This is a genomic window from Actinomycetospora sp. NBRC 106375 (genome assembly GCF_030269665.1).
Lineage (GTDB): Bacteria > Actinomycetota > Actinomycetes > Mycobacteriales > Pseudonocardiaceae > Actinomycetospora.
In genome coordinates, this window is record NZ_BSTS01000004.1 from 280,014 (window position 1) to 336,967 (window position 56,954).

A 56,954-nucleotide genomic window follows, 5' to 3' on the forward strand; every position below is an offset into this window, starting at 1 on the left:
GCTCCCGGCTCCGCACGCCCGTCGGCGCCTCGTGACGGCTCCACAGTGCGGCCACTCTAGAGGGTGGTCCGACCACCACCCGCACACACCGGGGCTTCCGGTGACCGCTCCCGGCACCGGGTCGTCCGCCGCCGGTCGACCAGGTCTGGCACGCTGTCCGATCAACAACGTGTGATGGCCTCGTACACAGCGCGTCACGTCGTCGGGGACGGCGCGCCCGCGGGGCCGGGAGGTGCACCGTGACGCGAGCCCCGGGGCCCGCGGGCGACGAACCGGACGGCGCAGGGGCGGCGCACGCCACCCCGCCGCCGGGGAGCGCGTCCGCCGCCGGCCGCGGGACGAGCTGGTGGGACGCACCGACCACGGTCCTGCCCGCCGTCCCCGCGGCGCCACCGCCGATGTCCGGTTCGGCTGCCGCCGCGGCATTGGACGCGGCCGATGCTGCGGGCTCCCCGAGCGGCACCATCGGCGGGTCGACGGGCGCGGTGCCGGAGGTCCCGGCGATCGCCGACATCGCGGCGCCCGGCCGCCCGGGGGTCGACGCGGTCGTCGCGCCCGAGGAGCCGGCGTCCCGGCGCCGTCCGCGCCCGTCGCGCCACATGCGCGCCCGTGCGGACGAGATGGCCCACCTGCTCGCCCGGGCGGCACCCGGGGGGCGGGCCCGCCGCGGGGTGTCGTCGTCGCTGCCGGCCGCCGCCGCGGTCCTCGCCGCCGTCGCGGTCGGGGGCGTGGGCATCGCGATGGGACTCGACGCCCACCAGGCCGGTCAGCAGCTCGCGCTCCCCGGCGCGCCGAACGTGCCGGCCGAGCAGACGCCGGTCCCCGAGACGCCGGAGAGCACCGTGCCGACCGTCGACACCGGTGTCGTCGACGCCCTGCAGCCCGCGCAGCCCGCCCGGGCCGCGACCCGGGCGCCGGGCGCCGGGCCCTCGTCGGCCGCGGCCACCCGGGCGCCGTCCCCCGCGGGACCGCCGCGGGCGACCACCCCGACCTCCCGCCCGCGAGCGACGAGCACGCCGCGGCCGACGACGAGCAGGCCCCCGTCGTCGTCGCCCACCCCGCGCTCGACCGCCCCGCGCCCGACCCCGCGCGCGGACGACGACGGCACGACCACCGGTGCCAGCGGCCCGTCCGGGGCGGGGATCCCGGAGCGCGACGCCGCGGTCGCGAACCCCGGCGTCGACGGTCTCGGCGCCTCGTCGACGCCGTCGTCCCCGTCCGACGGCGGGGACATCACCGCGAACTGACGGCCGCCCGGCGACGCTCGCCACCGCCGTCGCGCCCGCAGATACGGGGAACGGTCGCCGCGCGACGACGGATGACGACGCCGTTCGGCCGTGTCACCCGATCCGGGCGTGAGGAAGTCCCGCTCACCGGGCGTCGCCGTACGCTGACCGCACGAACACACGACAGTGCGGCGCGAGGAACGACACGGAGTAGCGTTTCCCGAGCGGGGACAACCGCTAGGGTGGCGCGGCGCCGGGGAGCCCAGCCATCCGGGACGAGGAGTCGACCAGACGTGACCGCAGCGAGGGACGATCGATCCCTGGCCGGGGGACCGCTCGGCCGCGCCACCGGTGCGCATGATCGTGAGTCCGAGGGCCGGACCGGCAGGCCGTGGTACGGCTCGCGCCGCGAGCCCGACGGCTACGAGACCTCGTCCGCTCCCGCAGGGGGCGGCCGTCCCGGCGGCCCCGGTGAGCACGACAGCTCGGTCTTCGACATCGCCGACGACCGTCGCGACGGACGACTCGACACCGCTGTGTCGTCCGTGCCCGGACCCGGCCTCCCGGGTTCCCACCGTTCCGAGGGGAGCTCGATGACCTACCCGCCCGGGCCGCACGGTCCCCCCGCCGGCCTGCGCACCCCCTACCCCGGGTCCGCCCCCGCGGCCGCGCCGCCGCCGCCGTTCACCGGCCGGCACACGGGCCCGCCCTCCGGCCCGACGTCGGTCGGCCCGATCCCGACGGCGCCCCCGCCGCCGATGCCCTCGCCGCCGGCGACGCCGTCCGTGCCCTCGGCGCCCCCCGGGTCCGACGGCGTCGGCCTGCCCACGCCGCGCGAGGCCGCGTCGAACGACGTCAACGACATGGTCTCGATCATCCGGTCGAGCTTCGACGCCGTCGCGCACCGGTCCGACGAGCTGACGCAGCTGTTCTACGGGCTGCTGTTCCGCATCGCGCCCGAGACCCGCGAGCTGTTCCCGGTCACCATGGAGCTGCAGCGCACCCGGCTGCTGCGGGCGCTCGTGCACGTCGTGCAGATGGTCGACCGCCCCGACGACCTCTCGGTCTTCCTGCGCCAGCTCGGGCGCGACCACCGCAAGTTCGGGGTCGTCGGCGAGCACTACGACAAGGTCGGCGAGGCGCTCCTCGGCGCGCTGCGCGAGACCGCCGGGCCGTTGTGGACGCGCGAGGTCGAGGACGCGTGGACCGGCGCCTACGGCATCGTCTCGCAGCTGATGCGCGAGGCCGCCGAGGCCGAACGCGGCCCCGCGGTGTGGATGGCCCGGGTCATGGAGCACCGCCGTGTCTCCCAGGACCTCGCGGTGGTCCGGGTCCAGACCAGCCAGCCGGTGCCCTACCTGGCCGGCCAGTACGTCAGCGTCGAGACCCCGCAGCGCCCGCGCATGTGGCGCTCGATGTCCCCGGCGAACGCCCCCGGGCCGGACTGCGTGCTCGAGTTCCACGTCCGCACGGTGCCGGGCGGCTGGGTCAGCCGGGCGATCGTCTCCCACGCCCGCGTCGGCGACGTCTGGCGCATCGGCCCGCCCATGGGCCAGATGACGCTCGACCCGCGCTCGCAGTCCGACCTGCTCATGGTCGCCGGCGGCACCGGCCTCGCGCCGGCCCGCGCGATCATCGAGCAGCTGGTCACCGAGGGCACCGACCGCAAGGTCGCCCTGTTCGTCGGCGGACGCAGCTGGGCCGACCTCTACGACATCGACGCCCTGCGCCGCTCCGCGCAGGAGAACCCGTGGCTCACGGTCGTGCCGGTGGTCGAGGACGACGGTCGCCAGTACGGGGCGGAGACCGGCACGCTCGGCGAGGTCGTGGCGCGCTACGGCGCGTGGGCCGACCGGGAGATCACGGTCAGCGGCTCGCCGCCCATGGTGCGCGCGACCGTCGGCGCGCTCCTCGACGTCGGCACGCCGTTCCTCAACATCCACTACGACCCGTACCACACGGACTGAGCGAGGTCCCGGTGTTGCAGCGAACGCGCTGTTCGCTGCTTCTAGACGTCCGAACTCCCCGTTGATCACACACGAAGGCGCCGCCCGCCGGGCGGCGCCTTCGTCGTGTCGGTGCCTCAGGCGCTCGCGGCCTGGCGCGGGGTCATCTCGACGGAGAGCTCCGGCGGCTTCGCGAGGGTCTGGAAGACGACGCAGTACCGCTCGGTGAGCTTGTGCAGCGTCGCGAGGGTGTCCGCGTCCGCGTCGGTGTCGATGTCGAAGCGCAGCCGCACCTCGCGGAACCCGACCGGCGCGTCCTTGGCGACACCGAGGGTGCCGCGGAAGTCGAGATCGCCCTCGGCGTGCACGTTCCCGCCACGGATCTCGACGCCCATCGACGTCGACACCGCCCGCAGGGTGACGCCGGCGCACGCGACCAGCGCCTCGAGCAGCATGTCGCCCGAGCAGAGCTGGGTGCCGTCGCCGCCGGTGGCGGGGTGCAGGCCGGCCTCGACGAGGGCCTGGGACGTCTGCACGCGGCAGGCGATGCCCGAGCCGTCGACGTCGCCGTCGGCCTTGAGCGTGACGACCGCCGACTCGGGGTCCTCCTTGTACTGCGACTTGAGCGGGCCCTGGGTCTCGGCGAGCTTCGTCTTGTCCATACCCGTGATCCTCCCCCGGACGTGGCTCTGCGTCACCCGGTCGTCACGGGAGTCCGCACCCGCCGGGGTCGGCAGGCCGCCACGGCGACGGCACCGACCAGCGAGAACGCCACGGCGATCGGCACCGCGTCGTTCCAGCCGGCCACGAGGGCGGCCGGGCCGGTGCCCAGTGACGGGCGGGTCGCGACGACGGCGACGACCGTGACGCCGATCGCGGAGCCGACGTAGCGGGCGGTGTTGTTGGCCCCGCCGCCCATCGCGCCGCGTCCCGGCGGGACGCTCGCGACCGCCTCGCGTCCGAGGGCGGCGTTGACGACGCCGGTGGCCGCGCCCGCCAGGGCGAGACCCGGGGCGAGGGTCGCCGGGGAGTCGCCCGGCTCGAGACCCAGGAGCAGGAGCTGGCCGGCGGCGATGACGAGCAGGCCGCCGGCGAGCAGGAGGCGTCCCGACCACGCCGCCGGGAGGCGGCGCGCCAGCAGGGCCGTGACGACACTGGTCCCCGACCACGCGAAGAGCAGGGTCGCGCCGACGAGCGCGGTGCTGCCCAGACCCCGTTCGACGACGGTCGAGAGGAACGACGAGGAGGCGATGATCCCGAGTCCGGTCGCGAGCGCGCCGACCGTCGCCGCGACGAACGCGGGCGTCGCGAAGAGCGCCATGTCGAGCATCGGGGCCGCGCGGCGCCGCTCGACGACGACGAAGACGACGAGCAGCACGACGCCGGCCGCGAGCAGGGCGAGCACCCCGGGCCGGCCGAACCCGGAGCGGCCCTCGGTCAGCCCGGCCAGGAGCGCCGCGAGCCCCGCCGCCAGGACGATCACGCCGGGCAGGTCGAGGGGACGCGGCTCCGCGGCCCGCGACTCCGCCACGAGCCGCTGGGTGGCGAGCGCGAGGACGACCGAGGCGACGGCGGCGACCCAGTAGGCGCCGGTCCACCCGACCACGCGGTCCAGGCCCGAGGCGAGGAACGGGCCGACCGCGATCCCCGCGGCGAGGCTCGCGCCCCAGATGCCGCTGGCCGTGCGCGCCTCGTGCGTGCCGGCCGGGAAGGCGTGGCCGAGCAGCCCCTGGCTGCAGGCGACCAGGGCCGCGGCGCCGATCCCCTGCAGGATGCGGGCCACGACGAGGACGAGCGCGTTCGACGCCAGCGCGCCGAGCACCGACGACGCCGCCAGCACGACGGCGCCGAGCACGAGGACCCGGCGCCGCCCGAGGTCGTCGCCCAGCGCGCCCACCGAGAGCAGCGCGACGCCGAGCCCGATGCTCATCGAGCTGAGGATCCAGGCCTGCGCCTCCGGACCCGCGCCGAGCGCGCCGGCGGTCGACGGCAGCGTCGCCAGCGGCGTGGTGAAGACGACGAGCGCGAGGAACGTCGCGGCCGCGGCGACGGTGAGGGTGGCGCGGGGCGAGGTCACGGGGAAGGACGCTAGCAGCCTCGGTTCGGTCATTGAACCTGATGCGGTGTGACGCGCTACCGTGGTCGGCGTGCCACTGGGCCGGGACTACGACCAGCAGGAGTGCGCCCTCGCGCGCGCCCTGGAGGTGGTGGGCGAGCGCTGGACGCTGCTCGTCCTGCGCGACTGCTTCTTCGGCGTGCGCCGCTTCGCCGACCTGCGCGCCCACCTCGACGTCCCCCGTGCCGTGCTCTCCGACCGGCTGGCGACGCTCGTCGACGCCGGCATCCTCGAGCGGCGCCCGTACGCGCCGGGCCGCGAGGAGTACGTCCTCACCGACACCGGCCTCGACCTGTGGCCCGCCCTGTTCACGCTGGCGCGCTGGGGCGACCAGCACCGGGTGGGGCCGGCCCACGGGCGACGCCGGTTCCGCCACGCCGACTGCCCGGACGGCGGTGCCGACCTCGCGGCCGGCGCGGTGTGCCCCGCGTGCGGCGCCCTGCCGGGCCCGGCGTCCCTGGAGACCCGCCCGCTCGACCCGGACGACGGCGAGGGCGGGCGGCCGCCCCGCGAGGACGCCGTCAGCCGCGCCCTGCGCCGCCCCCACCGCCTCCTGACCCCGTTGCCCTGATCCCTATGTGAGCGGAATTCCCGGCTAATTCCGCTCACGTGTCACCAGGCGCCCACCGGCTGGCGGACGGCGACATTGATGCGGTTGAAGAAGGTCGTGAGGGCGATCTGGGTGACGATCGCGCCGAGGGCCGTCTCGTCGTACTCGTCGGCGGCGTCGTCCCACACGGCGTCCGGGACGCCACCGGGCGCGTTGAGCGTCGACGCCTCGGCCAGCGCGAGCGCCGCGCGCTCGGCGTCGGTGAAGCCGGGGGCCTCGCGCCAGACGGCGACCAGCGCGAGGCGCTCGTCGGTCTCGCCCGCCTTGCGCAGGGCCGTCGCGGCCATGTCGACGCAGAAGGCGCACCCGTTCATCTGGCTTACGCGCAGGTGCACGAGCTCGAGCGTCGTGTCGGGCACGCCACCGCCGTGCACGGCCTGGAGCAGGAGACCCACGCCCTTGCCGAGGGTGGGGAACGTGCGGGCGGGGCTGGGCATGCGAGCGGTCATGACGTTCTCCTCGTGCGTGGTCACATCCGCCGGTCCGCGGCGGTCTCCCTGGTGACGCCCCACGACGCGAGGATGTGACCGATGGACACCGGCGAGCTGGCCACCGCGTTCGAGACCCACCGACCGCACCTCCGTGCGGTGACCCTGCGGCTGCTGGGCAGCACGGCCGAGGCGGACGACGCGGTGCAGGAGACGTGGCTGCGCCTCGCGCGCACCGACGTCTCCGAGATCGAGAACCTCCGCGCCTGGCTGACCACCGTCGCCGGGCGCGTCGCCCTGTCGATGCTGCGGTCGCGCGGCACGCGGGCCGAGTCGCCGATCGACGACGCCCCGGACGCCACCGACCCCGAGCCGAGCCCGGAGGCGCGGGCCGCCCAGGCCGACGCCCTGGGCGCCGCGCTCATCGTCGTCCTCGAACGCCTCGACCCCGCCGAGCGGCTCGCGTTCGTGCTGCACGACCTCTTCGCGGTCCCCTTCGCGGAGATCGCCACCGTCGTCGAGCGCAGTCCTGCCGCGGCGCGCCAGCTCGCCAGCCGGGCGCGGCGGCGGGTCCAGGGCGGGTCGGACACGGCCGAGGCCGACACGGCGCGGCGCCGCGAGGTCGTCGACGCCTTCCTCACCGCCGCGCGCGAGGGCGATTTCGCCGGCCTGCTCGCCGTCCTCGACCCCGATGTCGAGCTGCGCGCCGACCGCGTCGCCGTCGCCGCCGCGAAGGCGAACCCCGGCGCCCCCGACGTCGACGAGACCCTCCACGGCGCCGACGCCGTCGCCCGCGTCTTCTGCGGCCGGGCCCGGGCGGCGCAGCCGGCGCTCGTCGACGGCCTGCTCGGCGCGGCGTTCGCCCCGGGCGGGAAGCTCTACTCGGCGTTCGACATCGTCGTCGTCGACGGGCGCATCGCGGCGATCGAGATGATGGCCGACCCGGAGATGCTCGCCGGCCTGGACGTCACGATGCTCTGACCCGGCGTGTCGCGCGAGCGAGCATGTGGCGATCCTGGCTTGTGACGCCAGGAAAGCCGCATTGCTCGCACCGGCAGGTGCGCGTCTAGATCAGGCCCATCTTCGAGGCGGCGTAGACGGCTTCGGCGCGGCGGGTGACGTCGAGCTTGCGCATGAGGTTGCCGACGTGGAACTTCACCGTCGTCTCGGAGATGAACAGCTCGCGTCCGATCGTCCGGTTCGACATGCCGCGGGCGAGCAGGCGCAGGACGTCGAGCTCGCGGCCGGTGAGCGGGTCGCCGTGGGGCTGCTGGCCGTTGAGCGAGCGCACGACGGCGGCCGCGGAGCGCGAGTCGAACGCCGACTCGCCGCGGGACACCGCGCGGATGGCGCTGGTGAGCTCGGTGGTGTCGACGTCCTTGACGACGTAGCCGCGGGCGCCGGCGTGGACGGCCTCCACGACGAGGCGGTCGTCGAGGAACGTCGTCAGCACCAGCACGCCGACGCCGGGGTGGGCCTGGGTGAGCTGGCGGCACAGCTGCAGGCCCTCCGAGTCGGAGCTCGTGGAGAGCTTGAGGTCGAGCAGGACGATCGTGGGGCGCTGGTGGGCGACCACGGCGAGGGCCTCGGCCGCGCTGGACGCCTCGCCGACGATCGCGAAGTGCGGCTCGCGCTCGAGCACCGAGCGCAGGCCCTGGCGGACGATCGCATGGTCGTCGACGAGCACGATGCGGACCTCGCCGCGCTTCGCGGTGGTGCGGGCGGGCACTCGGATCTCGGTCATGACCGGCTCCTGGACTCCTCGGAGTTCTCGGTGGGACAGCCCGCGGCCGCCGTCGGCGAGGTGCCCAGGGGCACGCCGACCTCGACCCGGATCCCACCCTGGGGTGCGCGGCGGATGCGCAGGGTGCCGCCGATCTCGCGGGCGCGGTCGGCCATGTTGGCGAGGCCCCGGTGGGAGCCGTCGAGGTCGCCGGCCGCCGCGACGCGCAGCGAGCGGCGGACGTGCTCCGGGTCGCCGGTGCCGTCGTCGGACACCGAGAGCACGAGCCGGTCCTTGCGGTAGGCCAGGCGCACGACGGCGACGCTGGCCTCGGCGTGCACCGCGGCGTTGAAGAGCGCCTCGCCCGCGACCCGGAACAGCGAGCGCTCGGCGCCGGACGACAGCGCGACCGGGCGGCCCTCCATCCGCACCTCGACGCGCAGGTCCGAGGGCATGTGGACGGAGCCGAGCTCCTCGAGCATCGCGGGCAGGCTCTGCGGCCCTCGGTCGCCGGAGTGGTTCAGCGCGTAGATCGCCGAGCGCAGCTGCTCGACGGCGCGCCGGGTCAGCGCCTTCGCGGTCTCGAGGCGCTCGCGCTGGCGCTCGTCGCGGATCTCCGAGCGCACGACCTCGATCTGCATGCCGGCCGAGAGGGCGTACTGGGTCACCGAGTCGTGCAGCTCGCGGGCGATCCGGTGGCGCTCGGCGTCGAGCACCTCGCGCTGGCGGGCGACGGTGAGCGCGTCGCGGGTGCGCTGGAGCTGGTCGTTGCGGGCCGCGAGGTCCTCGGCGTGCCGGCTCGCCTCGCCGTAGAGCGTCATCGTGCGCTGGTGCAGCGCGGAGTTCTGCAGGGCGGCCGCCGTCTGGCCCGCGAGCACGCGCAGCACCGAGGCGTCGGTGGCGTCGATGGCCCGCTCGGCCCCGGTCCAGGCCACGATCTCGCCGACGACGTCGCCGTCGAGGTGCACCGGGACGTGCAGGTGGTGCGGGTCGTGCGCGTGGTCGGAGTCGGCGCCGTTGCTGCGGCTGACGTCCCCGGTGGAGTCGTGGTGGGCGTGCCCCGCGCCGGACCGCACCGCCTCCAGGTGCGCGACGACCCACGGCGGCAGGTCGGGGTCGGCCGCGTCGACCTCCTCGCCGGCCGGGCCGAGCACGAGGTGGCGGGGGGCGGCCTCGGGCAGGGCGCCCTCCGCGAGCGCGAACACCACCCAGTGCGCGGTGAGGTGGTCGGCCGCCGCCTCGGCCACCGAGCGCACGAGCGTGCCCGGCCCCTCGGTGGTGCGCACCAGGGCGCGGGAGATCCGGTCCAGCGCGTGGATCACCCGGCGCAGCCGTTCGGCCGACGCCAGGTACTCGATGTAGAAGGACGGCTTGCCCGACCGGATGCCGGTGAGCTGGTCCAGATCGTGGTGGTCGACGGACATCGCGACTACAGCGCCGCCCGGAACAACGTCTCGATGTCGGCCTGGTCGGCCTCGCGGGGATTGGTCGACAGACAGGCGTCCGCCAGCGTCATGGCCGAGAGCACCGAGACGTCGGACTCGGTCACCCCGATCTCGCCGAGCCCCTTGGGCACCCCGAGCTCGTCGGCGAGACGGCGCACCTCCACCGCGGCCCACTCGGCGGCCTCGGCGGCCCCCGCGTCGGAGTCCGGCGCGATGTCGCCGGCCAGGCCCAGGGCCTGGGCGATCGGCACGAACCGGTGCGGGTCGGGCTCGGCGTTGAACCGGATGACGTGCGGCAGCAGGACGCCGTTGATCACGCCGTGCGGCAGGTCGAGCAGACCGCCCACCTGGTGGCTCATGGCGTGCGCGGCCCCGAGGATCGCGTTGGTGAAGGCGAGCCCGGCCTCGAGCGCCGCCTGCGCCATGCAGGTGCGCGCGGCCTCCTCGGCGGGGTGGTCCATGGTGCGCTCGAGGTGCTCGCCGACCAGCGCGATCGCCTGCAGGGCGTGGTGGTCGGTCAGCGGGTTGTGCGCGCGCGAGACGTAGGCCTCGATGCCGTGGGTGAGCGCGTCGAGGCCGGTGGCGGCGTTGAGCCAGTCCGGCATCGTCGTCAGCAGGTGCGGGTCGACGATCGACATGTCCGGGACCAGCGCGCGGCCGAGGATCGTGATCTTGGTGTTGCGCGCGGTGTCGGTGACGATGCAGAACTGCGAGACGTCCGCGCCGGTGCCCGACGTCGACGGCACCATCACCATCGGCGGGATCGGCAGCGCCATCCGGTCGACGCCCTCGTAGTCGGTGATGAGCCCGCCGTTGCCGGCGAGCAGCGCGATCCCCTTGGCCGCGTCGATCACCGAGCCGCCCCCGAGGGCGACGATGACGTCGCAGCCCTGCTCGCGGTAGACGACGTGGCCCGCGGCGATCTCGTGGTCCTTGGGGTTGGGCGTGACGCCCTCCCAGACCGTGGGGACGAGACCGGCCTCGGCGAGGTACGCGCCCAGCTGCGTCGGCCAGCCGGCGGCACACAGCCCGGGGTCGGTGACGAGCAAGGGGCGGCGGGCGCCGAGCCGGACCGCGGCGTGCGCGGCCTCCGACAGCGAGCCCGGGCCGAACAGGATCTCCGGGACGTGGAACTTCGCGAGCCGGGGCGGCGTGCCCGTCCGTGGACGCGTCGTCGCCCGGTCGGCCGGGCTCCGCGTCGGGGCGACGGTCGCACCGCCCACCGGCTGCTCTCCGGAGCGGCGGTGTGCGATGACCGAACCTCCCGCGCGGGTGACGCTGTCGACGAGGACCACGCTGCCCCCTCCCTGCCGGTGCACGATGTAGGCCACGTTACAGAGGACCAGCGGGCGACGGCAGGGTGACGACGGGGTTCGGTCGCGTCCGATCGACGTCGGGTCGCGCACGGACGGCCACGGTGCGTCATTGCACGTCACGCCGCCATGGCGGTGACCGCGGGCGGGGTACGCAGGAAGGCCTCCTCCGCCCACCAGCGGCGGAACGCCGGAAACCCGACAGCGTCGACCAGACGGCGGGTCTGGCTGTCCTGGGCGAGCATCGCCGCCATCTTCCGGTCGAGCCGCTCCCCCTCCAGACGGGTGTGCACATCCGGCACGACCTCCGCGGCCGGCTCGTCCATGAAGATGCCGAGGGCGTCGTTGACGTCGGCGAACCGGCGGGTGAAGTCGGGGACGAGGACGGCGCGCAGCAGCTCCGCCTCCGGCGCGACCGCGTCGCGGGCCCGGGTGGTCCAGCGGCCGACCGCGCGGTGGTCGTCGTGGCCGGTGACACCGTCGGGCCCGAAGGTCACGATCGTGTCCGGACGCACCTCCTCGATGATCGTCGCGACCGCTCGCGCGGCGAGTTTCTCGGTGGCGAGGGCGCACGCGCCGTCGCGGTGGGAGAGCCAGCGGTGCTCGTCGACGCCGAGGACGGCGAGGGCGTCGGCCAGCTCGCGCTCCCGCAGCCGGCCGAGCCGCTCGGGCGGCCAGGCCGCGGGGTCGTCGGTGCCCCGCTCACCGCGGGTGGCCGTGACGAGCACGACCCGGTCACCGCGCTCGCGGGCGGCCAGGACGAGCCCGGAGGACAGGAAGGTCTCGTCGTCGGGGTGGGCCCAGACGCCGAGCAGGGTGCGGGTCACGTCAGGACCTCCCAGGTGAGCACGACCGCGACGGCGGCCAGGACGGGCAGGGCGGGGTTGCGGAACCGCAGCGCGACGAGCGCGGCGGCGGCGAGCCCGACGTGGGCGGGGCTCAGGGTGACCAGGGCGCCCAGGCCGCGGTGGCCGACGAGGGCGGTCGCGACGAGCGCGGCGAGCGCGGCCGGGGCGAGGTGGCCCAGACCCCGGCGCAGGGCCGGCGGCAGGCGGCGGGCGGGGACGACGGTGATGAGCAGGACGCGCAGCGCGTAGGTCGCGGCGGCCGCACCGAGCATGATCATGACGCACTCCGGTCGGACAGCGTGGCCGCGGCGACGCCGGCGGCGATGCCGCCCAGCAGGCCGAGGCCGTCGGGCAGGGGCGAGGCGGTCGCGGCGACGACGGCGGCCACCGCGGCGCCGGCCCGGGCGGGCCGGGCGCGCAGCTGCGGCACGAGCACCGCGAGGAACATGGCCGGGGCGGCGACGTCGAGCGCCGACGAGGCCGGCAGCACCGGGGCCAGCAGGGCGCCGGCGGCCGTGAGCGCGACCCACGTGACGGCGAGCCCGAGGCCCGCGGTCAGCCAGTAGCGACGGAACCGTGACGGGTCCTCGAGGAGATCGGGCCGGCGGGTGACCATCGCGTACGAGGGGTCGACGACGAAGTGCGGCGCCAGCCACCGGAACCACGACGGCTGCCCGCGGAAGCCGGGCTCGAGCGCCGCGGCGTAGAGCAGGAAGCGCGCGTTGACGAGGGTGACCGCCGCGATAACGGCGAGGGGCGATGCACCGTCGGAGATCATCGCGAGTGCGGTGAGCTGGGCGCTCCCGCCGAAGACGGTGGCGGACGACAGCACGCCCGCGCCGGCACCGGCGCCGGTGCGCACGGCTGTGACGCCGATCAGCACCGCGAACGGGGCGAGACCCACCGCGACCGAGGCGAGATCGCGCAGGGCGACCCGGACCTCGACGGCAGGGGTGTGACGCAGGGTGATGTCCATGCCGAGAACGATGCGGCCGGACGAGGTGTCACGGCATCGGCGACCGTTCCCTACATTGCACTGCGTCACTCCCTACGTCGGGGTGCGCTCCGTCCTCACGTGCCGGTGGGCACCCGGCGGCGGTCGGGGGCGAGGCCGAGCGAGCGGGCCGCGGACGCGGCCTCGCGCCGGGTGCCCACGTCGAGCTTGGCCAGGATCGCCGAGACGTGGTGGTCGGCGGTCTTCTCCGAGATGAACAGCCGCGAGGCGATGCCCGCGTTGGTCAGGCCCTCGGCGAGCAGGCGCAGCACGTCGACCTGCCGCGCGGTGAGCCCCGCCGGGTTGGCGCGGGTGGCCGCGCGCGGCCGGGAGGGCACGCCGCTGACCCCGCGCCCGCGCAGGTCACGGCGCACCTTGGCCGCCACCGCCTCGGCGCCGAGCCGGTCGAGGATCTCCAGGCCCGCGAAGACGTCGCCCGGCTCGCCGGAGTCGACCAGCGCGAGGGCGCGGTCGTAGGGCGCGCCCAGCTCGGCCCAGCGCTCGGCCGCCGCGGCGTGGTCGCCGTCGAGCGAGAGGCGGAACGGGCAGTCGACCGGGAGCGCCGGCGCGTCGACGGCGTACCCGAGGCGGGTCAGCCACACCGCGAGCTCGCCCGCCGACCACTCCGCGCCCGGGCGGGCGCCCGCGTCGGCGAGGAGCTCGGGCGCGCGATCGAGGCGGAGGTCCGGCTCGCCGGTCACCCAGCTCCGCTCGGCCAGCGCCGACACCGCGGGCAGCAGGCGCAACGGCTCGGCGTAGCGGACGGCGAGGTCCCAGGCGCGCTCGAGGTCGGCGTCGGACCCGGGCTCGCCGCGGCGCAGCGCGACGACGCCCTGGACCAGGCGCGGCCAGGTGTGCGTGAGCAGCGAGGCGCTCTCACCGAGCACCGCTCCCGCGTCGCGCACAGCCTCGTCCCAGGAGCCCCGCAGCATCCGCAGGCGGCCGCGCACCCCGCGCTGCCAGCCGTAGCAGAGCGGCACGTCCCACTGCACGGACAGCGGCAGCGCCCGGTCGAGGGCCTTCTCGGCCGCGTCGAGGCGCCGCTGCTCGACGTCGACGTTGACCATGTTGCTCCAGCCCGTGGAGTGCGACTCCGTGAAGCCGTCCCCGGCGGCGTCGAGGACGGCGAGCAGCCGGTCGCGCTCGGCGAGGTCGCCGGCCAGGACGGCGGCCACCGCGTCGACCACGGTGAGCTGGACGTCGAGGTCGCGGTGGACGACCCCCGCGGCCGCGGCGCGGGCCTCGTCGTGGAGGCGGCGCGCCGCGGCCAGGTCGCTGCCGTGCAGGGCGAGGAACCCCTGCACGGTGAGCGCGCTGCCGAGCAGGCCGGCCGCGCGACTGCCGGAGGTGGCGCGCGGCCGGAGCACCGCGACCGCGGCCGCGGCGTTCTCCTCCGCGGCGCGGCGGTTGCCGCGGTACCACTCGAACACCGCCAGCGACTGGCGCCCGGTGCCCACGCCGTCCGGGTCCTCGTCGGCCTCCCACCAGGAGATCGCGCGCTCGCAGGCCGCGACCGCCTCGTCGAGCCGATCGGTGAGGTAGAGCTCGTTGGCCAGCAGCTCGCACAGCCCCGCCCGGGCGCCGAGGGCGTCGCGCGGGGCGCGCTCCAGCGCCGTGGCGAAGAACCGCGCGGCCTCGGTGTGGGCTCCCGACCCGGCCGCCACCCGCCCGGCCCGCGAGGCGTACCGGAACGCGCGGCCGTCGTCGCCGGCGGCGAGCGCGTGGTGGGCGAGCACCGCGGGGTCGGCGTCGGGCAGCGTCTCGAGCGCCTCGACCATCCGCCGGTGCAGCGCGACCTCCCCGCCGGGCGGGATGGCGTCCGCGACGGCCAGCCGGCAGATGTCGTGGCGGTAGGTGATGCCGCGCCGGTCGCGGGCGAGCAGCCCGGCCGAGTCGAGGGTGCGCAGCGGGGCGATGCCGACCCCGAGGGCGGGCAGCAGCGTGTCGGGGACCGGGCCGGGTGCGCACGCGAGCAGGTCGGCGAGGTCGCGGGCCTCGGCGTCGAGGCCGGCGGTGCGCGCCAGGACGGCGTCGCGGACCGAGAGCGGCAGGTCCCCGCCCTGGCTGACGACCTCGGTGACGAAGAAGGAGTTGCCGCGCGTGAGGTGGTGCAGGCGGGCGGGGTCGATGTCGCGCTCCCCCACGAGCGCGGTCACCGCGGCGACGGACAGCGGGCCGAGCTCACGGCGGGTGGCCGCGGGCGTGCGCGCGACGTCGCCGAGCAGCGCGCGCAGCTCGGGCTGCGGGTCGGGCTCGTCGGCGCGGTAGGTGGCCAGCACCAGCGAGCGGGTACCCGCGATGCGGCGCAGCAGGAAGCGCAGCAGGTCGATCGTCGCCTCGTCGGCCCACTGCAGGTCGTCCACGACGAGGACCCGCGGCCGGGCGGACAGCGCGTCGAGCAGCGCCCGGTGGATCTCGTGCGGCGGGGCGCCGGCGTGGAGCAGCGACGCGACGGGGTCGCCGAGGTCGGCCGCGACGTCGTGCAGGGGCCCGAGAGGACGGGGCACGCCCAGCGGGTCGCACACGCCCCAGAGGACGTCACCGTCGTCGACGCCGCCGGCGAACTGCCGCGCGAGCGAGGTCTTCCCGATCCCCGACTCGCCGGCGAGCAGCACGATCGATCCGGACCCCGCTCGCGCCTCCCGCCAGGCCCGGTCGAGGAGGCGCAGCTCGTCGTCACGCTCGAGCAGCTCCATACTGATCACGGTACGTGATCGAACTCACCCGGGGAATGTCCCGAACGGCCTAGTAACGGTCCGGAGAAACATGGGGAGCGCTTCCCCATGACCGTTTCGTCACCCTCCGACACGCTCCTTGTGACGGGCCGCACAGAGCGTCGGCCCACCGTCCGGTCACCGGAACGAGGAGACGATCATGAGCGAGACGACCACCGACACCACCACCGGCACCGCGGCCGATCAGGCCCTCAAGGCGCGCCACCGCACGATGTGGGGCCTCGGCGACTACCCGGACGTCGCCGCCACCCTCATCGCCGAGCTGGGACCCCGCCTGGTCACCGCGACGGGGATCCGCCCCGGGGAGCGGGTGCTCGACATCGCGGCGGGCACCGGCAACGTCGCGATCCCGGCGGCGCGCGCCGGCGCCGACGTCGTGGCGTCGGACCTGACCCCCGAGCTGTTCACCGCCGGGCGGGCCGCCGCGGAGCGCGCAGGTGTGGCGATCGCGTGGGAGGAGGGCGACGCCGAGGCGCTGCCGTACGCCGACGACGCGTTCGACGTGGCCACGTCCTGCGTGGGCGTCATGTTCGCCCCCCACCACCAGCAGGCCGCCGACGAGCTCGTCCGCGTCGTGCGCCCCGGCGGGCGCATCGGGATCATCAGCTGGACGCCCGAGGGCTTCGTCGGGGACCTGTTCACGACCATGAAGCCGTACGCGCCCCCGCCTCCGCCCGGCGCCCAGCCCCCGCCGCTGTGGGGCGACGAGGCCCACGTCCGCGCCCTGCTCGGCGAACGCGTCACCGACCTCGAGACCCGCCGGCAGACCGTGACCGTGTCCGCGTTCGCCACGCCCGACGCGTTCCGCGCCTATTGGAAGGAGACCTACGGGCCGACGATCGTCGCGTACCGCAACGTCGCCGACGACGCCGAGCGCACGGCCGCGCTCGAGGCCGACATCGCGGGCGTGGCGGCCCGCCACGACCGCGGCGGCGGGACGATGGACTGGGAGTACCTGCTGCTCACCGCCCGCGTCGCCTAGGGAGCGGGCGCGACGAAGATGGGGAGCTCGTCCCGACGAGCGGGGACCCGCCGTCGGGCGACGCTTCTCCTCGTGACCGGCCGCCAGGGCCGGTCCACCGATCACGAGGAGAGCCGCCATGCCGAAGTTCATCATCGAGCGCACCGTCCCCGGCGCGGGCGACCTGGGCCCGGAGCAGCTGCGGGAGATCGCCCGCACGTCGAACGCCGTCGTGGAGGGGCTGGACACCCCCTACACCTGGCACGAGAGCTTCGCGGCGGGCGACACGATCTACTGTGTCCACTCCGCGGTGTCGGCGGAGGTGGTGCGTGAGCACGCGCGCCGCGGCGGCTTCCCCGCGGACCGCGTCACCGAGGTCGGCGGCGAGTTCGGGCCGGCCACCGCCGACGGGTGACGTCCCCGCTCGCGGCGGGTGGGTCCGTCAGGATCCGCCCGCCGCGGTGAGCGACGCCGCCGAGACCGCGGGCTCCACGTTCGACTCGGTGTGGATGGGGCCCTGGCGGTCCGAGAGCGGCGTGCCGCGCCCGCCCCACTGCTGGGCGATCATCTCCGCCGCGATGGAGACCGCGGTCTCCTCGGGGGTGCGCGCGCCGAGGTCGAGCCCGATCGGGCTGGACATCCGGGCCAGCTCGGCCTCGGTGACGCCGGCGTCGAGCAGCCGCTGCTGCCGGTCGCCGTGCGTGCGCCGCGACCCCATCGCCCCGATGTAGCCGATCTCGGGCAGGCGCAGCGCCACCTCGAGCAGCGGCACGTCGAACTTGGGGTCGTGGGTGAGCACGGCGAGCGAGGTGCGGCCGTCGATGCGCCCGGCCTCCGCCTCCTTCGCCAGGTAGCGGTGCGGCCACTCCACGACGACCTCGTGGGCCTCGGGGAAGCGGCTCGACGTCGCGAACACCGGGCGTGCGTCGCACACCGTCACGCGCATGCCCAGGAAGGTGCCGATCCGGGCGACGGCGGCGGCGAAGTCGATGGCGCCGAAGACGATCAGCCGAGGCGGCGGTGCGAACGCCTCGACGAACACCTGCAGGCCCTCGCCGCGGCGCTCCCCGTCGGTGCCGTAGGACACGAGCGCCGACCGGCCCGCGGCGAGCAGCCCGCGCACGTCGTCGCGCAGCGCGTCGTCGAGGCGCGCCGAACCCGTGCTGCCCTCGACCTCCTCGGGCCAGACCACCATGCGGCGTCCGACCCGCTCGGCCGGGCCCGAGACGACGGTGGCCACGGCGACCGACCGGTGCTCGCGCACGGCCTTCGCGATCTCGCCGAGCTGCGGGAACGACTCGCGGTCGACCTGCTCGACGTAGACGTCGAGGATGCCGCCGCACGTCAGGCCGACGGCGAACGCGTCGTCGTCGGAGACGCCGTAGCGCTGCAGGGTCGCCTCGTCGGTGCCCTCGAGGATTCCCGAGCCCAGCTCGTAGACCGCGCCCTCGACGCACCCGCCGGACACGCTGCCGACGGCCTGCCCGTCGTTGCCGACCAGCATCGAGGCGCCGGGCTGGCGCGGGGCGGACCGGAAGGTCCCGACGACGGTGGCGAGGGCCGTGGGGCGACCCTCGGCCCACCACGACTCGAGCGTCGGCAGAACGTCACGCATCCCGCAGCACCTCCAGCAGCTCGGCCAGCGTGGCCAGGGAGTGCCCCGCCAGCAAACGGTCAACGTGCGGGAGGGCCGCGGCGATTCCCCCCTGCACCGGCGCGTATCCCTGCTTGCCGGCGTGGGGGTTGACCCAGACGACCCGGTGCGCGAGCCGGGCCAGCCGGGCGGACTGCTCGCCGAGCAGCTCCGCCCCGCCGCGCTCCCAGCCGTCGGAGAACACCACGACGACCGCCCGCCGGGCCACGCCGCGCTGGCCCCAGCGGTCGAGGAACGCGCGCAGCACCTCGCCGAGCCGCGTGCCCCCCGACCAGTCCGGGATCGCCTTCCCCGCGTCGACCAGCGCGCGCTCCGGGTCGCGCTGGCGCAGCTCGCGGGTGACGCGCGTCAGCCGGGTGCCGAGCGTGAACGTCTCGACGGCCTGCGGCGTGCGCCGGGTGACGACGTGGGCGAAGCGCAGCAGCGTGTCCGCGTACGGGCTCATGGACCCCGACACGTCGATGAGCAGCACCACCCGCCGGGGGCGCTCGCGGCGGGCGCGGCGGCGCAGGTCACCGATCTCGCCGCCGTTGGCCAGCGCGGCCCGCAGCGTGCGCCGCGGGTCGGGCTCGCCGCGCCGGGCGGGCCGGCGGCGTCGGGCCCGGCGCCGCGGCGGAGCGGGGCGCAGGAGCGCGAGCAGCGCCTTGAGGTGCTCGCGTTCGCCGATGGAGAGCTCGGCGATGTCGCGGTCGCGCAGGACCTCCTCGCCGGAGGCGGCGACCCGCAGCTCCGGGGTCTCCTCGTCCTCGCCCTCCCCCGAGCCCGGCGGCGGGTCGGTGAGCGCGGCCATCGTCGAGATGCGCGGCTGGGGCGGCCCCGGCCGGCCCATGCGCTGGTCGCGCGGGTCGGAGGAGAACCAGGCGAAGAACGCGTGGTCGTAGCGCACGACGTCGTCGGGGTCGGCGCAGAGCGTCAGCCGCCCCGCCCAGTAGGTGGCGACCTGGCTCGTGAGGTCGGAGAGCCGCAGCGCCTGCAGGTAGGCCGCGACACGGTCGGTCGTCACGGGCACGCCGGCGTTGCGGACGAGGCGGGTGAACGCGACGAAGTCCTCGAGGACCGCCTCGTCGTCCGGCGGGGCTCCGCCGCCGAGCCTGTCCACGACGTCGGCGGCCAGCACGGCGCCCGCGTGCGGGCGGGGAGCCGGCACGTCGCTGCTCCCGCCCTGGTCGGCCGTGGTCATTCCCCGTCGCTCCGCTCGCCCCTGGTGCTCATGAGGCGAGCAGGGCGTCCAGCTTGTCGCGCGCCCGGTCGGCGTCCTCGCGGTACTTGAGCACCGCGCCGAGCGTCGCGGTGGCGGACGCCAGGTCGAGCCGGCGGGCGCCGACGAGCTGCAGGGCCTGCGCCCAGTCGATCGACTCGGCGACCCCGGGCGGCTTGAGCAGGTCGAGCCCGCGCAGCCCGTGGACCGCCTGGGCGACCTGCTCGGCCAGCTCCTCGGGCAGCCCGGGGAGGCGGCGGCGCAGGATCGCGGTCTCGCGCGCGAGGTCGGGGTGCTCGAGCCAGAGGTAGAGGCAGCGGCGCTTGAGGGCGTCGTGCACCTCGCGCGTGCGGTTGGACGTGAGCACCACCAGCGGCGGCGTCTCGGCCCGCACGACGCCGATCTCGGGGATCGTCACGGAGTTCTCGGCGAGCACCTCGAGCAGGAAGGCCTCGAACTCGTCGTCGGCACGGTCGACCTCGTCGACCAGCAGCACGCACGGCGCGTCCTGCAGCGCCTGCAGCACCGGGCGCGCGAGCAGGAACCGGCGGTCGTAGAGGGAGGACTCGACGGCGTCGACGTCCAGCTCGGAGCGCGAGGCGCTCGCCGACGCCTCGAGCGCGCGCAGGTGCAGCAGCTGGCGCGGGAAGTCCCAGTCGTAGAGGGCCTGCGAGGCGTCGATGCCCTCGTGGCACTGCAGCCGGACCAGCGGCAGCGCCAGCGCCTCGGACAGCGCCTGCGCGAGCGCCGTCTTGCCCGTGCCCGGCTCGCCCTCGCAGAACAGCGGGCGGCCCATGCGCAGCGCCAGGAACGCCGCGGAGGCCAGGCCGGCGTCGGCGAGGTAGCCGGTGCCGTCGAGGGCCTGCGCCAGGTCGTCCGGGCTGGTGGGTGCGGTGCTCGCTGTCACCCCACCAGCATCCCGCAGCGCTGATCGGGGAGCCACCCGTGGAGGCCCGGCGCTGCTCTGAACGGCGGTGTTCAGGCCGTGAGGCCGTGCACAGAACGGATCTGCGACAGGGCGTCACCTTCCCGGCACGCCGAGATCATCTTCGCCTCTGAGCTGCGCTTCTTCTCCCGACGGAGTCACGAAACCGTGTCGTTCGGGTGACATCGCTCGCACGACCGCCGGGTTGAAACACGGTGTGTCCTCCGTACCGTTCGCGTCCGGCTCCCCGACGCGGCACCGGATCCGGTGCGGGGGAGACCGGACACCCCCGGGGTCGCCGCGCCGGCGCCCGTCCAGCGACCCGGGTGACTGCCCCGAGACGAAAGTGGCGGACCGGACGGGCGCGAGGACGTGAGACCCGGGTGCGCAGAGCACCGCGGGCGGTGAGGCCGCGTGGAACCGGCCGTCGACCCGACCGAGAGGTCCCTCCCGCGAGGCGCGGTACGGAGAGAGGTCATGCTTCGCAACACCGATGAGTCGCTGGCGCGCGCCCTCGGACGCCGGGCGGCGCAGATCGCCCTGGTGGGCGCGGTCGCGGCCACCCCGATGGCCTTCACCACCGGGCTCGCGTCCGCCGACACGACCGACTGGGACCAGCTGGCCCAGTGCGAGAGCGGCGGCGACTGGGGCACCCAGACCGGCAACGGCTTCGGCGGCGGTCTGCAGTTCACGGACTCCACCTGGCGTGCGTTCGGCGGCTCCGGCCAGCCCGAGGACGCCAGCCGCTCGGAGCAGATCCAGGTCGCCGAGCGCGTCAAGGCCGAGCAGGGCATGAACGCCTGGCCGACCTGCTCCAAGAAGACGGGGCAGAGCGACAGCTCCTCCTCGTCCTCGTCGTCCTCGTCGTCCTCGTCCTCCTCGGACGACGACTGAGGTCCTTTCCCGGCGCGTCGACCCCGGCTCCCCTCGGCGGAGCCGGGGTCGTCGTGTGTTCGGAAGTGACTCGCATCACAACTCTCAGCGACGCTGCGTGTGAGAGGAGGAACCGTCGGTGACACCGAGTCCTCTGTGCTGCACGTTCGTCACCCGATCGTGACTCGAGCACCGTCCTCACGAAACTGAGAGCCACGAGCCGTGACCTCAGCGTGGATCTACGGTCCTCGAGTCGGCCCGTGCAGCGGTGCCGACCGGAGCCCGAGCGCCGTCCTGTCCGGCGGGGTCCGCCCCGACGCAGCAGTGCCCGGACAGGACCCGACAGCCCCGGGACTCCCCCCGTCCGCTCCCCCTCGCGACGGCCCGGCGGACGCGGCAGGCGCGGCCTCGTGGAGATTCGTGGAGATCCGTTCCGTGCTGCCCGCAGCGCGCTCCGGGCGCCACCGCGCCCCCCACCGCCCCGGTCGCCTCGGCCGGGCCACCCTGGCCGTCGTCGCGGCGGGCGCCCCCGTCGTGCCCGCGGCCCTGCTCGCCGCCCCGGCTGCCCACGCCGACACCGACTGGGACGCCCTCGCCCAGTGCGAGAGCGGCGGCGACTGGGGCATCAACACCGGCAACGGCTTCGGCGGCGGTCTGCAGTTCACCGACTCGACCTGGAACGCCTTCGGCGGCTCCGGTTCCCCGGAGGACGCCAGCCGCGAGGAGCAGATCCAGGTCGCCGAGCGCGTCAAGGCCGAGCAGGGCATGAACGCCTGGCCGACCTGCTCGCGCAAGACCGGCCAGACCGACGACTCGCCGAACAGCAGCGTGCCCTCGGCGGGCTCGTCGTCGTCCTCGTCCTCGTCGTCGTCCTCGTCCGATGACGACGAGGCGGACGACGATTCCGGGTCGTCGGACTCCGGGTCGGGCTCGAGCGCCGAGACCCGCGCGGTGCGCGACACGGCCCCCGCGTCCGGCGGCAGCTACACGGTGCGCGCGGGCGACACCCTCGGGTCGATCGCCTCCTCGCACGGGGCGTCCTGGCAGTCGATCGCCGAGGCGAACCGCGACGTCATCACCGACCCGAACATGATCTTCCCGGGGCAGACCCTCGCGATGGGCTGACCCCGGGCACGCGGCGCCCGTCGTCGGTGGAGCGAGGGCGTCCCTCGCTGCGTCCCACGCAGTCAGGGACGCCTTCGCTCCGTCGCTCGGCCGCCGCGCCGATGGCACGAAGGACGCCTTCGCTGCGTGCCACGCAGTCAGGGACGCCTTCGCTCCGGGACCGGGGAACGGGTCAGGGGCAGTTGACCCATTCCTCGGTGCCGTCGGTGAACTCCTGGCGCTTCCACACCGGCAGCTCCCGCTTCACGGCGTCGACGAGCTCGCTGCAGGCGTCGAACGCCTCGCGGCGGTGCTCGGCGGCGACGGCGCAGGCCAGGGCGACGTCGCCGATCCCGAGCGCGCCCACGCGGTGGGTCACGGCGAGCGCCCGCACGCCGGGGAACCGCCCGGCGACCTCGGCCGCCACCTTCTCCACCACCGTCGCGGCGCTCGGGTGGCCCTCGTAGTCCAGCGCGGTCACCGAGCGGCCGTGGTCGTGGTCGCGGACGACGCCCGCGAACGTGACGACCGCGCCGGCCGCGGCGTCGTCGACCAGCGCGGCGTGCTCGGAGACGTCGAGCGGCTCCTCGGTGACGGTCGCGCGCAGCACGCGGGCGGTCATGCGTGGTCCCCTCCCAGGATCTGGTCGACGGCGTGGGCCAGGATCGGCTCGAGCACGGCCAGGCCGTCGCGCACCCCGCCCGGGGAGCCGGGCAGGTTCACCACCAGGGTGCGCTTGGCGACGCCCGCCACGCCACGCGAGAGCACCGAGGTCGGGACCTTGTCCGCGCCGGCGCGGCGCACGGCGTCGGCGAGGCCCGGGATCTCGTAGTCGAGCACGGCGCGGGTCGCCTCGGGTGTCGCGTCGGTGGGCGAGATGCCGGTGCCGCCGGTGGTGACGACGACGTGCGCCGCGTCGGCGACGGCCTCGCGCAGCGCCGCGGCCACGGGCTCGCCGTCGGGCACGACCACCGGGTCGGGCGTCGTGAACCCCATCCCGCGCAGCCACTCGACGATGATCGGCCCGCCCCGGTCGGTGTAGACGCCCGAGGAGGCGCGGTTCGACGCCGTCACCACCCGCGCGCGGCGAGTCGGGTCACCGGCCGTCGGGTCGGGTCCAGACACCGGAGCGGCCCCCTTCCTTGTGCTCGAGGCGCACCGCGTCGAGCGTCGCCGCCGGGTCCAGCGCCTTGATCATGTCGTGCAGCGTCAGCCCGGCGACGGCGACGGCGGTCAGCGCCTCCATCTCCACACCGGTGCGGTCGGCGCTGCGGGCGGTCGCGGTGATGGCGACGTGGTCGTCGCCGACCTCGAGGTCGACCGTCACCCCGGCCAGCGGGATCGGGTGGCACAGCGGGACGAGGTCCGGGGTGCGCTTGGCGCCCATGATGCCGGCGACCCGGGCTACCCCGAGCGCGTCGCCCTTGGGGACGGTGTCGTTCCGCAGGGCGGCGGTGACCTCGGGCGTCGTGCGCACCACGCCGGTCGCGGTCGCCGTGCGCCGCGTGACCTCCTTGTCGCCGACGTCGACCATGCGCGCGGCACCGGTCGCGTCGACGTGAGTGAGGCCGCCTGGCCCCGGCTCAGTCATCGGTGTCCTCCGCGGCGCGGGCCGTCTCCTCGCCGACGGCCAGCGCCTCGCCGACGGGGACGCCCTCGCCACCGCGGTCCTGCTCGGCGACCTTCCGGACGGCGGCGGCCACGGCCGTCGCCACCGTGCTGTCGAAGACGCTGGGCACGATGAACAGCGGGTTCGGCTCGCTCACGACGTCGGCGATCGCCGCCGCGGCCGCGAGCAGCATGACGTCCGAGATGCCGCGGGCGTGCGCGTCGAGCAGTCCCCGGAAGATGCCGGGGAAGGCGAGCACGTTGTTGATCTGGTTCGGGTAGTCCGAGCGGCCGGTGGCGACGACGGACGCGTGCTGCTGGGCGATCGACGGGTCGATCTCCGGATCCGGGTTCGCGAGCGCGAACACGACGGCGTCCTCCGCCATGCCGGCGACGTCGTCCTCGGTGAGCAGATCCGGCGCGGAGACCCCGATGAAGACGTCGGCCCCGGGCATCGCGTCGGCCAGGGTGCCCGTGCGCCGGTCGCGGTTGGTCTGCTCGGCGACCCACGCGAGGCTGGGGTGCAGGCCGGGGCGGTCGGGGTGGATGACCCCCTCGACGTCGACAGCGATGAGGTCGGCCGGCGCCAGGGGCAGCAGCAGCCGGATGATCGCCGAGCCGGCGGCGCCGACGCCGCAGACGACGATCCGGCAGTCGTTCATCTCCTTGCCGACGACGCGCAGCGCGTTGCGCAGCGCGCCGAGCACGACCACCGCGGTGCCGTGCTGATCGTCGTGGAAGACGGGGATGTCGAGCTTCTCGCGCAGCCGCTCCTCGATCTCGAAGCAGCGCGGGGCGGCGATGTCCTCGAGGTTGATCCCGCCGTAGCCGGGCGCCAGCACCTCGACGGTGCGGATGATCTCCTCGGTGTCCTGGGTGTCGAGGCAGACCGGCCACGCGTCGACGCCCGCGAAGCGCTTGAACAGGGCCGCCTTGCCCTCCATCACCGGCATCGCCGCGGCGGCCCCGAGGTTGCCCAGCCCCAGCACGGCGGAGCCGTCCGTGACGACCGCGACGGTGTTCCGCTTGATCGTCAGGCTGCGGGCGTCGTCGGGACGGGCGGCGATCGCCTGGCACACGCGGGCGACCCCGGGCGTGTAGGCGCGCGAGAGGTCCTCGCGGGTCCGGAGCCCGACCTTCGGCGTGACCTCGATCTTGCCGCCCAGGTGGACGAGGAACGTGCGGTCGGAGACGTTGCGCACCCGCACGCCGTCGAGGGCGTCGAGCGCGTCGGTGATCTGGTGGGTGTGCTCCTCGGAGAGGGCGTTGCAGCTGATGTCGACGATGATCGAGTCGGTGCGCGACTCGACGACGTCGAACGCCGTCATGACACCGCCGACCCGCCCGACGGCGACGGCGAGGTCGCCCGCGGCGGTCGCGCTCGCGGGCGCCTCCACACGAGCCGTGATCGCGTAACCCGGACCGGGGACGGTCACCGTCCCGCCTCCTCTCGTCGGTTCCAGCGCTGCAGGTCGTCGGGGGTGTCGAGGTCGTCCTCGACCGCGACGTCGCCGATCTCCACGGCGACCACGTCGCCCCGGCCGCGCAGGAAGCCCCGCGCGCCCGCGTCGCCGGTGGCGGCCGCGCGCACAGCCTCCCAGTGGTCGCGACCGAGCAGCACGGGGTGGCCCGCGCGACCCCCGACCGCGCCGCGGGCGATCACGTCCGGTGCCGTGGCCCTAGCGGCCACCCGCGCGAGGGCCTCGGGGCCGATGCCGGGGGTGTCGACGAGGGCGACGAGCACCGCGAGGGCGTCCGAGCCGCTCAGCGCGTCGAGGCCGGCCCGGAGGGACGCCGCCTGGCCCTCGGTGTCCCAGCCGGGCGCGGGCACCCACGTGGTGCCCTCGTCGAGCAGGTCGGCCGTGCCGGGCAGCCCGGCCCCGAGCACGACGACGACCGGGTCGAGCCCCGCCGCCCCCAGTGCACGGGCCCCCCGGCGGACCAGCGGCTCGCCGTCGAGCTCGACGGCGGCCTTCGGCCGGCCCATCCGCCGGCCACCGCCGGCGGCGAGCAGGAGACCTGCGACCGTCTTCTCGATGGTCCAGCTCCGCTCCGCTCCGTGTCCCGGGCCTAGCGGTTGATCTCGGTGACCGGGTGGACGTAGCCGAGCTGGTCGGCCGGGAGCGGGAACTCGGTGTCGCCGAAGGGCGACGGCGATCCCTGGGTCGGCGCCATGAGCTCGGTGACGGGGTGGTCGCCCTCGACCTCGGGCCACCAGGGTTCGCCGCCGCGCACGGGGCTCTCGTGCTCCGGCTGCTCTCCGGTCGCGTGGTGGTCGGCCATCTCTCTCCGGCTCCTCCCGCCGTACGTGGGGCCCGCCCGGACGGCGGAGCCCCAGTCTGCCGCACCAGCGAGGTGTGCGCGCCGGAGCCCGACTACCGTGGAGAGACGATGTCCGGCAAGTCCCTGCTCGACCACCTGCGCGCCCAGGACGACGACACCCTGGGCGCGCTGTTGCGTGCCCGCCCGGACCTCGCGCTGCCCGCGCCCGCCGACACCGGCGTCGTGGCCACCCGGGCGAGCGTGCGGATGTCGGTCGGCCGGGCCTGCGAGGACCTCGACGCCTTCACCCTGCAGGTGGTCGACGCGCTGCTCGTCGTGCGCGCCGACGAGGCCTCCGCCGCCGCGGGCGACGTCCTGGCCCTGCTCGGCGCCGACCGCGCCGACGCCGGGCGCGCCGCGCTCGCCGACCTCGAGCGCCGTGCCCTCGCGTGGCCCGACGGCTCCACCGTCCCGCCCGCGCTGCCGCACGCGGACCCCGCGGCGACCGCCGGGTGGCGGGCGGTCCCGGCCCTGCGCGACGTGTCGGTGCGCTACCCCGGCGGCCTCGGGCGGCCGGCCCCGGAGTTCTCCGAGATCGCGCTGACCGACGACCCCGCCGCGGTCGTCGCCGGCCTGTCCGCCGACGAGCGCTCGGTGGTGGACGCGCTGGCCGCCGACGGCCCGATCGGGCGCAGCCGCGCTGCAGGGCCCGGTTCAGGGGAGCACGCCGATAAGGGCCCGGTGGGGCGGCTGCTCGCGGCGGGCCTGCTGCACCGCGTCGACCACGAGACCGTCGAGCTCGCCCGCGAGGCCGCCCTCGGCGTCCGGGGCAATCGTCCGCTCGGCGACGTCCCCCTCGCCGACCCCATGCCGGCGCCGCGGCGCCAGGACCCCGCCGACGTCGACGCCACGGCCGCGGGCGAGATCCTCGAGCTGGTGCGGCACGCGGAGTCGGTGCTCACGGCGTGGTCCGACCGCCCGCCGTCCGTCCTGCGCTCGGGCGGGCTCGGGGTGCGGGACCTGCGGCGGGTGGCCCGCGACGAGGGGCTCACCGAGCAGGACGCCGCGCTGCTGGTCGAGGTGCTCGCCGGTGCCGGGCTGGTCGCGGTGTCGGAGGGCGCGGACGCGGCGTGGACGCCGACCGTCACCGTCGACCGCTGGCTCGCCGCGGGCCCCGACGTGCGGTGGACGACGCTCGCCCGCGGCTGGCTCGACACCCCGCGCGCCCCGTCCCTGGTCGGCGCGCGCGACGTCGGCGACAAGCTGATCGGCCCGCTCTCCGACGAGGCGCGCCGGCCCTGGGCGCCCGCGCTGCGCCGCCGCGTGCTCGACCGGCTCGCCGAGTTCGACGACGGCGAGGGCCCGCCCACGGCTGACGACCTCGTCGCCTCCCTGGCCTGGCGCGCCCCGCGCAAAGGCGGGCGCCAGCGCGACGAGATGATCCGCACGGTGCTGCGCGAGGCCACCACGATCGGCTTCGTCGCCCACGACGCGCTCACCTCCGCCGCCCGGGAGCTGCTCACCGTGGCCCGCGGTCCCGGCGACGACCCCGACGGCGCCGCGGCGGCCGCCCTGCGCCGCTCGCTGCCCGACCCCGTCGACCACGTGCTCCTGCAGGCCGACCTCACCGCCATCGCCCCCGGGCGCCTCGAACCCGGGCTCGCGGCCGCGCTCGACCGCGTCGCCGACGTCGAGTCCGCGGGCAGCGCCACGGTCTACCGGATCAGCGAGGCCACGGTGCGCCGCGCGCTCGACCTCGGGCAGACGGCCGCCGACCTGCACGAGCTGTTCTCGACGCGCTCGGCCACGCCGGTGCCCCAGGGGCTGACGTACCTCGTCGACGACGTCGCCCGCCGCCACGGGCGCCTGCGCGGCGGGGCGGCCGCGTCGTTCCTGCGCTCCGAGGACGAGGCCCTCGTCGCCGAGGTCCTCGCCCACCCCGAGGCCGAGCGCCTGGAGCTGCGTCGCATCGCGCCGACCGTGCTGGTCAGCCAGCAGCCGCTGGTCGACGTCCTCGAGGCCCTGCGCGCCGCCGGGCTCTCCCCCGTCGCCGAGGACGACGTCGGCGGTGTGCTCGACCTGCGGCCCCGGGGCCGGCGCACCGCCGCCCGCCGGCCGGAGCGCGCGGTGGGCACGACGCCGTCGCTGTCCTCCGACCAGGTCGTCGCCCTCGTCGCCCAGCTGCGCGCGGGCGACCGCGCCGCCACCGCCTCCCGCGGGCGCGCCACGGGCGCCGGCTCCGGCCGCACGGCCACGTCCGCGACGGTCGCGGTGCTCGCCGAGGCCGCCCGCACCGGCCGCAGCGTGTGGATCGGCTACGTCGACGCCCACGGCACGGCGTCCCAGCGCGTCGTGCGCCCCCTGCGCGTCGGCGGCGGCGTGCTGGAAGGCGTGGAGGACGACGGCGACACGAACGGCGACGTCGTCGGCGGCGCCGCGATGTCCTTCGCGCTGCACCGGATCACCTCGGTCAGCGTCCTCGCCGACCGCTGAGGCTCGCCAGGTTCCTGCAGCGAACGGGTATCTCGCTGCTTCTATGCGCGCGAAGTCCCCGTTGATCACTCGCTACGCCGGATGCGAACGGGGAGAACCAGCGCATAGAGGCAGCGAACAGCGCGTTCGCTGCAACAACACGCTCAGGCCCGGGCGCCGACCGCCCAGACCTGCATGGCGTGTTCCACGAGCGCGATGAGCGCCTGCTTCGTCGACTCCCGGTCGCGGGCGTCGACGGTGAGGATCGGCACCGCGGGGTCGATGGCGAGCGCCTCGCGGACGTCCTCGAGCTCGTGGCGCAGGACGCCGTCGAAGCAGTTCACGCCCAGCACGTAGGGCAGGCGGCGGTCCTCGAAGAAGTCGACCGCCGCGAAGCAGTCGGCGAGCCGGCGGGTGTCGGCGAGGACGACCGCACCGATCGCGCCGCGGACGAGGTCGTCCCACATGAACCAGAACCGGTCCTGTCCGGGGGTGCCGAACAGGTAGAGGATCAGGTCGGAGTCCAGCGACACGCGGCCGAAGTCCATCGCCACCGTGGTGGTGCGCTTGTTGGGCACCGCCGAGAGGTCGTCGACACCGGAGCTGGCGTCGGTCATCACGGCCTCGGTGGTCAGCGGGTCGATCTCCGAGACCGAACCGACGAACGTCGTCTTGCCGACACCGAACCCACCGGCCACGACGATCTTGGCTGAGGTGGTGGTCGGGGCGGGCTCGGCCACGGCCGCGTCAGAGCCGTCGAAGTCCACTCAACACCCTTTCCATCAACGCCATGTCCGGGACGTCGCCCGAGGTCGAGGCGGTCTGGTGCACCACGACGGTGCCCTGCGAGGCCATGTCGCCGATCAGCACCCGGGCGACGCCGAGCGGCAGCGTCAGCAACGCCGCCACCTCCGCGACCGACCGGGGCTCGCGACACAGCTCCGCCACGGCGCGGTGCTCGTACTGGGGGATCCGCGACGGGTCGCGGCCCGCGGTGCCGACCGAGACGAGGGTCTCGATGGCGAGGTCGTAGACCGGGCGGGTGCGCCCGCCGGTCCAGGCGTAGGGGCGCACGATCGCGACGTCCTCGGCGCGCTCGGCCGGCGGTTCGGGCTCGGGCAGCTCGTGCCGCGGCGGCCCCACCTGGGGCGTGCCGTACGGCGCCGTCTGCGGCTCGCCCCCGGACCAGGAGTGGGCGCCGTCGGGCGCCCCGTCGCCGTAGAGGTAGCCGTCGGGGGCGACGGTGCCGCCGCTGTCCGGGCCGGTCGCCGGCTCGTCGCTCGGCGCCGCGGCGTCGGGACCGTCGGACGGCGCGTCGGTCCGACGACGGCGGAAGAGCCCGCGCCGCTCGCCGCGCGGCCCTCTCGGCGCCGGCCCGTTGATCCCGTTGAGGATGTCGGCGAAGGACTCGCCGGGGTCATCGCTCACCGGTCGTCACCCCCTCGCGCGGTCATCGCACCGCCGACCCCTGGAGCTCGGCGCGGAGCTCGGGGGTCAGGAGCTGGCCCACCCGGTCGACCAGCAGGGTCATCTCGTAGCCGACCAGCCCGATGTCGCAGTTCGGCGCGGCGAGCGTCGCCAGGCACGACCCGTCGCTGATGGACATCAGCAGGACGATGCCCCGCTCCATCTCGACGACGGTCTGCACGACGTCGCCCGCCTCGAAGCACCGCGCCGCGCCCTGCGTGAGGCTGACCAGCCCGGACGCCACCGCCGCCAGCTGGTCGGCGCGGTCGCGCGGCAGCCGGTTCGACGCGGTGAGCAGCAGGCCGTCGGCCGACACGACCACGGCGTGGGCGACACCGGGCACGCGCTCGGCGAAATTCGAGACCAACCAGCCGAACCGGCTCGGCTGCGACTGGGTTTCGGTCACTGCTCCTCCTCGTCCCCGGGACGCTCGCCGCGCGCCGGCTCGTCCGCGGTGTCGGCCGGTCGGCCCCGGCGGGTGGTGCGCCCGTCGGCGACACCCTGCTGATAACTGGCGAGACGTCCGCGGATCGCGTCGGCACTGCGTCGCGGGCCGCCCGCACCCTCGCCGGGACCCGCAGCCGCCGTGCGGGCGGCGCCCGGCACGAGCTGGGCCCGGGGACGGCGCCGGGGCAGACCCGACTCCGTCGTGCCACCGGCGCTGGTGCCGGCGTCGAGCGCGTCCGCGGTCGCCGCGGCCGCGCGCCAGCCCTCGTCGCCGGACGTCGACGCCCACTCGGCGTCGTCCGGTCCGGCCGAGGGTGGTGCCTCGCGGAACCACGCGGACGCGACCTCGTCGTAGATCGGCGTCCGCTCCCGCCGCGGCGTGCCCGCCCGGCCGGGGAGACGCTCGGGGACCGCGCGCCCGGGTCCGTTGGCACCGTTGGCACCGTTGGCACCGTTGGCACCGTTGGCACCGTTGGCACCGTTGGCACCGTTGGCACCGTTGGCACCGTTGGCACCGTTGGCACCGTTGGCACCGTTGGCACCGTTGGCGCCGCCGCCGGTGCGGGCGTGCCCGTTCCCGGTGTCGGGGCTCGCCGGCGGGGCGTCGAAGAGACGCCCGCCGTCGCCGGCCTCCGTGCCGAACGCGGCCGGGGGCGCCGACCGCGCACCCGATCGGCGCGGCAGCCCCGCCGGCGGCTGGAGACCCTCCTCCGGACCCTCCGGGGCGGCCGGGGCCTGCGCGTCGCCGGCGGGCGGCGGGGGCGTCGGCTCGGCCGACCGCCGCGGCAGGGGCGACCCCGGCGGCGGCCGGAAGCCCTGCGGGGCGGGCTCCCCCGGTGCCGACGGACCCGTCGCCTCGGCCGGCGCCGCCGGCTCGGACAGAGCGGCGGGCGCCTCGGGTGACCCGGGCGACGCGGGTGCTTCCGGCCGGGCCGGCGCGGACCACGCCGCCGGCGCTCCCGGCCCGGCGGTCTCCGTGTCCCCGGGGTCCCCCGGGGACATCGGGGACACGGGCTCCTCGGCGGAGCCGGGGGACCGACGGGGCCGCAGTCGCGGCGCCATGCCCGGCGACAACGCCGGGCCGCCCGGGGACAGGCGCCGACCCGTGGGCCGCAGCCCGCGACCCTCGCCCGGCGTCTCCGCGGCGTCCGGGATCTCCGGGGTCTCCTCGGCGACCGGCGCGGGGGTCTCGTCCGCCGGCGCACCGGTGACCGGAGCCCCGGCACTCGCGGCGGCCTGCTCCTCGTCCGTGGCGTCCGTGGCGTCCGTGGCGTCCGGTGCGTCCGTGGCGTCCGGCACACCGGGAGCCTCACCGCCGACCTCGGGGGAGGTGTCCCCCTCCGCGGCGGCCGGTGCCGTGCGGGGCTGCGGGCGCAGGACGCGCGGGCGCAGCGGGAGCGTGCCGCGCCGCGTGGGCGCGGGCGCCGCGTCCTCGTCCGACGGCTCCGCGTCCGCCGCGGCGGACGGCGCGGCGGCCTCCGCCGCGTCGACGCTCGCCTCGGCGGCCTCCGGCGGCGGACCGACCCGGTTCTCGACCGGATCGTCGACCCGGCCCTCGGTGCCCCCGACGTCCTCGCGGACCTGGCCGGCCTCCTCGGGATCCGCGTCGGACGGACCGGGCGGCGGCACGACGGGCGCGCCGTTCCACATCGGCGGACCGGCGGCCGGCTGCTGAGGCGGACCCGGCGGCTGGTCGGGAGGCGCACCCTGCGGCGCACCCGGGGGCGCACCCGGGGGCGCGCCCTGCGGCCGTCCCTGCGGCGGCGGCCCGTAGGGACCACCGGGGCCTGCCGGTCCCTGACCGGGCGGGGCGCCGGGCCCGCGCCACCCCGGGGGCGGACCCCCGCGGCGACCATCCGGCGGCGGACCCCACACCGGGCCCTGCGGGGCCCCGGGACCGGCCGGCCCGCCGGGGCCACCTGGTCCACCTGGTCCACCTGGTCCACCTGGACCGAACGGCCCCCCGGGAGCGCCGGGCCCGCCGTAGCCGCCGGGCTGACCCGGGCGACCCGGCATCGGACCCGCCGGGCGCCCCGGCGGGCGCCCGCCGAGGCCCTCGGGGCCCTCCTCGGGCGCCGGGCCCTCGGGGTCGGCGCCCCGGGGACCGCCGGCGGCGGGCATCTCGGAGTCGTCGTGCTCGGCCGGTGTCTCGGAGGGTGCCTCGCCCGCGGGCGCGGCCGGCTCGGCGGCGTCGGCGGGCGAGCCGTCCTCGCGGGCCTCCCCGCCGTCCTCGCCGTCCTCGTCCTCAATACGCCGGCCCCGCCGGCGGGCCGCCGCGGCACCGATGAGCGCCGCGGCGCCGGCCGCGACACCGCCACCGATCAGTCCGTGGCGTCCCTGGCTCTGGTCCTGCTCGCCGTCGGTCTCGGGAGCCTGCGCGGCGTCCGGGGCGTCCGGCCCCTCCGGACGATGCAGCGCCGCCGGCGCCTGCTCGCCCGGGCCCGGCTCGACGGGCTCCGCGGGCTCCGCGGGCTCCGCCTCTGCCCCGACCGGGGTCTGCTCGACGGGTGCCCGCTCGGGGCGACGCATCCCGCGTCCCCCGGGCCCGAGAGGGCCGCCGGGGCCGCGCGACCCGGGAGCGCCACCGGGACCCGCAGGACCCGCAGGTCCCCCGCCGTCCCCGTGACCATCGTGCCCGCCGTGCCCGTTGTGCCCGTTGGTGCCCGGCGCGCCGTTCGACGGCCCGCGCTGCGGCAGGACCGGACGGCGCTCCGCGGGCGCGTCGGGGCGGGACGGGGCCTCGGCGCCACCCTGCTCCGCCGGGTCGACCCCGGGGGAGAAGAACGCGCCGGGCGCGCCCACGGGGCGCCGGCCGCGCTGGGGCAGGGCCGCCCCACCGTTGCGGGACTGCTCGGGGACGACGCCGGGGACGCCGTTGCGGGCCTCGGCGCCCTGCGGCGGACCGGCCGCCGCCGCGGTCGGCGCCGCGCCGTCACCGGCGGCGGCGAGGACCGCGTTGGCCGGGATGACCGCGGTGGCGATGACCCCGCCCTCGTCGCGGTTGCGCAGCTCGACCGCGATGTGGTGGCGCGTGGCCAGACGGCCGACCACGAACAGGCCCATGCGCCGGGACGCGGACACGTCGACCGTGGGCGGCGAGTCGAGGCGCACGTTGGCCTCGTGCAGGTCCTCCTCGCTCATCCCGACACCGGAGTCGAGGATCTCGACGAGCACCGAGCCGTCGCCGTTCTGCGACGCGCGGATCTGCACCCGGGTGTCGGGCGCGGAGAACGTGGTGGCGTTCTCCAGCAGCTCGGCGACGAGGTGCACGACATCGCTCGCGGTGCGCCCGAGCAGCTGGGCCTGCGGCGGGGGCGCGAGGTCGATGCGCTGGTACTGCTCGACCTCGGACGCCGCGGCGCGCAGGACGTCCACGAGCGGCACCGGCCGGCTGCCGCGCCGGGAGAGGTCGGTGCCCGAGAGCACCAGCAGGTTCTCCGAGTTGCGGCGCATGCGGGTCGCGAGGTGGTCGAGCTGGAAGAGGTTGGAGAGCGCCTCCGGGTCCTCCTCCGAGTTCTCCAGCTGCTCGATGAGGCGCAGCTGGCGCTCCACCAGGGCCTGCGACCGCCGCGACAGGTTGACGAAGATCGAGTTGAACGCGGAGCGCAGGCCCGCCTGCTCGGCGGCCAGGCGGACAGCCTGCTCGTGGACCTGGTCGAACGCGCGGGCGACCTGACCGATCTCCTCGCGGGTGTTGATCGGCGTCGGGACGATCGTGGTGTCGGGCGCCTCGCCCTCGCGCAGGCTCCGGACCGCCTGGGGCAGGCGGCGCTCGGCGACGTCGAGCGCGGTGCGGCGCAGCAGGCGCAGCGGGCGCAGCAGCGAGCGGGTCACGAAGAAGACGACCGCCGCGCCGGCCATGAGCGCCAGCAGGAGGATCACCGAGGCGACGCCGGCGCCGCTGCGCGCGGAGGCCTGCAGCGCGCCCGCCTGGTCCTGCAGCTCGGTGCGCAGCTGCTGGGCGGTGGTGGCGTCGCGGTCCTCGACCGCCGCCGACGCACGCTCCCAGTCCGGCCCCGAGACCTGCAGCGGCAGCCCGGCCGCCCCGCGGCCCAGGACGACCTGGGCCAGCAGGTCGCGGTTGTCGACGTCCGGGCCGACGACCGCGTCGGCGAGCTCGGCGTTGTCGGTGCCGACCGCGGAGCGGAAGTCGTCGACGGCGATCGAGCGGCGCAGCGTCGCGTTGCGGGCCTGGTCGATCGACGGCGCGTCGATCCGGCCGGCCGCGATGCCGGCGGCGACCACGGCCTGGACGTAGGCGTCCTCCTCGCGCACCACCGCGAGCGAGTACAGGCCCGAGGAGAGCCCGGCGACGCTCGGGTCGGCGGCCTCGCGGGACAGCGAACGGTCGAAGACCTCGAGCGCGTCGATCGACTCGGTGTAGCGCCCGATCGCGCCGGCGGCGTCGACGCGGGCGTTGAGGACGTCGTCGCGGATGCGGTCGAGCTGGGTGAGCTCGGCGTTGGCCTGGTCGAACGAGAGGCGCGTCTGCCCGTCGAGCGAGTCGGCGCCGCCGTCGGCCTCGCGCAGCTCGGTGACCGCGCGGTTGGTGGCCTCGACGCGCTGGTCGACGGGCGCGGACCCGCCGGCGCGGTTGGCCGCGACGAACACGGCGGCCGCCGAGCGCTCGGCGGCGAGGTCGCCCATCAGCCGGGCCGTGCGGTCCTCGAGCGACACGGCCTGCTGCACGCCGTCGTAGGAGGCGGCCTCCTCGGTCTGCTCGACGATCCGCAGCACGCCGAGCGTCAGGACGAAGAGGGTCGGCACCAACAGGACCGCGGCGAGCTTGACCGGCAGGCTCCAGTTGCGCAGGGCCAGCCGCTCGGTCCAGTCACCCCCGTCGTCGCCGGCGGGACGGGCGGAGGGCTCCTCGTGGTACCGGACCGACGCCCGGTCCGGCGTGCGCTCGGGTGCTCGCTCGGGTGTGGTCACGGACGGGTCCTCCCGGTTCCGCCGGTCGGCCGGACGTCGCCCGGCGCGCCCACGCGCCGAACGCGTCCCTGGTCCACGCTGGGTGACCAGGGATGGGCTATGGTCGGGACTGACCGGACAGCGCGGTGGCACACGGGTGACGCCGAGCGCGCGGCCGGTGACACGGCGGCACGACGATCGAGGTGCGGGGCGGGCAGCATCAGGGTGGTCAGGCGTCCGTAGCGGTCGGCGCGAGGTCCTCGACGGGCGTGCCCGGCGGACACCTCGCTGCGGGCGGGCTCCGACGCCGTTCGCGCCGTGAGCCCCTCGGGTTCGGTCGGTCACTCCTCGTGGGCGGGGTCGAGCGGGCCCACTGTATCCGCCGTGCCCCGGGGAATGAGCGGGACCGCCGCAGCGCTCCCCGAGCGGTGCTCCCGCTCCGCCCGACGGTGCAGGCTGCGAACGGGGGACAATGACTTTGACCACCCGTCGACGCGCCCGGAGGTCGAGAGGTTGAGCCACCCCGGCAACGGACCGCTCATCGTCCAGTCCGACAAGACCCTGTTGCTCGAGGTCGACCACGACGACGCGCCCGCCGCTCGTCAGGCGATCGCGCCGTTCGCCGAGCTCGAACGCGCCCCCGAGCACGTCCACACCTACCGCGTGACCCCGCTGGCCCTGTGGAACGCGCGCGCCGCGGGCCACGACGCCGAGCAGGTCGTCGACGCCCTGGTGCAGTACTCCCGCTACGCCGTGCCGCAGGCGCTGCTCGTCGACGTCGTCGACACCATGGGCCGCTACGGGCGGCTGCAGCTGACGAACTCCCCCGTGCACGGCTTGGTGATGCTGTCCAACGACCGCGCCGTGCTCGAGGAGGTGCTGCGCAACAAGAAGATCGTCCCGATGCTCGGCGACCGCATCGACGACGACACCGTCGCGGTGCACCCCTCCGAGCGCGGGCGGCTCAAGCAGGCGCTGCTCAAGGTCGGCTGGCCCGCCGAGGACCTCGCGGGCTACGTCGACGGCGAGGCCCACCCCATCGAGCTCGACCAGAGCGACTGGGAGCTGCGCGACTACCAGGCCGACGCCGTCGAGGGCTTCTGGCACGGCGGCTCCGGGGTCGTCGTGCTCCCCTGCGGCGCCGGGAAGACGCTCGTCGGCGCGGCCGCGATGGCGAAGGCGGGCGCGACGACGCTGATCCTCGTCACCAACACCGTCGCGGGCCGGCAGTGGAAGCGCGAGCTCGTCGCGCGGACGTCGCTGACCGAGGACGAGATCGGCGAGTACTCCGGGGAGCGCAAGGAGATCCGGCCGGTCACCATCGCGACCTACCAGGTGATGACCCGCAAGACGAAGGGCGAGTTCCGCGCGCTGGAGCTGTTCGACTCCCGCGACTGGGGCCTGATCATCTACGACGAGGTGCACCTGCTGCCCGCGCCGGTGTTCCGCATGACGTCCGACCTGCAGTCGCGCCGCCGCCTCGGGCTCACCGCGACGCTCGTGCGCGAGGACGGCCGCGAGGGCGACGTGTTCTCGCTCATCGGGCCCAAGCGCTACGACGCCCCGTGGCGCGACATCGAGGCCCAGGGCTGGGTGGCGCCCGCCGACTGCGTCGAGGTCCGCGTGACCATGACCGACAACGAGCGGATCATCTACGCCACCGCCGAGGCCGAGGAGCGCTACCGGCTCTGCGCCTGCGCCAAGACGAAGATCCCGGTGGTGCGCAGCATCCTCGAGCGCCACCGCGGCGAGCCCGCGCTCGTGATCGGGGCCTACCTCGACCAGCTCGACGAGCTGGGCGTCGCCCTCGACGCCCCGGTGATCCAGGGCTCGACGAAGAACAAGGAGCGCGAGGCGCTGTTCGACCGGTTCCGGCGGGGCGAGATCCCGGTCCTGGTCGTGTCGAAGGTCGCGAACTTCTCGATCGACCTGCCCGAGGCCTCGGTGGCCATCCAGGTCTCCGGGACGTTCGGCTCGCGCCAGGAGGAGGCCCAGCGCCTCGGCCGCCTGCTGCGTCCCAAGGGCGACGGCCGGCAGGCGCACTTCTACTCGGTGGTCGCCCGCGACTCCGTCGACGCCGAGTACGCCGCGCACCGCCAGCGCTTCCTCGCCGAGCAGGGCTACGCCTACCGGATCGTCGACGCCGACGACCTGCTCGGGCCGGTGATCCCGGACGTCGAGTCCGAGGGCGACCCGGAGCCACGCGAGAACACCGAGTAACTCACCCCGGCGTCGCGGCCCGGCCCGCCGGGCGGCGATCGCGAGGTTGTCAGCGAAGTGCCGTCACGGACGCTCAGCGTCCGTATCGGTACTTCGATCACCGGCGCGCCCACGCGGGCCCCACCGGGCGAGCACCCGACCTCGAGCCGGCGCCATCCGTCGAACGACGCGACGACCGGCACGTTCCACATGATCAACAAGGCTCGCGACCTGCCGGCCGTGCCGCTCGCGGCGACCCGTGACTCGGGCCGGCGCACCATCGTGTGATGGGGACGGGTGACGGGCTGCTGCGCTGGGCCCGCGAGGACGAGGTCGCGGTGCTCGAGGACGTCCAGCGCGAGGCCTCACTGATCTGGACGGAGTACCGCGCCGACCTGCTCGCGCACCCCGAGGCGATCATGGTGCCGCGCAGGCAGGTCCGCTCGCCCGGGATCCGGGTGCACGAGCTGGACGGCGCGGTCACCGGGTTCGCGGCCGTGCTGCCGCTGCCCGACGGCGAGGCCGAGCTCGACGGTCTCTTCGTGCGCCCCGCCCACATGCGCCACGGGATCGGCGCCCGGCTGGTCGCGGACGTGGTCGGCCGGGCGCGTGACGGCGGCGCGCCGCGGATGGTCGTGACCGCCAACCCGCGCGTCGAGACCTTCTACATCCGCTGCGGCTTCCGCACGATCGGCGAGGCGCCCACGCGCTTCGGTCCGGCGATCCGGATGGACAGGGACCTGACATGACCGCCCGCACCGACCGTGGACCGGTGCTCATCGAGCGGGACGCCGCGCAGCGGGCGGCGCCCATCGACGCCGGCGACGAGTCGACGACGCCACGAAGACCGGGCGCGCCGCCCATCGGCGTCACGTGCCCGAACCGGGGCGCCGCGTTGCCCAGGTCGCCGGGTGCCCGTGGGCAGGTCGAGGCGGCAGCCGCCGGGATCGGCCCGGAGATCACGGGCGTGCCATCCACCTCCGACGGGCGACCGGGGTGCACGACGCTCTCCTGATCACGGAGCGCGCGCGGGCATCCGAGCTCCGACACAGCGCCCGGGAGATCAGGGGCGCGCCGTCCACCCCGGTGGCCGCGCGGGGTGGATGACGCGCCCGTGATCTCGCGGGGTGCTCGTGGGCAGGGCGGCGTGGCATGGGTACCGCCGCGGCCCGAGATGGGGAGGTCTCACCGACGAGGGGACGCGGGCTCCCGGACCAGGCTCGGTCCTGCCGCCGGACGACGGGTCCGGCGCCGCGAGGAAGGACCCGCCATGACGACGACCACGCTGCGCCCGACCCTGCTGACCCTGGTGGCGCCGGACCGACCGTCCGGGCTCCGGGCCTCCGGTCGCCCGCCCACCGTGACCCTGCGCGAGCTGGGCCCCGGCGAGACCGGCGTGCTCGACACGGTGTTCGCCGGCCTGTCCGACCAGAGCCGCTACCTGCGCTTCCACGGCGCGACGCCGCGGCTGACCGGTGCGGTGCGCCGGACGCTCGCCGCCGTCGACGGCCGCCGGCACATCGCCGTGGCCGCGTTCGGCCCCGACGGCGAGCCCGTGGGCATCGCCCGGCTCATCTCGGTGGGCCTGCGCGACGCCGAGCTGGCCATCGAGGTCGTCGACGCCTGGCAGGGCCGGGGCGTCGGGCGCCGGCTGCTGACCGCCGTCGCCGCCCGCGGCCGCGAGGAGCGCTACTCGCGCCTCGTCGCCGATGTGCTGACCGAGAACACCGGCATGCGCGCCCTGCTCGCCTCGGTGCTCCCGATCCTCTCCGTGGAGACCGACGGCTCCGAGACGACGCTCGTCGCGGACCTGACCGACGCCGTCCCCGCCCGCACCGCCGCCTGAGGAGCCCCCCGATGACCACCGCCCTGATCACCCCGCTGGCCGCCCTGACCGCCGACCTCGACGCCGCCGTCCGCGACGCCGCTCCCGGGCTCGCCCGGGTCGGCGCCGTCGGCGACGCCCTGGCCCCGTACCTGGGCGATCCACGGTTGCTCTCGCCGGCCCAGTGCGTCGGCGACCCCGAGCACTACCGCCAGCACCTGCTGCACGTCGCCGACGACGGCGCGTTCTCGCTGGTGGCGCTCGTGTGGCTGCCCGGCCAGTCGACCCCGATCCACGACCACCTCTCGTGGTGCGTGGTCGGGGTGCACACCGGCGAGGAGCACGAGACCCGCTACCTCCGCGTCGCCGACCGCCTCGTCGTCGACGGCGAGGACGTCGCCGGGCCGGGCACCGTCACCGGCCTGCTCCCGCCCGGCGACATCCACCGGGTCACGAACACCGCGCCGACCACGACCATCTCGCTGCACGTCTACGGCGTCGACGTCCGCAGGCTCGGCTCGAGCATCCGCCGCCGCTACGACCTCCCCGTCCGCGGCTAGCGGTCGGCTGAGGTGTTGTCAGCGAAGTGCCTTCACAGACACTCAGCGTCCGTATCGGTACTTCGATCACCGGCGCGCCGGCACCGCCGCGCGGTGGTCGCCGACCGCGAAGCCCGGGTCGTCGGTGTCGACGATCCGCCGGCCCAGCGGCGTCAGCGACACCGGGATCATCTTGAGGTTCGCCCAGGCGAACGGGATGCCGACCATGCTGATGGCCAGCGGGATCGCCGTGACGATGTGCCCGATCGCGAGCCACCACCCGGCCACGACGAACCAGATGATGTTGCCCAGCGTCGAGCCCACGCCCGCGTCGGCCCGGCGCTCGATCCGGCTGCCGAACGGCCACAGCGCGAACAGCGCGATCCGAAACGACGCGATGCCCCACGGGATCGTGACGATCAGGATGCAGCAGATGATCCCCGCGATGACGTAGCCCAGCGCCATCCACACGCCCGCCAGCACGAGCCAGACGAGGTTGAGCAGGGTCCGGAGCAGCTCCATGACACCAGAATGCCACCACCGCGGTGGTACGTCCGTTACGTCAGCTCCCGGCCCTTGGTCTCGGGCAGCGTCAGGATGATCAGGAACGCGATGAGCGCGCCGCCCGAGACGTACCAGAAGAACAGCTGCGGGCGGTCGGCGGCGGACAGCGCCGAGATCAGCAGCGGCGCGGTGCCGCCGAAGAGCGCGACGGTGAGGTTGTACCAGGCGCCGATGCCCAGGGCCCGCAGCTCGGTCGGGAAGAGCTCGCTCATGATCGCGGGCGCGATCGAGGACATGAACGTGTAGAGCCCGAGCCCGACGACGAACACGATGATCAGGTTGATCAGGGGTGTGCGTTCGACGATGAGCAGGCTCATCGGCACCGTGATCACGGTCATCAGGCCCGACCAGATCAGCAGCTGGGGCTTGCGCCCGAAGCGGTCGGCCGCGATGCCCATGGGGTACTGCAGGGCGATGAACACGACGGTGCCGATCGAGAGCGCGAGGAAGACGTCGCCGCCCGACGCGTCACGGAACTGGACGGCGAACGGCGTCAGCGCGCTGAAGAACGTGTAGAAGCACAGCGTCGAGAGCAGCGTGAACCCGAAGAGCTGCAGCACCGCCTTCGGGTGCTCGCGCAGGGTCAGCAGCAGCGGGTTGCGCACGGCGCGGGCGCGCTCGACATTCTCCGCGAACTGCTCGGTCTCGGTCAGCGTGCGCCGCAACCAGAGCCCGATCAGCCCCAGCAGGCCACCGACGAGGAACGCGATGCGCCAGCCCCAGGACTCCAGCTGGGGTCGCGTGAGCGTCGTCGTCAGCAGCAGGCCGAGCAGGCTCGCCGCGAGCAGCGCGACGCCCGTCGAGATGTAGAAGAAGCTGGAGTACCGGCCGCGGTGGGCGGCCGGGGCGATCTCGCCGAGGTAGGCGCTCGCGTTGGACACCTCGCCGCCCAGGCTCAGGCCCTGCGCGATGCGTGCGAGCAGCAGCAGGATCGGGGCGAGCCAGCCGACCGCCTGGTAGGTCGGCAGCACGGCGATGATCACCGAGCCGCCCGCCATCAGCAGGATCGTCACGAGCATCGCCCAGCGGCGTCCCCGCAGGTCCGCGAGCCGCCCGAGCAGGATCCCGCCGAGCGGGCGGAAGAAGAACGCCAGCGCGTACGTGCTCGTGGTGCCGATCAGCGCGAGCGTCGGGCTGGACTTGTCGAAGAACTGCGACGAGAAGTAGACGGCGAACGTCGCGTAGATCGTCCAGTCGAACCACTCGATCGCGTTACCGATGCTGGCCGCGACGAGCGTGCGCACCGGCAACCGGTGGCGCTCGGTGCTCGCCGGATCGGACACCTGGCTCATCCGCGCTCCTCACGCTCGCCCCCGTGCGACGCACCGTAGGCGAGCGGACGCGCCCGGTGAAGACCTACTCGCTGACGATCCCGACCTTGCCGCGCGCGCCGCCGTCGGCGACCTCGTAGGCCCGCGCCGCGTCGTCGAGCGCGAACCGATCGGTGACGACCCGCTCGGGGTGCAGGTCCCAGCGCGCGAGCCGCTCGAGCAGCTCGGCCATCCGCCACGTCGGCGCCACCCAGGAGCCGTGGACCGTGAGCTGGCGGTGGATGAGGACCTCGCTGACGTCGACCGTCAGCGTGCCGCCCTCGCCGACCAGCGCGCACCGGCCGTGGCGGCGCGTGTGCCGCAGTGCGGTGAGCTGGGCGACGCCCGCGCCGGAGCAGTCGACGGTGACCTCGGCGCCGTCGCCGAGCAGGTCGTCCAACTCCTCGTCGTCACCCTCGACCGCGACGTCCACGGCCCCGAGCTCGCGGGCCAGCGCGCGGCGCTCCGGCGAGGGGTCGGTGCCGACGACCCACGGCGAGCCCATGGCCGCGGCCAGCATCCCGGCGGCGAGCCCGACGGGCCCGAGCCCGGTGACGAGCACCTGCTCGCCACCGGCGAGCGCGACCCGGCACAGGGCCTCGTACGCGGTCGCGAAGCCGCACGCGACGCAGGCGCCGTCGAGGAAGGTGAGGCTGTCGGGCAGCGGGACGAGGTCGCGCTCCTCGGCGAGCAGCCGGTCGGCGTGCCCGCCGTCGCGCTGCCAGCCGTACGCCCGGCGGCGCGGCGACGTGCAGCTGATCTGGTAGCCGCGGCGGCACTCGTCGCACTGGCCGCAGCCGCTGATGTGGTAGACGACGACGCGGTCGCCGACGCCGATGCGCTCGACCTCCGGGCCGACGGCGACGACCTGGCCGCACGGCTCGTGCCCGCCGACGACGTCCTGGTAGGCCTCCGGGCCCTCGCCGAGGTGCTCGCGGTAGATCGCGCGCAGGTCGCTGCCGCAGATCGTCGAGGCGCGCATCCCGACGACGACCTGTCCCGGGCCGGGCTCGGGGTCGGGCACCTCCCGCAGGTCGACGCGCCGTCCGCCCGGCAGGTACACGCCTCGCACGTCAGCCCCTCTCGAGCGCCCGCCGGGCCCACTCCCGCAGCTCCGCGGCCTTGATCTTCGTCCCGTTCGTGCCCGACGTCGTCGGCATGGCGTCGACGACGTGCACCACCGCCGGCACCTTGAACCCCGCGAGCGCCTCGCGGCACCAGGCGACCAGATCCTCTCCCGCCGGCGCCCGGCCCGCCGCGCCGACCACGAACCCGACCGCCCGCGTCCCCCCGTCCTCGCCCGGCACGCCGACCACCTTGGCCGTCGCGACGTCCGGGTGCGCCGCCAGCCGCCGCTCGATCTCGGCCGGGTCGACGAGGAAGCCGCGCAGGCGCAGGGCGTCGCCCCGGCGGCACACGTACACGAACGCGCCCTCGTCGACGAGCACGCCGAGGTCGCCGGAGCGGAACCAGCCGTCGGCGGTCCACACGTCCGGGGCGTCCGCACCGAGGTAGGCGTCGACGACGTTCGGCCCCTGGAACTGGATCTCGCCCTCGCGGCCGGGCTCGAGCACGGTGTCGGTGTCGGGGTCGGCGACCCGGACCGCGATGTCCGGACCCACGACCCGCCCGCCCCCGGCCCACCGGCCCGGTGCGGGCTCGTCCGCGGGCCAGGCGGTGGTGAGCGCGAAGACCTCCGACGAGCCGTAGACGCCCGTGACCTGTGTCCCGGCCTCGGCGGTGAGCCACGCGGCGAGCTCGCGGCTGCGGCCCTGGAAGTCCGCGACGCCCCACCACCGCCAGCTGGAGAGATCCCGCGGACGCCGCTCGTGCGCCTCCCGCAGCCGCAGCACCATGTCGTCCCCGGCGCCGACGTGCGTGACGTGGTGGGCGGCGACGTGGTCGAGCACCCGGTCGGCGTCGAACACGGGCTCCAGCAGCACGGCCGCGCCCGCCGCGAGGCCCGCCATCACCGCGTTGTAGCCGTAGACGCCGGACAGCGGGAGCACGCCGAGCACGACGTCCCCCTCGGTCAGCCCGAGGACGGCGGCGTCGGCGACGGCGTGGCCGAGCACCGCGGCGGCGGAGTGCGCGGCGAGCTTGGGCAGGCCGGTCGACCCGGACGTCGTGAACGCGACCGCCAGCGCGTCGGGGTCCGAGCGCGCCGGCTCCGGCCCGTCCTCGCGACGCGGCGTCCACGCACCCGCGCCGACGTCGCACGCGGCGGGGTCGGGCTCCGGACCGTCGGGACCGGTGACCACGGCGACCCGCGGGACGACCCCGGAGTGCTCGACGGCCGCGCGCAGCCGGTCGAGCAGGTCGAGCCCGTGGAAGCCTCGGGCCAGTGCGACGAGCCGTGGCCGCGCCCGCTCCAGGACGTGCGAGGCCTCCTCGACCCCGTAGCGGGTGTTGATCCCGACGACGTGCCCGCCGCGGGCGGCGACGGCGAGCTGCCAGACCAGCGCGTCACTCCAGTTCGGCATCCACACCGCGACCGCGTCGCCCGGCCCGACGCCGTGCTCGGCCAGCTCGGCGGCCAGCGCCCGGGTGCGCCGCCAGAGCTCGCCGCGGCCGACGGGGCGGGTCGTCCCGTCCGGCAGGGCGTCGTGCACGGCGGCGACGGCGGGGTCGCGGCGGGCGAGACGGGCGACGAGGTCGGGCAGATCGGCGGGCCGCTCGCCCGGCGCAGGGAAGGCGCTGACGGAGTGCGGGACGGCCGCGGGACGCTCGCTCACGAGGCCGCGGGGACGGAGGTGAGCTCGGCGAGCCAGCCGTCGAGCACGGCATCGAAGCCCTCGATCTCCTCCATCGGGTAGTGCCCGACGCCGGCGAGCACGGTGCACCGGGCGCCGGGGATGCGCTCGGCCGCCCAGCGCACGCGGTCGACGTCGAGCCAGAGGTCGTCGTCGCCCACGACGAGGTGGGCCGGGCACGTGATCCGGGGCAGGGACTCCCGCAGGTCGTGGGCGGTCCAGCCCAGCAGGTCGGAGGTGGACACGGTCGGGTCCTCCCGGCGGTGCATCGTCGCGATCAGCTCGGCGCGCGCCGGCGGCACGCTGCGCCCGAGCACCGCCAGGGTGCCCAGGTGGGTGCGGTCGGTGCGAGCGGGCGCCGCGACGTCGGAGAGCTCGCGGCGCAGGCCCTTCGCCGACGGGCGGCCTCCGGTGTGGGCGTCGGCGGCCATGGCGACGACACGGCTCAGCTCGTCCGACGCCCGCGCCGCGACGTCGAGGGCGATCTTGCCGCCGATCGAGCAGCCGACGACAGCGGGCGCCCGGAGCCCGAGGGTCCGGATCAGCTCCAGGCACCACGCGGCGTACTCGCCGAGGTCCTGCACGGGCCCGCCGGGCGCCGGCTCGGACCGTCCGTGCCCGGGCAGGTCGGGGACGACGACGCGGTACCCGCGCGCGGCCAGCGCCGGCGCGACGTGGCGCCACTGCACGCCGCTCTGGCCCGCGGTGTGCAGGCAGAGCACGGGCGGTGCGGTGTCGTCGCCGTGCTGCTCGACGAAGGCGAGGCTGCCGCGCAGTGTCAGGTAGTCGGCACGCATCAGGCGATCTCCCGGGCGGCGTCGGCGAGGCGGTGGAGCGCACCGGTCAGGCGCAGGTACTCGTAGCCGTCGCCGGTCACCGTGAACCGGCCGGCCATCGCGAGGCGCATGAACGGGTTGTCGGCGCTCTCGACCAGCTCCAGCCAGGTCAGCGGGTCGGCACCGAGGACGAACGTCGCGCCGCGCGGGGTCCGGGCGACGGTCTCGAGCACCCGCCCGCGGTAGATCCGGAGGGCGACCTCGTCGTCGCCGCTGCGCAGCGCGACCGTGCCGTCCCAGGTGGCGAGGTCCTCCGTGAACCCGTGGTCGAGCCGCGCGACCAGCGCCTCGGCCCAGGGCACGGTGCCGAACGCCCGCCCGGGCGGATCGCCGCCGGTGGTCCGCGCCGCGATCAGTGCGCTCGTGGTGCCCTCCTGGACGGTCTCGCCGCCGTCGTCGCGCAGCCGGAGGTGCCGGGTGACGACGCCGCGGTCGCCGCGCGAGGTCCGCCGGCAGCGCACGATCGTGACGTCGAGGAACAGGACGTCGCCGACGCGGACCGGGCGGCGGTAGGCCCAGTGGGTGTCGAGGAGCCCGAGCACCGCGTCGCCGTGGATGCCCAGGCCCTGCAGCAGGCCCATCGCGATCGCGACGCCGAACGGACCCTGGAGGATCGCGTCCGGCCCGGCGTGCAGCGGGTGGTCGTCGCCGGACAGGCGGGTGAACGCCGCGAGGTCGTCGGCCGTGACGGCGCGCGGGCCGGCGGTCCACCGCTCGCCGACGGCGAAGTCCTCGAAGGAGCGACCCGTCGTGGTGCCCGGGGGCGCAGAGCCCGTCCGCTCGCCGAGATCGGTCACGCCGGCTCCTTCGCCTCGATCGAACGAACGACTGTTCGTGTCGCAATCCATCACTCGGCCCGCCGCGCCGTCAAGCGGCGGCGGGACACGTCTCTACAGTGGCGGACGTGAACGCCCGTTCGACCACCTCGCTCGTCGGCGACACCGGCCGCGGCAACGAGGCGGCGATCCTCAACGCGGCGCTCGCCGCGTTCGGCGCGAAGGGCTTCCACGGCGCCTCGATGCGCGACATCGCCCAGGGCGCGGGCACCAGCCTGTCGAACCTCTACAACTACTTCCCGTCGAAGTCCCGGCTCTTGGCCGAGGTGCTGCGCCACGCGAACGCGGAGCTGGTCACGCGCATCCACGTCGCGCTCGACGAGGCCGGCGACGACGCCGCGCCGCGCATGCGGGAGGCGGTGCGCGCCTACGTGCGCTTCGTCGTCGACCACCAGCTCGCGATGGTGGTGTCGACCAACGAGGTGCGCTACCTCGAGGGTGACGACCGCGAGCGCCTGGTCGCCGACCGCGACGCCACGCAGGCCGTCTTCGAGGACATCGTCGCCCAGGGCGTCGCGTCCGGGGAGTTCCGCACGCCGCACCCCGCCGACGCCGCGCGCACCATCCTCTCCGGGCTCGCCGGCGTCGCCGCCTGGTACCGGGCCGACGGCCGCCTGGGCCGCGGCCAGCTCGCCGAGCAGCAGGCGCGGTACGCGCTGGCGCTGCTCGAGAGCCCGCTCGCGCGCTGAAGCCGCTCTCCTTGCCGTGGGCGGCTCCGTCCTTCTACGGTACGAACGATCGTTCGTATCGACCTCGCGACGACGCGACCAGAGGGGCAACCGCCGTGGACACCCAGACCCATCCCGACACCGGGAGCCCGCGCATGGGCCGGCTCGCGACCGCGGCCGTCTTCGCGACGACGCTCGAGTGGTTCGACTTCCTCATCTACGCGACCGCGGCCGCGCTGGTGCTCGGACCGCAGTTCTTCCCGTCGTCGAACCCCGTGGCGGGGACGCTCGCGTCGTTCGCGACCTTCGCGGTCGGCTTCGTCGCCCGGCCCCTCGGCGGGATCATCGCCGGCCACGCCGGCGACCGGTACGGCCGCAAGCCCCCGCTCGTCGTCGCGATGCTGGTCATGGGCCTCGCGACGTTCTCGATCGGCGTGCTGCCCGGCTACGCGAGCATCGGCATCTGGGCGCCGGTGCTGCTCGTCGTCGCCCGTCTCGTGCAGGGTCTCGGGGTCGGCGCGCAGTGGGGCGGGGCGGCGCTGCTGCTCACCGAGCACGCGCCGGTCGAGCGTCGCGGGTTCTACGGCAGCCTCGTGCAGACCGGCGCCGTCCTCGGCGCGGTCGCCGGCAACCTGTTCTTCCTGATCCTCACCGCGACCCTGTCCGACGAGCAGTTCACGAGCTGGGGCTGGCGGGTGCCGTTCCTGTCCGGCCTGGTGCTCGTGCTGATCGGGCTCTACGTGCAGATGCGGATCGAGGACACCCCGGTGTTCAAGGCGCTGTCGGCGAGCTCGGCCGCCGCCCGGCGCGACGCGGGCCTGAGCAAGGCCCCGCTGCTCCAGGCCGTCCGCCGGTACTGGAAGGAGATCCTCCAGGCGACCGGCGCGTTCTTCGTCGTCAACGCGACCTTCTACATCCTCATCTCCGGCGTCCTGGACTACGCGACCAAGACCGTCGGGATGTCGCGGACCTCGATCCTGCTCTGCGTCATGGGCGCGGGACTCACCCAGGTGATCACGATGCCGTTCTTCGGCGCGCTCACCGACCGGATGGGCTCGCGCAAGAAGCTCTACCTCATGGGCACCGTCGCCATGGCGATCTGGGCGTTCCCGCTGTTCTGGCTGATCGACTCGGGCTCGGTCCCGCTCGTCTTCCTCGCCCTGCTCGTCGGCTTCACGATCCACGCGACGATGTACGGGCCGCAGGCGACGCTGTACTCCGAGATGTTCCCGGCCGACGTCCGCTACTCCGGCGCCTCGCTGGGCTACCAGTTCGCCTCGGTCTTCGCGGGCGGCCTCGCCCCGTTCGTCATGACCGCGCTGCTCGCCGCGACCGGCGCGTCCTGGTCGGTCTCGCTCTACATCATCGGCACGGCGGCCCTGACCTTCGTCGCCGTGATCACGATCCACGAGCGCTTCCGCCGGGACCTCTACGAGACCTCCGACGGCGTCGACGCCGGCACCCCCGCCCCGGCGTCCACCACCGCCGGCTGAGGCTCGGGGATTGTTGCAGCGAACGCCCTATCGGCGTGCTCCATGGGACGTTCGCTGCTTCTATGCGCACGAACTCCCCGTGGATCTTTCGGGGCACCGGGTCGGCTGGGGAGCGAGGGGCGCCTTCGCTGCGTGGGATCCAGCGAAGGCGCCCCTCGCTGCGTCGGGGTGTCGGGGTGTCGGGGGCGGCGTGGACCCGCCGACGGAGATCACGAGCGCGTCATGCACCTCGACGGCGCGCCGCCGGTGCACCAGGTGCCCGTGATCTCCGTCCGGAACGCCCAGGCGGGCCCGCGAACGACGAAGGGCCGCACCCCCGAGGAGATGCGGCCCTTCGTTGCGCTAGCGGTGGATCAGAAGTCCATGCCGCCCATGCCGCCGGTCGGGTCAGCACCGGCGCCGGCGCCGGCCTTCTCCGGCTTGTCCGCGACCACGGCCTCCGTGGTCAGGAACAGCGCGGCGATCGACGCGGCGTTCTGCAGCGCCGAGCGGGTGACCTTGGCCGGGTCGATGATGCCGGCCGCGATCAGGTCCTTGTACTCGCCGGTGGCGGCGTCGAGGCCCTCACCGGTGTTCAGGCCACGGACCTTCTCGGCCACGACGCCGGGCTCGTGGCCGGCGTTGTGCGCGATCTGCTTCAGCGGCGCCTCGAGCGCGGTGCGCACGATGTTGGCGCCGGTGGCCTCGTCCCCGTCGAGCCCGAGGCCCGAGAAGACGTCGCCGGTCGAGGCCTGCAGGAGCGCGACGCCGCCGCCGGCGACGATGCCCTCCTCGACCGCGGCCTTGGCGTTGCGGACCGCGTCCTCGATGCGGTGCTTGCGCTCCTTGAGCTCGACCTCGGTGGCGGCACCGGCGCGGATCACCGCGACGCCGCCGGCCAGCTTGGCGAGACGCTCCTGGAGCTTCTCGCGGTCGTAGTCGGAGTCGCTGCGCTCGATCTCGGAGCGGATCTGCTGCACGCGGCCCTGGATCTGGTCGGCGGCGCCGGCGCCGTCGACGATCGTGGTCTCGTCCTTGGAGACGGTGACCTTGCGGGCGCGGCCCAGCAGGCTGAGGTCGGCGGTGTCGAGCTTGAGGCCGACCTCCTCCGAGATGACCTCGCCGCCGGTGAGGATGGCCATGTCGGCCAGCATCGCCTTGCGGCGGTCACCGAAGCCGGGGGCCTTGACGGCGACCGACTTGAAGGTGCCGCGGATCTTGTTGACGACCAGGGTGGCCAGGGCCTCGCCCTCGACGTCCTCCGAGATGATCGCCAGCGGCTTGCCGGACTGCATGACCTTCTCCAGCAGCGGGAGGAGGTCCTTCACCGACGAGATCTTCGAGGACATGAGCAGGATGTACGGGTCATCCAGCTCCGCCTCCATCCGGTCCTGGTCGGTGACGAAGTAGGGCGAGATGTAGCCCTTGTCGAAGCGCATGCCCTCGGTGAGCTCGAGCTCGAGCCCGAAGGTCTGCGACTCCTCGACGGTGATGACGCCTTCCTTGCCGACCTTGTCCATCGCCTCGGCGATGAGCTCGCCGATCTGGGCGTCGCCGGCGGAGATCGACGCGGTGGCGGCGATCTGCTCCTTGGTCTCGACCTCCTTGGCCGACTTCAGGAGCTGCTGCGAGACGGCCTCGGTGGCCTTCTCGATGCCCTTCTTCAGGGACATCGGGTTGGCACCGGCGGCCACGTTGCGCAGACCCTCGCGGACGAGGGCCTGGGCGAGGACGGTCGCGGTGGTCGTGCCGTCACCGGCGACGTCGTCGGTCTTCTTCGCGACCTCCTTGACGAGCTCGGCCCCGATCTTCTCCCAGGGGTCCTCGAGCTCGATCTCCTTCGCGATCGAGACGCCGTCGTTGGTGATCGTGGGGGCGCCCCACTTCTTCTCCAGGACGACGTTCCGGCCGCGCGGGCCGAGGGTCACCTTGACGGCGTCCGCGAGGCTGTTCATGCCCCGCTCGAGGCCGCGACGGGCCTCCTCGTCGAACGCGATCATCTTGGCCATGCGGGTGGTCCTCCGATGAGAGACGTGCTCGGCCGAGCGCGGTGCCCGCGACGGACGACCGGCATCCAGACCGCCGGCCTCACCGTCCCGACCTGGCACTCGACGATACCGAGTGCCAAATCCATGTTGGCACTCGGGTCAGGGGAGTGCAACCGAACCCCCTCCGGGGTGTCGGCCCTCAGCCCAGCAGCACCACGAGCAGGATGATCAGCACCACGACGGCCACCCCGGCGATGATCAGGATCGCCCGTGCGGAGAGGCCGCCGGCGTTGCGCTCGAAGGAGCCGTCGCGGTCCGGCGGCAGCGGGTCGCGCAGGCGCATGGGCGGCGCGACCGACGAGCGCGTGAGCGGTCCCGGCGGCGGGCCGGCCGGGGGTCCGGTCGCCGGGCCGGGTGCCGGGAACGGCCCCGACGGCGTGGGGAACGGCCCGGACGGCATCACCGTGGGCGCGGGGAACGGGCCCGAGGGCGACGGGCCGGGGGGAGGACCGGGTGGCGGAACAGGCGAACCGGGTCGCCGGGCACCGGCCGGCCCGGACGTCTCCTCGGCGCGTTCCTCCGCGGTGGGCGCGGCGGCGGAGGGCGGATCGGCGTGCTGCGCCGACCGTCCGCGCGGATCGGCCGGCGGGACCCCACCGGCCGGCGTCACGGGGCCGACAGGCGGCACCGGGGCGCTCGGTGATGCCCCGCTCACCAGGGACACGGGCGCCACCGGACCGACGCCCGGCGCCTGAGCAGCCGGGGACACAGGCGGCACAGGCGGCACAGGCGGCACAGGTGGCACCGAGCGTCGCGGCGGCCCCGGCGCCCGACCCACCGACCAGCCGGGCCGGCCGGGCCGTCCGCTCCCCCCGGACCCCGGCGCCGCGAACGGCCCCGAGGGCGTGCCCGTCGCCGGACCCGGGCCGACGAGGGGCGCGAGGGCCGGGCCGGTGAGCGCGCCGCGGGCGGCCTCGACGACCGCGCTCGCGGACTCGTGGCGGCGCGGCCGGTCCGGGTCCATCCCGCGGTGGACGACGTCGTCGATGCGCTGGTCGAGCCCGGCGAGGTCGGCGACCGACGGGACCTCGCCGGCCAGGTGGCCGTCGATGACCTCGGTGACCGACCCCAGGTAGGGCGCCCGGCCCGTCAGGCACGTGAAGAGGACGCAGGTCAGGGAGTAGACGTCGGTGCGGGCGTCGACGGGCTCGCCGCGCAGGTGCTCGGGGGCGGCGTAGGTGGGCGAGCCGAGGAAGTCGCCGCCGGAGGTGCGGTGACCGGTCGCGCCGCGGCGGGTGAGGCCGAAGTCGGCGAGGTAGACGTGCTCGCCCGCCGACTCCCGCGTCGTCACCAGCACGTTGGCCGGCTTGACGTCGAGGTGCACCAGACCCCGCGCGTGCACCGCGTCCAGCGCGTCGGCGACCTGGCCGAGCAGCCGCAGCGTGCGCGCCACCGTCAGCGGCCGGCCGTCGATGACGCTCGCGAGGTCCGGCCCCTCGACGTGCCGCATGGCGATGTAGAGGTGGCCGTCGGTCTCGTCGAAGTCGTAGAGCGGGACGACGTGGGAGTGGTCGACCGCAGAGGTGTTGCGGGCCTCGTCGACGAAGCGCTCGCGGAACTCGCGGTCGGCGGCCAACGCCTCGTCGATGACCTTCAGCGCGACGCGTCGGCCGAGCCGGGTGTCCGTGGCGCGGTAGAGGACGCTCATGCCGCCGCGACCGATGACCCCGTCGACGCGGAAGTGACCGAGCCGCTGCCCGGTCAGGTCCTGCGCGCTCCGGTCACCCACGCGGGAACCCTAACGCCGCACGTCACCGTGATCGGGACGGAACGCGGCGACCCGGACGAGATCGCCGGCCGGGTGACGAACGACCTCACAGGTGACGGCATCGGTCACCGGGACGGCGATCGAGGGGCACGGCCGGTTCGCGGGCACCGGCGGTCGGGCGGCACGATGCCCGCCGTGACGGGACACGGGCACGACGGGGCGCAGGATCACGGGCAGGGCCACCACGGGCACGACCACGGCGACCCGTCGGCGATGCGGCCGGTCGCCGAGCACGCCGCGGCGGTCGCCGCCCTGCTCGCCCCGATGCCCGCCGAGACCGTCCCCCTCGCCGCGGCGCGGGGGCGGGTGCTCGCCGACGACCTCGTCTCGCCGCACGCGCTGCCGCCGTTCGCCAACTCCGCGATGGACGGGTACGCCGTGCGCAGCGCCGACCTCGCCGGCGCCCCCGCCGAGCTCCCGGTCGCCGCGGACATCCCGGCCGGGCGCACCGACGGGCCGCCGCTGGCACCGGGCACCGCGCACCGGATCATGACCGGCGCGGCCATGCCGGACGGCGCCGACGCGGTGGTGCAGGTCGAGTGGACCGACGCCGGCACCGAGCAGGTGCGCGTCGACCGGGCCGTCGGCGCCGGCCAGAACGTGCGCGGCGCGGGCGAGGACGTCACACCCGGGCAGGTCGTGCTGACGGCGGGCACGCTCCTCGGCCCCGCCCAGATCGGGCTGGCCGCCGCGGTCGGGGCCGGCACGCTCGCCGTGCGCCGCCGCCCGCGGGTGCTCGTGCTCTCCACCGGCTCGGAGCTGGTGGCACCGGGCGAGCCCCTGCGCCACGGCCAGATCCACGAGTCGAACGGGCCGATGCTCACGGCGGCGGTCGACGACGCGGGCGCGCGCGGCGAGCTGCTGCGCTTCGTCCCCGACGACGTCGAGCAGTTCACCCGCACCCTCGACGAGGCCCTGGCGGCCCGGTCCGACGACCCGGTCGACCTCGTCCTGACCTCCGGTGGCGTCAGCGCCGGGGCGTACGAGGTCGTGAAGGACGCCTTCTCGGGGCGCGGCGTCACCTTCAGCAAGGTCGCGATGCAGCCGGGGATGCCCCAGGGCGTCGGGCACCACCGCGGCCCGGCGGGCGACGTCGCCGTCGTGACCCTGCCCGGCAACCCGGTGAGCTCGCTCGTGTCGTTCGAGGTGTTCGTACGTCCCGTCCTGCGCCGGGTGCTCGGGCATCCGCAGCCGGAGCGCCCGCGGGTCCGGGCCCGCGTCGCCGAGGCGCTGACGTCCCCGGCCGGGCGCCGGCAGTTCCGGCGCGGCCGGATCGACGCGGTCGCGGGGACGGTGGCGCCGGTCGGCGCGGCCGGGTCGCACCTGCTCGCCGCGCTCGCCCACGCCGACTGCCTGTTCGTCGTCGACGAGGACGTGACCCGGGTCGAGGCCGGGGAGTCCGTCGAGGTCTGGCTCCTGGACGGGTGATGGTCGAGGGGCTCGATGGAGCCCCTCACGGCCCGATCGAGGCCTCCGTGTCCGTCCTGTCGAGCGGCCACGTTGCGCCGTTGGGGCGACCCGGGCTTCCGCCGTCGCGCGACATCGGGCACCATGTGTGACAGGTGTCATGGGGCGACGCAACGCGCCCGCAGAGCACCTCCCCGGGTGGGCCTCTCACAGGACCAACCGCTTGTCGCTGGGGAGCGGACGAGCGGTTCCCGGCCGGGGTCGCCGACTCGGGGGTTGGCGGCCCCGGCCCCATCCCGGTCCTTCCCACCTCGTCGCCCACACGGTCCGGCCGATAGGTTGCCCGCGCGCGCCGTCGAGAAGAGGGAACCGCACCGACGATGGTCCAGGCCGACCAGTCCCCCACGCACGCTCCGGGTCGTCACGACGGCCCGCCCGGCGGCACCGTGCGCCACGCGCTCGCCCTGGTCCGCGAGACCCTCCCCCCGCTGCACCCCGGCGGCGCCCCCGTGATCGGCGCGGTCGCCGCCGCGGCGCTCGGCCTGCGCGCGCTGCGCGGGCGGGGCACGCTCGGCGGGCTCGCCGTCACGGCCGGCGTCGCCGCGTTCTTCCGTGCCCCGCACCGCACGACGCCACGCCGCGCGGGCATCGCCGTCGCCCCGGCCGACGGCACCGTGAGCCTCGTCGACACCGCCGAGCCGCCCGAGGACCTCGTCGCCCGCGGCCTGCCACCCGGGCCGCGCCCGCGCGTGAGCGTCTTCCTGTCGGTGTACGACGTGCACGTGCAGCGGGTCCCGGTGGACGGCCAGGTCCGGGCGGTCGAGCACCGCCCCGGCAGCTACCTGTCCGCCGACCTCCCCGCGGCGAGCGACACCAACGCCCGCACCGCGATGTGGGTGCACGGCACCGAGGGCCACGACCTCGCGGTCCTGCAGATCGCGGGGCTCGTCGCGCGGCGGATCGTCTGCGACGCGGCCCCCGGCGACGAGGTGCGCGCGGGCGACGTCTACGGCCTCATCCGCTTCGGCTCCCGCGTCGACCTGCTGCTGCCCCCGGGCAGCACGATCCACGTCGAACCCGGACAGCGGGCGGTCGGCGGGGAGACGGTACTGGCCGATCTGCCCATTCCGGGCGAAACTGGGACACGATGACGCCCGAGACCGCGGCGGGACGCGGCGGGGGCCGCGGGGTGCGGCTCCTGCCCAACGCGGTGACCGTGCTGGCGCTGTGCTCCGGGCTCTCCGGCGTGCAGTTCATGATCTCGGACAACCGCGTCGCCGCGCTGGCCGCGATCGCGCTCGCGGCGGTGTTCGACGCGCTCGACGGCCGCCTCGCCCGCCTGCTCGACGCGACGAGCCGCATGGGCGCCGAGCTCGACTCGTTGTCGGACTGCGTGTCCTTCGGCGTCTCGCCCGCGCTGATCCTCTTCCTCTGGACGCTGAACGACATCCGGATCGGCTGGGTGGTCGCGCTCGTCATGGTCGTGTCGGCGGCCCTGCGACTGGCCCGGTTCAACACGCTCTCCGACGACGACGAGGCGCCGCCGTACACCGGCGAGTTCTTCGTCGGCGTCCCCTCCCCGGCCGGCGCGCTCGTCGCCCTGGCGCCCCTCGCCCTCGAGATCCAGCTCGGCCCCGGGTTCTGGTCGATGCCCGCGGTCGTCGCGGTGTGGACCGTCCTCGTCGGCACCCTCATGATCAGCCGCGTGCCGACCGCGTCGCTGAAGAGCGTGCGGGTGCCCTCGCGGTTCGTGGCGCCGCTGCTCGTGGCGGTCGCGTTCGCGGCGGCGGCGCTCGTGACGTTCCCGTTCGTCGTCTACGCCGTCGCCGTGGCGGCCTACCTGGTGCACATCCCCTGGGCGATCACCCGGTACCGCTGGCTGGGCCGGCACCCCGAGGTGTGGCACGTGCCGCCGCGACAGCGCCGTGCGGTCCGCCGCGCCCACCGCCGACTGGGCCTGGCCCCGCCGCGGCGCAACCTGCGCCGCCGCGTCGCCGGTGCCGCCGCCCGGGCCGGCACCGCCGCCCGCAACATCGGGCGCGACCGGGACCGGCGCGGCGGCGAGCCCACCGCGCCGCTGCCCCCGCCGGGCCCGCCGGCCGGGCCCCCCGACCGGTCCCCCGAGCGGGCCGGCGGGCGCACCGGCGACCGCAATGGCGACCGCAACGGCCGCCGCCCCGCGGACCGGCTCGGCGACGGCCGCCCGCGGCCCCGCGGGTCACGGCGGCTCGGGCTGCGCCGCCAGCGCGACGACCGTCCCCGCGAGGACCGACCGCGCGAGGACCGACCGAGGGACGACCGCCCGTGAGCGCGCTGACCGGGGTCGACCTCCTCGCCCGGCTGGGCACGTCCGCGGGCGACGCGCGCCGCGGCGTCGTCCGCCTGCACCCCGAGGTGATCACCGCGCTCGGGCTGCAGTCCTGGGACGCGGTCCGGGTCACCGGCGTGCGCACGACCGCCGCACTCGTCGCCCCGGCCGCCGACCCGGCCGGGCCGGGGACCGCGGTGCTCGACGAGACGACGATGGTCAACGCGGGCGTGGTCGACGGCTCGACGGTCGGGGTCATCGCGGCGCCCGTCGTGCTCGCGCGCCACGTGGAGCTGGCCGGTTCCCGCCTGGCGACCGCCGCGCTCGCCCCGGAGACGCTGCGCCTGGCCCTGACCGGCAAGGTCCTGCTCCCCGGCGACACGCTCTCGCTGTTGCCCCAGGACCTGTCCCAGGTCCCGGGCGCCGACGCCGCCGGTGCCCGGCGCGGGCTCGCGGCCGCGCTCGGCGGCACGTGGACCACCGAGCTGGTCACCGTCACCGCCGCCGACCCGCCCGCGGGTGCCGAGCCGCACGCCGCCCTCGCCGTCGGGCCGACCACGGTCGTCGGCTGGCGCAACGGGGCGAGCACGACCGCCCCGGCGCGTGTCGCCGCCACGGGGGTGCCCGCGCGCGTGACCGCCGCTCCCGTCGCGGTGCCGGCCACCGCGCTGCCGGAGGAGGTCGTCACCGAGCCCGCGGTCGCCGTCGGCGACCTCGTCGGTCACGGGGACGCGGCCCGCCGCCTCGGCGAGTGGTTCGACCTCGTCTTCCGCCGCCCCGAGCTCCTCGAGCGCCTCGGGGCCGCGGCCCGGCTCGGGGTGCTGGTCAGCGGCCCCGAGGGCGTCGGGAAGACGACCTTCGTGCGCTCGGTGGCCGCGGCGGCGGACGCCCGGGTGGTCCGCCTCGACGGGCCCGCGGCGGCCGCGATCGAGGCCGGCGCGGCGGCGGCGAGGGTGCGCGAGTGCGTCGACGACGCGATGTCGACCTCGCCCGGGGTCCTGCTCGTGACCGACGCCGAGGTGCTGCTGCCCGCGGCCGACCCGCCGCCGCTCTCGACGCTCGTGCTCGAGGCCCTCGGCCGCGCCGCGAACACGGGGGGCGTCGCGCTCGTCGTCACCTCGTCGCGGGCGGAGGCGCTCGATCCCCGCATCCGGG

49 protein-coding genes and 1 pseudogene (1 of these 50 only partly in view) are annotated in these 56,954 nt (G+C 75.6%); 20 read left to right on the top strand and 30 right to left on the bottom strand.

The annotated features are described in order from the left end of the window. Window positions 1-239 precede the first annotated feature (239 nt). Window positions 240-1,247: a hypothetical protein gene (locus tag QSK03_RS09190; RefSeq protein WP_285650755.1), complete on the top strand. Its 1,008-nt coding sequence runs from the start codon at window positions 240-242 to the stop codon at window positions 1,245-1,247. A gap of 842 nt (window positions 1,248-2,089) precedes the next feature. Further along, window positions 2,090-3,193 (top strand): FAD-binding oxidoreductase, encoded by a 1,104-nt coding sequence (locus QSK03_RS09195; protein ID WP_285650927.1) that lies wholly within the window; start codon window positions 2,090-2,092, stop codon window positions 3,191-3,193. A 116-nt stretch (window positions 3,194-3,309) separates the two neighbouring features. Here QSK03_RS09195 and QSK03_RS09200 read toward each other — a convergent pair whose 3' ends face one another. Together QSK03_RS09200 and QSK03_RS09205 are read right to left on the bottom strand one after the other, a co-directional pair. Further along, the gene (locus tag QSK03_RS09200) at window positions 3,310-3,834 is read right to left on the bottom strand and encodes an OsmC family protein (protein ID WP_285650758.1); all 525 of its coding nucleotides are present in this window, start codon (window positions 3,832-3,834) and stop codon (window positions 3,310-3,312) included. Window positions 3,835-3,866: 32 nt separating this feature from the next. Further along, window positions 3,867-5,249 (bottom strand): MFS transporter, encoded by a 1,383-nt coding sequence (locus QSK03_RS09205; RefSeq protein ID WP_285650760.1) that lies wholly within the window; start codon window positions 5,247-5,249, stop codon window positions 3,867-3,869. A 70-nt stretch (window positions 5,250-5,319) separates the two neighbouring features. Between QSK03_RS09205 and QSK03_RS09210 the strand changes: the two genes are divergently transcribed. Continuing rightward, entirely contained in the window at window positions 5,320-5,859 is a 540-nt protein-coding gene (locus QSK03_RS09210) for a winged helix-turn-helix transcriptional regulator (RefSeq protein ID WP_285650763.1), read from the top strand. Window positions 5,860-5,900: 41 nt separating this feature from the next. Here the strand turns inward: QSK03_RS09210 and QSK03_RS09215 are convergent, their stop codons facing one another. Further along, the gene (locus tag QSK03_RS09215; RefSeq protein ID WP_285650766.1) at window positions 5,901-6,347 is read right to left on the bottom strand and encodes a carboxymuconolactone decarboxylase family protein; all 447 of its coding nucleotides are present in this window, start codon (window positions 6,345-6,347) and stop codon (window positions 5,901-5,903) included. Between the two features lie 81 nt (window positions 6,348-6,428). Here QSK03_RS09215 and QSK03_RS09220 point away from each other — a divergent pair, with 81 nt between their 5' ends. After that, window positions 6,429-7,307 carry a sigma-70 family RNA polymerase sigma factor gene (locus tag QSK03_RS09220; protein WP_285650767.1) on the top strand — a complete coding sequence of 293 codons (879 nt, stop codon included), beginning with the start codon at window positions 6,429-6,431 and terminating at the stop codon, window positions 7,305-7,307. A gap of 85 nt (window positions 7,308-7,392) precedes the next feature. Here the strand turns inward: QSK03_RS09220 and QSK03_RS09225 are convergent, their stop codons facing one another. The 7 genes from QSK03_RS09225 to QSK03_RS09255 all read right to left on the bottom strand — a co-directional run bounded on the left by QSK03_RS09225 (window position 7,393) and on the right by QSK03_RS09255 (window position 15,345). Beyond that, window positions 7,393-8,070: a MadR family response regulator transcription factor gene (locus QSK03_RS09225; RefSeq protein WP_285650770.1), complete on the bottom strand. Its 678-nt coding sequence runs from the start codon at window positions 8,068-8,070 to the stop codon at window positions 7,393-7,395. Continuing rightward, entirely contained in the window at window positions 8,067-9,473 is a 1,407-nt protein-coding gene (locus QSK03_RS09230; RefSeq protein ID WP_285650772.1) for a MadS family sensor histidine kinase, read from the bottom strand. The genes QSK03_RS09225 and QSK03_RS09230 overlap by 4 nt, the downstream gene beginning before the upstream one ends. A 5-nt stretch (window positions 9,474-9,478) precedes the next feature. Further along, complete coding sequence (locus QSK03_RS09235) at window positions 9,479-10,717, bottom strand: iron-containing alcohol dehydrogenase (RefSeq protein WP_285650774.1); 1,239 nt, start codon at window positions 10,715-10,717, stop codon at window positions 9,479-9,481. Between the two features lie 209 nt (window positions 10,718-10,926). Further along, window positions 10,927-11,634: a PIG-L deacetylase family protein gene (locus tag QSK03_RS09240; protein ID WP_285650776.1), complete on the bottom strand. Its 708-nt coding sequence runs from the start codon at window positions 11,632-11,634 to the stop codon at window positions 10,927-10,929. Further along, window positions 11,631-11,933 (bottom strand): AzlD domain-containing protein, encoded by a 303-nt coding sequence (locus tag QSK03_RS09245; RefSeq protein ID WP_285650778.1) that lies wholly within the window; start codon window positions 11,931-11,933, stop codon window positions 11,631-11,633. Before QSK03_RS09245 ends, QSK03_RS09240 begins: the two co-directional genes overlap by 4 nt. Continuing rightward, window positions 11,930-12,631, bottom strand: a complete 702-nt coding sequence (locus QSK03_RS09250) for an AzlC family ABC transporter permease (protein ID WP_285650781.1) — start codon at window positions 12,629-12,631, stop codon at window positions 11,930-11,932. Before QSK03_RS09250 ends, QSK03_RS09245 begins: the two co-directional genes overlap by 4 nt. Window positions 12,632-12,726: 95 nt before the next feature. Beyond that, on the bottom strand, window positions 12,727-15,345 hold the full coding sequence (locus QSK03_RS09255; protein ID WP_285650784.1) for an ATP-binding protein: 2,619 nt from the start codon (window positions 15,343-15,345) through the stop codon (window positions 12,727-12,729). Between the two features lie 178 nt (window positions 15,346-15,523). Between QSK03_RS09255 and QSK03_RS09260 the strand changes: the two genes are divergently transcribed. After that, window positions 15,524-16,366 carry a class I SAM-dependent methyltransferase gene (locus tag QSK03_RS09260; protein ID WP_285650786.1) on the top strand — a complete coding sequence of 281 codons (843 nt, stop codon included), beginning with the start codon at window positions 15,524-15,526 and terminating at the stop codon, window positions 16,364-16,366. A 118-nt stretch (window positions 16,367-16,484) separates the two neighbouring features. Next, entirely contained in the window at window positions 16,485-16,760 is a 276-nt protein-coding gene (locus tag QSK03_RS09265; RefSeq protein WP_285650789.1) for a DUF4242 domain-containing protein, read from the top strand. Between the two features lie 27 nt (window positions 16,761-16,787). On the opposite strand, the gene QSK03_RS09270 is transcribed toward QSK03_RS09265, so the two are convergent. Genes QSK03_RS09270 through QSK03_RS09280 form a run of 3 tightly spaced genes read right to left on the bottom strand, consistent with a single transcriptional unit; the run spans window position 16,788 to window position 20,104 of the window. Further along, on the bottom strand, window positions 16,788-17,960 hold the full coding sequence (locus QSK03_RS09270) for an XdhC family protein (RefSeq protein WP_285650792.1): 1,173 nt from the start codon (window positions 17,958-17,960) through the stop codon (window positions 16,788-16,790). Beyond that, a complete protein-coding gene (locus QSK03_RS09275) occupies window positions 17,953-19,179 on the bottom strand; it encodes a vWA domain-containing protein (RefSeq protein ID WP_285650795.1) in 1,227 nt (408 codons plus the stop codon). Before QSK03_RS09275 ends, QSK03_RS09270 begins: the two co-directional genes overlap by 8 nt. Window positions 19,180-19,207: 28 nt before the next feature. Next, window positions 19,208-20,104 (bottom strand): AAA family ATPase, encoded by an 897-nt coding sequence (locus tag QSK03_RS09280; protein ID WP_285650798.1) that lies wholly within the window; start codon window positions 20,102-20,104, stop codon window positions 19,208-19,210. A gap of 495 nt (window positions 20,105-20,599) precedes the next feature. Here QSK03_RS09280 and QSK03_RS09285 point away from each other — a divergent pair, with 495 nt between their 5' ends. Next, a complete protein-coding gene (locus QSK03_RS09285; RefSeq protein WP_285650800.1) occupies window positions 20,600-21,016 on the top strand; it encodes a transglycosylase family protein in 417 nt (138 codons plus the stop codon). A 399-nt stretch (window positions 21,017-21,415) separates the two neighbouring features. Next, window positions 21,416-22,120: a LysM peptidoglycan-binding domain-containing protein gene (locus tag QSK03_RS09290; protein ID WP_285650802.1), complete on the top strand. Its 705-nt coding sequence runs from the start codon at window positions 21,416-21,418 to the stop codon at window positions 22,118-22,120. Between the two features lie 172 nt (window positions 22,121-22,292). Here the strand turns inward: QSK03_RS09290 and QSK03_RS09295 are convergent. The 5 genes and pseudogenes from QSK03_RS09295 to QSK03_RS09315 all read right to left on the bottom strand — a co-directional run bounded on the left by QSK03_RS09295 (window position 22,293) and on the right by QSK03_RS09315 (window position 25,990). Further along, window positions 22,293-23,176, bottom strand: a pseudogene (locus tag QSK03_RS09295) (molybdenum cofactor biosynthesis protein MoaE). Between the two features lie 19 nt (window positions 23,177-23,195). Next, window positions 23,196-23,690 carry a cyclic pyranopterin monophosphate synthase MoaC gene (gene moaC, locus QSK03_RS09300; RefSeq protein WP_285650805.1) on the bottom strand — a complete coding sequence of 165 codons (495 nt, stop codon included), beginning with the start codon at window positions 23,688-23,690 and terminating at the stop codon, window positions 23,196-23,198. Further along, complete coding sequence (locus tag QSK03_RS09305; protein ID WP_285650807.1) at window positions 23,683-25,143, bottom strand: NAD-dependent malic enzyme; 1,461 nt, start codon at window positions 25,141-25,143, stop codon at window positions 23,683-23,685. The genes moaC and QSK03_RS09305 overlap by 8 nt, the downstream gene beginning before the upstream one ends. Further along, window positions 25,140-25,694, bottom strand: coding sequence for a nucleotidyltransferase family protein (locus QSK03_RS09310; protein ID WP_502872149.1), 555 nt, complete (start codon window positions 25,692-25,694; stop codon window positions 25,140-25,142). Before QSK03_RS09310 ends, QSK03_RS09305 begins: the two co-directional genes overlap by 4 nt. Window positions 25,695-25,777: 83 nt before the next feature. Further along, window positions 25,778-25,990 carry a hypothetical protein gene (locus QSK03_RS09315; RefSeq protein WP_285650810.1) on the bottom strand — a complete coding sequence of 71 codons (213 nt, stop codon included), beginning with the start codon at window positions 25,988-25,990 and terminating at the stop codon, window positions 25,778-25,780. A 108-nt stretch (window positions 25,991-26,098) separates the two neighbouring features. Here QSK03_RS09315 and QSK03_RS09320 point away from each other — a divergent pair, with 108 nt between their 5' ends. Continuing rightward, complete coding sequence (locus QSK03_RS09320; RefSeq protein WP_285650812.1) at window positions 26,099-28,462, top strand: helicase-associated domain-containing protein; 2,364 nt, start codon at window positions 26,099-26,101, stop codon at window positions 28,460-28,462. Between the two features lie 143 nt (window positions 28,463-28,605). On the opposite strand, the gene QSK03_RS09325 is transcribed toward QSK03_RS09320, so the two are convergent. From QSK03_RS09325 to QSK03_RS09340, 4 genes are read right to left on the bottom strand one after another with little or no spacing between them, the layout of a single operon-like run. After that, window positions 28,606-29,208, bottom strand: a complete 603-nt coding sequence (locus QSK03_RS09325) for a GTP-binding protein (protein ID WP_285650814.1) — start codon at window positions 29,206-29,208, stop codon at window positions 28,606-28,608. Then, a complete protein-coding gene (locus QSK03_RS09330) occupies window positions 29,189-29,869 on the bottom strand; it encodes a DUF742 domain-containing protein (protein ID WP_285650817.1) in 681 nt (226 codons plus the stop codon). Before QSK03_RS09330 ends, QSK03_RS09325 begins: the two co-directional genes overlap by 20 nt. A gap of 22 nt (window positions 29,870-29,891) precedes the next feature. Continuing rightward, window positions 29,892-30,314, bottom strand: a complete 423-nt coding sequence (locus QSK03_RS09335) for a roadblock/LC7 domain-containing protein (protein ID WP_285650819.1) — start codon at window positions 30,312-30,314, stop codon at window positions 29,892-29,894. Continuing rightward, window positions 30,311-35,287: a sensor histidine kinase gene (locus QSK03_RS09340; protein ID WP_285650821.1), complete on the bottom strand. Its 4,977-nt coding sequence runs from the start codon at window positions 35,285-35,287 to the stop codon at window positions 30,311-30,313. Before QSK03_RS09340 ends, QSK03_RS09335 begins: the two co-directional genes overlap by 4 nt. Window positions 35,288-35,779: 492 nt before the next feature. Between QSK03_RS09340 and QSK03_RS09345 the strand changes: the two genes are divergently transcribed. The 5 genes from QSK03_RS09345 to QSK03_RS09365 all read left to right on the top strand — a co-directional run bounded on the left by QSK03_RS09345 (window position 35,780) and on the right by QSK03_RS09365 (window position 39,850). After that, window positions 35,780-37,486, top strand: coding sequence for a DNA repair helicase XPB (locus QSK03_RS09345; protein WP_285650823.1), 1,707 nt, complete (start codon window positions 35,780-35,782; stop codon window positions 37,484-37,486). A gap of 266 nt (window positions 37,487-37,752) precedes the next feature. Beyond that, window positions 37,753-38,214: a GNAT family N-acetyltransferase gene (locus QSK03_RS09350; protein ID WP_285650826.1), complete on the top strand. Its 462-nt coding sequence runs from the start codon at window positions 37,753-37,755 to the stop codon at window positions 38,212-38,214. Continuing rightward, window positions 38,211-38,480, top strand: a complete 270-nt coding sequence (locus QSK03_RS09355; protein WP_285650828.1) for a hypothetical protein — start codon at window positions 38,211-38,213, stop codon at window positions 38,478-38,480. The genes QSK03_RS09350 and QSK03_RS09355 overlap by 4 nt, the downstream gene beginning before the upstream one ends. A gap of 255 nt (window positions 38,481-38,735) precedes the next feature. Further along, window positions 38,736-39,311, top strand: coding sequence for a GNAT family N-acetyltransferase (locus tag QSK03_RS09360; protein WP_285650830.1), 576 nt, complete (start codon window positions 38,736-38,738; stop codon window positions 39,309-39,311). Window positions 39,312-39,322: 11 nt separating this feature from the next. Further along, window positions 39,323-39,850 (top strand): cysteine dioxygenase family protein, encoded by a 528-nt coding sequence (locus QSK03_RS09365; RefSeq protein ID WP_285650832.1) that lies wholly within the window; start codon window positions 39,323-39,325, stop codon window positions 39,848-39,850. Window positions 39,851-39,916: 66 nt separating this feature from the next. Here the strand turns inward: QSK03_RS09365 and QSK03_RS09370 are convergent, their stop codons facing one another. The 6 genes from QSK03_RS09370 to QSK03_RS09395 form a co-directional block, all read right to left on the bottom strand. Further along, window positions 39,917-40,351 (bottom strand): YccF domain-containing protein, encoded by a 435-nt coding sequence (locus QSK03_RS09370; RefSeq protein WP_285650835.1) that lies wholly within the window; start codon window positions 40,349-40,351, stop codon window positions 39,917-39,919. Window positions 40,352-40,386: 35 nt separating this feature from the next. Continuing rightward, window positions 40,387-41,685, bottom strand: coding sequence for an MFS transporter (locus QSK03_RS09375; RefSeq protein WP_285650836.1), 1,299 nt, complete (start codon window positions 41,683-41,685; stop codon window positions 40,387-40,389). A 64-nt stretch (window positions 41,686-41,749) separates the two neighbouring features. Next, the gene (locus QSK03_RS09380; RefSeq protein ID WP_285650837.1) at window positions 41,750-42,766 is read right to left on the bottom strand and encodes a zinc-dependent alcohol dehydrogenase family protein; all 1,017 of its coding nucleotides are present in this window, start codon (window positions 42,764-42,766) and stop codon (window positions 41,750-41,752) included. 10 nt (window positions 42,767-42,776) lie between these two features. Then, window positions 42,777-44,438, bottom strand: coding sequence for an AMP-binding protein (locus tag QSK03_RS09385; protein WP_285650839.1), 1,662 nt, complete (start codon window positions 44,436-44,438; stop codon window positions 42,777-42,779). After that, the gene (locus QSK03_RS09390) at window positions 44,435-45,253 is read right to left on the bottom strand and encodes an alpha/beta fold hydrolase (protein WP_285650841.1); all 819 of its coding nucleotides are present in this window, start codon (window positions 45,251-45,253) and stop codon (window positions 44,435-44,437) included. The genes QSK03_RS09385 and QSK03_RS09390 overlap by 4 nt, the downstream gene beginning before the upstream one ends. Continuing rightward, window positions 45,253-46,089: a MaoC/PaaZ C-terminal domain-containing protein gene (locus QSK03_RS09395; RefSeq protein ID WP_285650843.1), complete on the bottom strand. Its 837-nt coding sequence runs from the start codon at window positions 46,087-46,089 to the stop codon at window positions 45,253-45,255. Before QSK03_RS09395 ends, QSK03_RS09390 begins: the two co-directional genes overlap by 1 nt. A 107-nt stretch (window positions 46,090-46,196) precedes the next feature. Between QSK03_RS09395 and QSK03_RS09400 the strand changes: the two genes are divergently transcribed. Then, window positions 46,197-46,817: a TetR/AcrR family transcriptional regulator gene (locus QSK03_RS09400; protein ID WP_285650844.1), complete on the top strand. Its 621-nt coding sequence runs from the start codon at window positions 46,197-46,199 to the stop codon at window positions 46,815-46,817. 95 nt (window positions 46,818-46,912) lie between these two features. Then, window positions 46,913-48,289, top strand: coding sequence for an MFS transporter (locus tag QSK03_RS09405; RefSeq protein WP_285650846.1), 1,377 nt, complete (start codon window positions 46,913-46,915; stop codon window positions 48,287-48,289). Between the two features lie 353 nt (window positions 48,290-48,642). Here the strand turns inward: QSK03_RS09405 and groL are convergent, their stop codons facing one another. Continuing rightward, complete coding sequence (gene groL, locus QSK03_RS09410; RefSeq protein ID WP_285650847.1) at window positions 48,643-50,277, bottom strand: chaperonin GroEL; 1,635 nt, start codon at window positions 50,275-50,277, stop codon at window positions 48,643-48,645. A 178-nt stretch (window positions 50,278-50,455) separates the two neighbouring features. Next, complete coding sequence (locus tag QSK03_RS09415) at window positions 50,456-52,045, bottom strand: serine/threonine-protein kinase (RefSeq protein WP_285650848.1); 1,590 nt, start codon at window positions 52,043-52,045, stop codon at window positions 50,456-50,458. A 252-nt stretch (window positions 52,046-52,297) separates the two neighbouring features. Between QSK03_RS09415 and moeA the strand changes: the two genes are divergently transcribed. The 4 genes from moeA to QSK03_RS09435 form a co-directional block, all read left to right on the top strand. Further along, window positions 52,298-53,512, top strand: coding sequence for a molybdopterin molybdotransferase MoeA (gene moeA / locus QSK03_RS09420; RefSeq protein ID WP_285650933.1), 1,215 nt, complete (start codon window positions 52,298-52,300; stop codon window positions 53,510-53,512). A gap of 359 nt (window positions 53,513-53,871) precedes the next feature. Then, window positions 53,872-54,642, top strand: coding sequence for a phosphatidylserine decarboxylase (locus tag QSK03_RS09425; RefSeq protein WP_285650850.1), 771 nt, complete (start codon window positions 53,872-53,874; stop codon window positions 54,640-54,642). Further along, on the top strand, window positions 54,639-55,799 hold the full coding sequence (gene pssA / locus QSK03_RS09430; RefSeq protein WP_285650852.1) for a CDP-diacylglycerol--serine O-phosphatidyltransferase: 1,161 nt from the start codon (window positions 54,639-54,641) through the stop codon (window positions 55,797-55,799). Before QSK03_RS09425 ends, pssA begins: the two co-directional genes overlap by 4 nt. Further along, window positions 55,796-56,954, top strand: partial view of an AAA family ATPase gene (locus QSK03_RS09435; RefSeq protein ID WP_285650854.1) — the 5' portion only. It continues 1,112 nt past the right edge of the window; 1,159 of the gene's 2,271 nt are visible here — the first part of the coding sequence; it begins with the start codon at window positions 55,796-55,798; the stop codon falls past the right edge of the window. The genes pssA and QSK03_RS09435 overlap by 4 nt, the downstream gene beginning before the upstream one ends.

Bases quoted from the DNA above. Each gene is read 5' to 3' on its own strand.
- QSK03_RS09360 (WP_285650830.1), top strand. From the start codon at position 38,736: ATGACGACGACCACGCTGCGCCCGACCCTGCTGACCCTGGTGGCGCCG.
- moaC (WP_285650805.1), bottom strand. From the start codon at position 23,690: ATGACTGAGCCGGGGCCAGGCGGCCTCACTCACGTCGACGCGACCGGT.
- QSK03_RS09195 (WP_285650927.1), top strand. From the start codon at position 2,090: ATGGTCTCGATCATCCGGTCGAGCTTCGACGCCGTCGCGCACCGGTCC.
- QSK03_RS09390 (WP_285650841.1), bottom strand. From the start codon at position 45,253: ATGCGTGCCGACTACCTGACACTGCGCGGCAGCCTCGCCTTCGTCGAG.
- QSK03_RS09265 (WP_285650789.1), top strand. From the start codon at position 16,485: ATGCCGAAGTTCATCATCGAGCGCACCGTCCCCGGCGCGGGCGACCTG.
- QSK03_RS09310 (WP_502872149.1), bottom strand. From the start codon at position 25,694: ATGGGCCGGCCGAAGGCCGCCGTCGAGCTCGACGGCGAGCCGCTGGTC.
- QSK03_RS09375 (WP_285650836.1), bottom strand. From the start codon at position 41,685: ATGAGCCAGGTGTCCGATCCGGCGAGCACCGAGCGCCACCGGTTGCCG.
- QSK03_RS09275 (WP_285650795.1), bottom strand. From the start codon at position 19,179: ATGACCACGGCCGACCAGGGCGGGAGCAGCGACGTGCCGGCTCCCCGC.
- QSK03_RS09370 (WP_285650835.1), bottom strand. From the start codon at position 40,351: ATGGAGCTGCTCCGGACCCTGCTCAACCTCGTCTGGCTCGTGCTGGCG.
- QSK03_RS09355 (WP_285650828.1), top strand. From the start codon at position 38,211: ATGACCGCCCGCACCGACCGTGGACCGGTGCTCATCGAGCGGGACGCC.
- QSK03_RS09285 (WP_285650800.1), top strand. From the start codon at position 20,600: ATGCTTCGCAACACCGATGAGTCGCTGGCGCGCGCCCTCGGACGCCGG.
- QSK03_RS09215 (WP_285650766.1), bottom strand. From the start codon at position 6,347: ATGACCGCTCGCATGCCCAGCCCCGCCCGCACGTTCCCCACCCTCGGC.
- QSK03_RS09250 (WP_285650781.1), bottom strand. From the start codon at position 12,631: ATGGACATCACCCTGCGTCACACCCCTGCCGTCGAGGTCCGGGTCGCC.
- QSK03_RS09320 (WP_285650812.1), top strand. From the start codon at position 26,099: ATGTCCGGCAAGTCCCTGCTCGACCACCTGCGCGCCCAGGACGACGAC.
- QSK03_RS09270 (WP_285650792.1), bottom strand. From the start codon at position 17,960: ATGCGTGACGTTCTGCCGACGCTCGAGTCGTGGTGGGCCGAGGGTCGC.
- QSK03_RS09230 (WP_285650772.1), bottom strand. From the start codon at position 9,473: ATGTCCGTCGACCACCACGATCTGGACCAGCTCACCGGCATCCGGTCG.
- QSK03_RS09425 (WP_285650850.1), top strand. From the start codon at position 53,872: ATGGTCCAGGCCGACCAGTCCCCCACGCACGCTCCGGGTCGTCACGAC.
- groL (WP_285650847.1), bottom strand. From the start codon at position 50,277: ATGGCCAAGATGATCGCGTTCGACGAGGAGGCCCGTCGCGGCCTCGAG.
- QSK03_RS09220 (WP_285650767.1), top strand. From the start codon at position 6,429: ATGGACACCGGCGAGCTGGCCACCGCGTTCGAGACCCACCGACCGCAC.
- QSK03_RS09315 (WP_285650810.1), bottom strand. From the start codon at position 25,990: ATGGCCGACCACCACGCGACCGGAGAGCAGCCGGAGCACGAGAGCCCC.
- QSK03_RS09260 (WP_285650786.1), top strand. From the start codon at position 15,524: ATGAGCGAGACGACCACCGACACCACCACCGGCACCGCGGCCGATCAG.
- QSK03_RS09245 (WP_285650778.1), bottom strand. From the start codon at position 11,933: ATGATCATGCTCGGTGCGGCCGCCGCGACCTACGCGCTGCGCGTCCTG.
- QSK03_RS09200 (WP_285650758.1), bottom strand. From the start codon at position 3,834: ATGGACAAGACGAAGCTCGCCGAGACCCAGGGCCCGCTCAAGTCGCAG.
- QSK03_RS09225 (WP_285650770.1), bottom strand. From the start codon at position 8,070: ATGACCGAGATCCGAGTGCCCGCCCGCACCACCGCGAAGCGCGGCGAG.
- moeA (WP_285650933.1), top strand. From the start codon at position 52,298: ATGCGGCCGGTCGCCGAGCACGCCGCGGCGGTCGCCGCCCTGCTCGCC.
- QSK03_RS09255 (WP_285650784.1), bottom strand. From the start codon at position 15,345: ATGGAGCTGCTCGAGCGTGACGACGAGCTGCGCCTCCTCGACCGGGCC.
- QSK03_RS09365 (WP_285650832.1), top strand. From the start codon at position 39,323: ATGACCACCGCCCTGATCACCCCGCTGGCCGCCCTGACCGCCGACCTC.
- QSK03_RS09350 (WP_285650826.1), top strand. From the start codon at position 37,753: ATGGGGACGGGTGACGGGCTGCTGCGCTGGGCCCGCGAGGACGAGGTC.
- pssA (WP_285650852.1), top strand. From the start codon at position 54,639: ATGACGCCCGAGACCGCGGCGGGACGCGGCGGGGGCCGCGGGGTGCGG.